Annotated in this window: 55 protein-coding genes (2 of these 55 only partly in view); 31 read left to right on the top strand and 24 right to left on the bottom strand. The window is 27.3% G+C overall.

The window, feature by feature from the left end:
- The 7 genes from U5U50_RS03160 to U5U50_RS03130 all read left to right on the top strand — a co-directional run.
- Positions 1–170 carry the 3' portion of an ATP-binding cassette domain-containing protein gene (locus U5U50_RS03160; protein WP_324672724.1) on the top strand. The gene continues 1,078 nt to the left of window position 1, outside the view, so only the last 170 of its 1,248 coding nucleotides appear in the window; the start codon falls outside the window, past its left edge; it ends in the stop codon at positions 168–170.
- A complete protein-coding gene (locus U5U50_RS03155; protein ID WP_324672722.1) occupies positions 170–1,195 on the top strand; it encodes an energy-coupling factor transporter transmembrane component T in 1,026 nt (341 codons plus the stop codon). Before U5U50_RS03160 ends, U5U50_RS03155 begins: the two co-directional genes overlap by 1 nt.
- 122 nt (positions 1,196–1,317) lie before the next feature.
- Complete coding sequence (rpsP, locus tag U5U50_RS03150; RefSeq protein WP_257089094.1) at positions 1,318–1,566, top strand: 30S ribosomal protein S16; 249 nt, start codon at positions 1,318–1,320, stop codon at positions 1,564–1,566.
- On the top strand, positions 1,566–2,252 hold the full coding sequence (gene trmD, locus U5U50_RS03145; protein WP_324672720.1) for a tRNA (guanosine(37)-N1)-methyltransferase TrmD: 687 nt from the start codon (positions 1,566–1,568) through the stop codon (positions 2,250–2,252). The genes rpsP and trmD overlap by 1 nt, the downstream gene beginning before the upstream one ends.
- The gene (rplS, locus tag U5U50_RS03140; RefSeq protein ID WP_324672718.1) at positions 2,242–2,598 is read left to right on the top strand and encodes a 50S ribosomal protein L19; all 357 of its coding nucleotides are present in this window, start codon (positions 2,242–2,244) and stop codon (positions 2,596–2,598) included. Before trmD ends, rplS begins: the two co-directional genes overlap by 11 nt.
- A gap of 136 nt (positions 2,599–2,734) precedes the next feature.
- Entirely contained in the window at positions 2,735–3,586 is an 852-nt protein-coding gene (locus U5U50_RS03135; RefSeq protein ID WP_324672716.1) for an IS3 family transposase, read from the top strand.
- Positions 3,587–3,633: 47 nt separating this feature from the next.
- Positions 3,634–3,984: an IS3 family transposase gene (locus U5U50_RS03130; RefSeq protein ID WP_324672713.1), complete on the top strand. Its 351-nt coding sequence runs from the start codon at positions 3,634–3,636 to the stop codon at positions 3,982–3,984.
- An 18-nt stretch (positions 3,985–4,002) separates the two neighbouring features.
- On the opposite strand, the gene ligA is transcribed toward U5U50_RS03130, so the two are convergent.
- Entirely contained in the window at positions 4,003–6,147 is a 2,145-nt protein-coding gene (gene ligA / locus U5U50_RS03125; RefSeq protein ID WP_324672711.1) for an NAD-dependent DNA ligase LigA, read from the bottom strand.
- Between the two features lie 131 nt (positions 6,148–6,278).
- Here ligA and U5U50_RS03120 point away from each other — a divergent pair, with 131 nt between their 5' ends.
- Positions 6,279–7,424, top strand: a complete 1,146-nt coding sequence (locus U5U50_RS03120) for a trigger factor-related chaperone (protein WP_324672709.1) — start codon at positions 6,279–6,281, stop codon at positions 7,422–7,424.
- A gap of 56 nt (positions 7,425–7,480) precedes the next feature.
- On the opposite strand, the gene U5U50_RS03115 is transcribed toward U5U50_RS03120, so the two are convergent.
- The 7 genes from U5U50_RS03115 to U5U50_RS03085 form a co-directional block, all read right to left on the bottom strand.
- A complete protein-coding gene (locus U5U50_RS03115) occupies positions 7,481–9,454 on the bottom strand; it encodes an AAA family ATPase (protein ID WP_324672707.1) in 1,974 nt (657 codons plus the stop codon).
- Positions 9,445–9,975, bottom strand: a complete 531-nt coding sequence (locus U5U50_RS03110) for a hypothetical protein (protein ID WP_324672705.1) — start codon at positions 9,973–9,975, stop codon at positions 9,445–9,447. The genes U5U50_RS03115 and U5U50_RS03110 overlap by 10 nt, the downstream gene beginning before the upstream one ends.
- 338 nt (positions 9,976–10,313) lie before the next feature.
- Positions 10,314–10,487: a hypothetical protein gene (locus tag U5U50_RS03105; protein ID WP_324672703.1), complete on the bottom strand. Its 174-nt coding sequence runs from the start codon at positions 10,485–10,487 to the stop codon at positions 10,314–10,316.
- Position 10,488: 1 nt separating this feature from the next.
- Complete coding sequence (locus U5U50_RS03100; protein ID WP_324672701.1) at positions 10,489–12,420, bottom strand: hypothetical protein; 1,932 nt, start codon at positions 12,418–12,420, stop codon at positions 10,489–10,491.
- A 95-nt stretch (positions 12,421–12,515) separates the two neighbouring features.
- Positions 12,516–15,437, bottom strand: a complete 2,922-nt coding sequence (locus U5U50_RS03095) for an AAA domain-containing protein (RefSeq protein ID WP_324672699.1) — start codon at positions 15,435–15,437, stop codon at positions 12,516–12,518.
- Positions 15,438–15,446: 9 nt separating this feature from the next.
- A complete protein-coding gene (locus U5U50_RS03090) occupies positions 15,447–16,568 on the bottom strand; it encodes a hypothetical protein (protein WP_324672697.1) in 1,122 nt (373 codons plus the stop codon).
- Positions 16,569–16,829: 261 nt separating this feature from the next.
- Positions 16,830–17,330 carry a hypothetical protein gene (locus U5U50_RS03085; RefSeq protein WP_324672695.1) on the bottom strand — a complete coding sequence of 167 codons (501 nt, stop codon included), beginning with the start codon at positions 17,328–17,330 and terminating at the stop codon, positions 16,830–16,832.
- 508 nt (positions 17,331–17,838) lie between these two features.
- On the opposite strand from U5U50_RS03085, the gene U5U50_RS03080 reads away from it, so the two are divergent.
- The 8 genes from U5U50_RS03080 to rpmA all read left to right on the top strand — a co-directional run bounded on the left by U5U50_RS03080 (position 17,839) and on the right by rpmA (position 22,532).
- A complete protein-coding gene (locus U5U50_RS03080) occupies positions 17,839–18,246 on the top strand; it encodes a hypothetical protein (RefSeq protein ID WP_324672693.1) in 408 nt (135 codons plus the stop codon).
- Positions 18,221–18,493, top strand: coding sequence for a hypothetical protein (locus tag U5U50_RS03075; RefSeq protein ID WP_324672691.1), 273 nt, complete (start codon positions 18,221–18,223; stop codon positions 18,491–18,493). Before U5U50_RS03080 ends, U5U50_RS03075 begins: the two co-directional genes overlap by 26 nt.
- A 69-nt stretch (positions 18,494–18,562) precedes the next feature.
- Positions 18,563–19,123 carry a YbhB/YbcL family Raf kinase inhibitor-like protein gene (locus U5U50_RS03070; RefSeq protein ID WP_324672689.1) on the top strand — a complete coding sequence of 187 codons (561 nt, stop codon included), beginning with the start codon at positions 18,563–18,565 and terminating at the stop codon, positions 19,121–19,123.
- 9 nt (positions 19,124–19,132) lie between these two features.
- Positions 19,133–19,795, top strand: coding sequence for a YbhB/YbcL family Raf kinase inhibitor-like protein (locus U5U50_RS03065; protein ID WP_324672687.1), 663 nt, complete (start codon positions 19,133–19,135; stop codon positions 19,793–19,795).
- A gap of 285 nt (positions 19,796–20,080) precedes the next feature.
- Positions 20,081–21,463: a YitT family protein gene (locus U5U50_RS03060; protein WP_324672685.1), complete on the top strand. Its 1,383-nt coding sequence runs from the start codon at positions 20,081–20,083 to the stop codon at positions 21,461–21,463.
- Between the two features lie 54 nt (positions 21,464–21,517).
- Positions 21,518–21,760: a hypothetical protein gene (locus U5U50_RS03055; protein WP_323176736.1), complete on the top strand. Its 243-nt coding sequence runs from the start codon at positions 21,518–21,520 to the stop codon at positions 21,758–21,760.
- A 204-nt stretch (positions 21,761–21,964) separates the two neighbouring features.
- The gene (gene rplU / locus U5U50_RS03050) at positions 21,965–22,264 is read left to right on the top strand and encodes a 50S ribosomal protein L21 (RefSeq protein WP_257089080.1); all 300 of its coding nucleotides are present in this window, start codon (positions 21,965–21,967) and stop codon (positions 22,262–22,264) included.
- Positions 22,265–22,271: 7 nt separating this feature from the next.
- Complete coding sequence (gene rpmA / locus U5U50_RS03045) at positions 22,272–22,532, top strand: 50S ribosomal protein L27 (RefSeq protein WP_257089078.1); 261 nt, start codon at positions 22,272–22,274, stop codon at positions 22,530–22,532.
- 54 nt (positions 22,533–22,586) lie between these two features.
- Here the strand turns inward: rpmA and U5U50_RS03040 are convergent, their stop codons facing one another.
- Positions 22,587–23,312, bottom strand: a complete 726-nt coding sequence (locus U5U50_RS03040) for a DNA-processing protein DprA (protein WP_324672680.1) — start codon at positions 23,310–23,312, stop codon at positions 22,587–22,589.
- 168 nt (positions 23,313–23,480) lie between these two features.
- Here U5U50_RS03040 and U5U50_RS03035 point away from each other — a divergent pair, with 168 nt between their 5' ends.
- From U5U50_RS03035 to U5U50_RS03025, 3 genes are read left to right on the top strand one after another with little or no spacing between them, the layout of a single operon-like run.
- Complete coding sequence (locus U5U50_RS03035; RefSeq protein ID WP_324672678.1) at positions 23,481–24,518, top strand: NAD(P)-dependent oxidoreductase; 1,038 nt, start codon at positions 23,481–23,483, stop codon at positions 24,516–24,518.
- Positions 24,496–25,587 carry an aquaporin gene (locus U5U50_RS03030; RefSeq protein ID WP_324672676.1) on the top strand — a complete coding sequence of 364 codons (1,092 nt, stop codon included), beginning with the start codon at positions 24,496–24,498 and terminating at the stop codon, positions 25,585–25,587. Before U5U50_RS03035 ends, U5U50_RS03030 begins: the two co-directional genes overlap by 23 nt.
- Positions 25,588–25,644: 57 nt before the next feature.
- Positions 25,645–27,792 (top strand): Tex-like N-terminal domain-containing protein, encoded by a 2,148-nt coding sequence (locus U5U50_RS03025; protein ID WP_324672674.1) that lies wholly within the window; start codon positions 25,645–25,647, stop codon positions 27,790–27,792.
- 38 nt (positions 27,793–27,830) lie between these two features.
- On the opposite strand, the gene U5U50_RS03020 is transcribed toward U5U50_RS03025, so the two are convergent.
- Positions 27,831–28,520 carry a ribonuclease HIII gene (locus U5U50_RS03020; RefSeq protein WP_324672672.1) on the bottom strand — a complete coding sequence of 230 codons (690 nt, stop codon included), beginning with the start codon at positions 28,518–28,520 and terminating at the stop codon, positions 27,831–27,833.
- Entirely contained in the window at positions 28,520–29,428 is a 909-nt protein-coding gene (locus tag U5U50_RS03015; protein WP_324672671.1) for a Cof-type HAD-IIB family hydrolase, read from the bottom strand. Before U5U50_RS03015 ends, U5U50_RS03020 begins: the two co-directional genes overlap by 1 nt.
- Positions 29,429–29,737: 309 nt before the next feature.
- On the opposite strand from U5U50_RS03015, the gene pyrH reads away from it, so the two are divergent.
- The 6 genes from pyrH to U5U50_RS02985 all read left to right on the top strand — a co-directional run bounded on the left by pyrH (position 29,738) and on the right by U5U50_RS02985 (position 35,630).
- Positions 29,738–30,457 (top strand): UMP kinase, encoded by a 720-nt coding sequence (gene pyrH / locus U5U50_RS03010; RefSeq protein ID WP_324672669.1) that lies wholly within the window; start codon positions 29,738–29,740, stop codon positions 30,455–30,457.
- Positions 30,457–31,008: a ribosome recycling factor gene (gene frr / locus U5U50_RS03005; RefSeq protein WP_324672667.1), complete on the top strand. Its 552-nt coding sequence runs from the start codon at positions 30,457–30,459 to the stop codon at positions 31,006–31,008. The genes pyrH and frr overlap by 1 nt, the downstream gene beginning before the upstream one ends.
- 54 nt (positions 31,009–31,062) lie before the next feature.
- Positions 31,063–32,430, top strand: a complete 1,368-nt coding sequence (gene mnmE / locus U5U50_RS03000) for a tRNA uridine-5-carboxymethylaminomethyl(34) synthesis GTPase MnmE (RefSeq protein WP_324672665.1) — start codon at positions 31,063–31,065, stop codon at positions 32,428–32,430.
- A 1-nt stretch (position 32,431) separates the two neighbouring features.
- Positions 32,432–33,235 carry a TatD family hydrolase gene (locus tag U5U50_RS02995; RefSeq protein WP_324672662.1) on the top strand — a complete coding sequence of 268 codons (804 nt, stop codon included), beginning with the start codon at positions 32,432–32,434 and terminating at the stop codon, positions 33,233–33,235.
- Positions 33,235–34,014 carry a 16S rRNA (adenine(1518)-N(6)/adenine(1519)-N(6))-dimethyltransferase RsmA gene (gene rsmA, locus U5U50_RS02990; RefSeq protein ID WP_324672660.1) on the top strand — a complete coding sequence of 260 codons (780 nt, stop codon included), beginning with the start codon at positions 33,235–33,237 and terminating at the stop codon, positions 34,012–34,014. Before U5U50_RS02995 ends, rsmA begins: the two co-directional genes overlap by 1 nt.
- 164 nt (positions 34,015–34,178) lie before the next feature.
- Positions 34,179–35,630, top strand: coding sequence for a DUF2130 domain-containing protein (locus U5U50_RS02985; RefSeq protein ID WP_324672658.1), 1,452 nt, complete (start codon positions 34,179–34,181; stop codon positions 35,628–35,630).
- Positions 35,631–35,664: 34 nt separating this feature from the next.
- Here U5U50_RS02985 and rsmI read toward each other — a convergent pair whose 3' ends face one another.
- Genes rsmI through dnaX form a run of 6 tightly spaced genes read right to left on the bottom strand, consistent with a single transcriptional unit; the run spans position 35,665 to position 41,305 of the window.
- Positions 35,665–36,372, bottom strand: coding sequence for a 16S rRNA (cytidine(1402)-2'-O)-methyltransferase (rsmI, locus tag U5U50_RS02980; RefSeq protein ID WP_324672656.1), 708 nt, complete (start codon positions 36,370–36,372; stop codon positions 35,665–35,667).
- Positions 36,365–37,285 carry a hypothetical protein gene (locus tag U5U50_RS02975; protein WP_324672654.1) on the bottom strand — a complete coding sequence of 307 codons (921 nt, stop codon included), beginning with the start codon at positions 37,283–37,285 and terminating at the stop codon, positions 36,365–36,367. Before U5U50_RS02975 ends, rsmI begins: the two co-directional genes overlap by 8 nt.
- Complete coding sequence (gene tmk, locus U5U50_RS02970) at positions 37,285–37,935, bottom strand: dTMP kinase (protein ID WP_324672652.1); 651 nt, start codon at positions 37,933–37,935, stop codon at positions 37,285–37,287. The genes U5U50_RS02975 and tmk overlap by 1 nt, the downstream gene beginning before the upstream one ends.
- Positions 37,936–37,962: 27 nt before the next feature.
- Complete coding sequence (locus tag U5U50_RS02965; RefSeq protein ID WP_324672650.1) at positions 37,963–38,547, bottom strand: toprim domain-containing protein; 585 nt, start codon at positions 38,545–38,547, stop codon at positions 37,963–37,965.
- A 5-nt stretch (positions 38,548–38,552) separates the two neighbouring features.
- Positions 38,553–38,837 (bottom strand): YbaB/EbfC family nucleoid-associated protein, encoded by a 285-nt coding sequence (locus tag U5U50_RS02960; protein ID WP_257089044.1) that lies wholly within the window; start codon positions 38,835–38,837, stop codon positions 38,553–38,555.
- 8 nt (positions 38,838–38,845) lie between these two features.
- A complete protein-coding gene (dnaX, locus tag U5U50_RS02955; RefSeq protein ID WP_324672647.1) occupies positions 38,846–41,305 on the bottom strand; it encodes a DNA polymerase III subunit gamma/tau in 2,460 nt (819 codons plus the stop codon).
- A 571-nt stretch (positions 41,306–41,876) separates the two neighbouring features.
- On the opposite strand from dnaX, the gene U5U50_RS02950 reads away from it, so the two are divergent.
- Entirely contained in the window at positions 41,877–44,465 is a 2,589-nt protein-coding gene (locus U5U50_RS02950) for a DNA topoisomerase (ATP-hydrolyzing) (RefSeq protein WP_324672645.1), read from the top strand.
- A gap of 87 nt (positions 44,466–44,552) precedes the next feature.
- On the opposite strand, the gene U5U50_RS02945 is transcribed toward U5U50_RS02950, so the two are convergent.
- Together U5U50_RS02945 and U5U50_RS02940 are read right to left on the bottom strand one after the other, a co-directional pair.
- Positions 44,553–44,963 carry a hypothetical protein gene (locus tag U5U50_RS02945; RefSeq protein WP_324672643.1) on the bottom strand — a complete coding sequence of 137 codons (411 nt, stop codon included), beginning with the start codon at positions 44,961–44,963 and terminating at the stop codon, positions 44,553–44,555.
- Positions 44,964–45,026: 63 nt separating this feature from the next.
- Positions 45,027–45,584, bottom strand: coding sequence for a hypothetical protein (locus U5U50_RS02940; protein ID WP_324672641.1), 558 nt, complete (start codon positions 45,582–45,584; stop codon positions 45,027–45,029).
- A 125-nt stretch (positions 45,585–45,709) separates the two neighbouring features.
- Between U5U50_RS02940 and uvrB the strand changes: the two genes are divergently transcribed.
- From uvrB to U5U50_RS02915, 5 genes are all read left to right on the top strand, one after another.
- A complete protein-coding gene (gene uvrB / locus U5U50_RS02935; RefSeq protein ID WP_324672639.1) occupies positions 45,710–47,707 on the top strand; it encodes an excinuclease ABC subunit UvrB in 1,998 nt (665 codons plus the stop codon).
- A gap of 13 nt (positions 47,708–47,720) precedes the next feature.
- On the top strand, positions 47,721–50,561 hold the full coding sequence (gene uvrA / locus U5U50_RS02930) for an excinuclease ABC subunit UvrA (RefSeq protein ID WP_324672637.1): 2,841 nt from the start codon (positions 47,721–47,723) through the stop codon (positions 50,559–50,561).
- A 63-nt stretch (positions 50,562–50,624) separates the two neighbouring features.
- The gene (gene hprK / locus U5U50_RS02925; protein WP_324672635.1) at positions 50,625–51,563 is read left to right on the top strand and encodes an HPr(Ser) kinase/phosphatase; all 939 of its coding nucleotides are present in this window, start codon (positions 50,625–50,627) and stop codon (positions 51,561–51,563) included.
- Complete coding sequence (lgt, locus tag U5U50_RS02920) at positions 51,556–52,542, top strand: prolipoprotein diacylglyceryl transferase (protein ID WP_324672633.1); 987 nt, start codon at positions 51,556–51,558, stop codon at positions 52,540–52,542. The genes hprK and lgt overlap by 8 nt, the downstream gene beginning before the upstream one ends.
- Positions 52,543–52,758: 216 nt before the next feature.
- Positions 52,759–53,676, top strand: coding sequence for an NAD(P)/FAD-dependent oxidoreductase (locus U5U50_RS02915; RefSeq protein WP_324672632.1), 918 nt, complete (start codon positions 52,759–52,761; stop codon positions 53,674–53,676).
- Positions 53,677–54,035: 359 nt separating this feature from the next.
- Here the strand turns inward: U5U50_RS02915 and U5U50_RS02910 are convergent, their stop codons facing one another.
- The 5 genes from U5U50_RS02910 to U5U50_RS02890 all read right to left on the bottom strand — a co-directional run.
- A complete protein-coding gene (locus U5U50_RS02910; protein ID WP_324672630.1) occupies positions 54,036–54,368 on the bottom strand; it encodes an IS3 family transposase in 333 nt (110 codons plus the stop codon).
- 47 nt (positions 54,369–54,415) lie between these two features.
- On the bottom strand, positions 54,416–54,964 hold the full coding sequence (locus U5U50_RS02905; protein ID WP_324672628.1) for an IS3 family transposase: 549 nt from the start codon (positions 54,962–54,964) through the stop codon (positions 54,416–54,418).
- On the bottom strand, positions 54,847–55,266 hold the full coding sequence (locus U5U50_RS02900; RefSeq protein WP_324672626.1) for a hypothetical protein: 420 nt from the start codon (positions 55,264–55,266) through the stop codon (positions 54,847–54,849). The genes U5U50_RS02905 and U5U50_RS02900 overlap by 118 nt, the downstream gene beginning before the upstream one ends.
- An 82-nt stretch (positions 55,267–55,348) precedes the next feature.
- Positions 55,349–55,846 carry a redoxin domain-containing protein gene (locus U5U50_RS02895; protein ID WP_257075625.1) on the bottom strand — a complete coding sequence of 166 codons (498 nt, stop codon included), beginning with the start codon at positions 55,844–55,846 and terminating at the stop codon, positions 55,349–55,351.
- A gap of 233 nt (positions 55,847–56,079) precedes the next feature.
- Positions 56,080–57,671: the 3' portion of an AAA family ATPase gene (locus U5U50_RS02890; protein ID WP_324672622.1), read on the bottom strand. Its footprint extends 1,339 nt past the window's final position; 1,592 of the gene's 2,931 nt are visible here — the last part of the coding sequence; the start codon falls outside the window, past its right edge; it ends in the stop codon at positions 56,080–56,082.

Below are 57,671 nucleotides of genomic sequence, written 5' to 3'. Positions count from 1 at the left end.
GTGTTTTAAATGATGTTGAGTTTTTAAAGGAAAACAATCTTCAACCACCACATTTATTAGAGTTTGCTAATAAATTAAGAAAAAGAGGTGTAGATATACCGAAAGTAACATCAGAAGAACAATTGGCTTTCTATATTAATAAACATATAGAAAGTAAGAAGGGAGTGTAATGAAAAGTGTGTTTGGACGTTACATTCCAGGCGATGGATTTTTATATAAATTAGATCCTAGATTTAAGTTGCTTATGGTTATAGTTTATATTGTAATGGTATTTATGGTTAGATATTTCATTGATATGGTTATCTTACTTTTACCTCTTATTATTATGTATATTTACACAAATAAAAGAGTAAGACCATTACTTAAAATGCTTAAGTTACCTATATTTGTGTCTGTTGTAATTTTTGCAGTCAACTTGTATACTGTAACAAACGAAACAGTACATAATGATGTTGTTAATATGTTAAACAAATCATATTTAAAAGATCATCAAGATGTAAATAGGTTAGCTCAAGCTTACTGGACGAATGGATTCTGAAGTTTTAACACTTCAGCAAGCAAAACTTTTTATAACTCAATAATAGACACAAATGGTGTGTTATCTGTTTTTAAAGGTGAGCATTCAAATGCTCTTATGCAAAAAGTTCAATATGGTGTTTCATTAGATAATGTCAATAAAACATTGAGTTTATTTTTAAGAATTTACACAATGATTTTAATTACTACATTGTTAACAAACACAACAAGACCAATATTATTAACAAAAGCAATTGAAGATCTTTTATATCCATTTAAATTCATTTTTGTACCTACACACGTTATTGCGATGATTGTTTCAATAGCACTTAGATTCATACCAACATTAATTGATGAATCAAATAGAATTATTAAAGCACAATCATCACGTGGGGTAGACTTCAAGCATGGGAATATTAAGGAAAAAATTGATGCATTTACTACATTGATTATTCCTTTATTTGTTTCATCATTCTCAAAAGCTGAAGATTTAGCTAACTCTATGGAAACAAGAGGATACGATCCATATGCTAAGAGAACTAAATATAGAAAAATTAAACAATCTTGAATTGATTTAATTTCTTTATTGGTTATATTAGCAATATTATCATTCTTAATTGTAAATATTGTGTATCCAAATTACTTACCATTTGGGTACATTGCAACAAGAATTATTTAATTTTTAGGTCTATGAATCATACGTAAAAAAATGTGTGTGATTTATTTTTTTTATATTATAATATATCTAAATTTATATAGCTGTAAAGCACTAGCGCTTTACACTTAATTAAGGAGGTAAAAATGGTTAAAATTAGATTAAAAAGAATGGGTGACAAGTTCAGACCAGTATACAAAATTGTTGTGGCTGACGCAAGATCACCACGTGATGGTAAATTTATCGAAGCTTTAGGGCACTACAATCCATCTTCTAAAGAATTTGTTTTAAACAAAGAATTAACTGCTAAATGATTAAAACAAGGTGCACAACCTACAATTACTGTTGCTAACTTATTTAGAGCTCACAAATTAACTTCAGAACTTAAAAAATAATGAAAATTAATTTTCTTACTTTATTCCCTAGATACTATGAACCTTTTGTTAATGAAAGTATTGTTAACTTAGTTAAAGAAAAAGGACTAGTGGAATTTAATGTGGTTGATTTCAGAGACTTTTCTAAAGATAAACATAGAAAAGTTGATGATGAGATTTATGGTGGTGGTCACGGGCTACTTTTACAAGTAGAACCAATTGACTTAGCTTTAGAAAGTTTAGAAAATAACGGCGGATATAGAATTTTAGTTTCTCCACAAGGTAAACAATTCACTCAAGAAATAGCAGAGGAATTATCTAAAAAGGATCAAATCACTTTCATTGCTGGAAGGTATGAAGGGTTTGATGAAAGAGTACTTAATTTTGTTGATATTGAATTATCAATAGGTGATTACGTACTTACAGGAGGAGAGTTACCATCAATGGTAATGGCTGATAGTATTATCAGATTACTTCCAGGAGCTATTAGAGATGAATCACATCAAAATGAATCTTTCCAAGGTATAGGTTTATTAGAACATCCACAATATACAAGGCCAAGAGAATACAAAGGTTACTTAGTACCTGAAGTATTGCTTAATGGAGACCATAAGAAAATTAAAGAATGAAAAGAGCAGGCTAGTTTAGAAAAAACTAAAAAGAATAGACCTGACCTTTATGAAAGGATAATTAAAAATGAGAAATAGATTATTAGAGTTAGTAGAACACTCACAATTACGTACAGACTTACCTAAATTCAAAACAGGAGACAATGTTAAAGTTCACGTATGTATTCGTGAAGGTGAAAAAGAACGTATTCAAATTTTTGAAGGTTTAGTAATCAGTAAAAAAGAATCAGGTACAAGAGAAATGTTCACAGTTAGAAAAATTTCTTACGGAATTGGTGTTGAAAGAACATTCCCAGTTAACTCACCTTTAATCCCACATATCGAAGTAGTTCGTTCAAACAAAGTTAGAAGAAAAAGACTTTACTATATGAGAAATCTTAGTGGAAAAAGTGCTCGTCTTAAAGAAATCAAAAAGAACAAATAATTTAATCACAATACCTTATTGTATATAAAACCAGTTATAATGACTGGTTTTTTTGTATAAAAAATAGCAACAAGTAAACTGGGACACAAAATATGGACAAAACCGTATTTTGTGTTTTTTATATTAAGGAGTTATTATGAAACAACTAAAACAAGAACAATGACTAGAACTTTTTTCAGACTATGATGATTATAAGAAGAGTTTAATGTCAAAAAATGATTTTGAAATTAAATATCGAGCGATAAGAGGTGTTAGCTTTTTTGACAAAAAATTTATATATTCGAAGAGGAATTTTTTAGAGAAATATAAAAGATATAATTTAGGAATGACAAATCTAATATCACAAACAGGTAAATCTCCTAAAAAAGGCAAAGGATTTGGGAGACCTAAAAAATTAAAAATTACACCAATGGATATTGTTAAAAAAGAATGAGAAAAAATGCCAAAAGAACAATTGATTGAAATTTTGGAAATTTTTAAAGATTCATTCGATAGGAATAACTTTGATGTTGATATATCTAAAATCAAAAAAACTTCTGTTTCAACTAGAAAATTAGCGATTATATTTAACAGATCAAAATCAACAATTCATAATTGAAAAAGCAAAGAGCAAAAATCTAAAACCAAAAAAATTGATCATAAAAATGATGAATTAATATTAGAAGCTTTTAAAAAGAATAAATGTATATTTGGAAGAAAAAGATTAGAAAATTACATCAAACAAAAATATCAGATTTTGCTTAATTATAGGACTATTGGCAGAATTATGAATAGATTGCAATTATATTGTTTAATTAGAAGAAAGAAAAAAGATAGAGAAAGAAAAAACACAAATGTTAAATTTGTAGACCTTGTAAAACGTGATTACAGCGGAAAAACCAACCAAATAATCGCAACAGATGTTACATATATTACAGCACCAAAAGATTGTGAAAACAATTTTGTTTTTTGTCAATTGCCATTGACCACAAAAGTAAATTTATTGTAAATTACAATTTGTCAAAAATAAATGATTTAGATTTAGTTATGAAACACATGTCAAAAATAAAATTGAACAAACAATGAATAGCACATTCAGACCATGGTTTCCAATATTCATCTAAAGATTATTTGCAAACAATATCTAAAAATAATGGCATTGTTTCAATGGGGAGAGTTGGCAACTCTCTAGACAACAGAGAAGCAGAATATTTCTTTTCCATTTTAAAGTCTGAATGTTTAAAATTAATTGATATAACTCAGATAACTTTTGATGATCTTAGCAAAATAATTAATGAGTTTATTTTTTGATACAATAATGAAAGAATTCAATCAAAATTAGATTGAAAAACACCCAACAACATTGAGGTGTTATTATGTCTAATTAAACCTTCTGTCCATTTTTAGTGTCCCAGTTTACAAGTGCTATTTAATCATTTCATATAAGTCTTGCTCACTTATAATTGGAACATTTAATTTATTTGCTTTATCAAATTTAGTTGCTCCAACATTTTCTCCAGCAACTAAGTAATTTGTTTTGCTTGAAATTGAAGATGAAACAGTTCCTCCATTTTGCTCAATTATTTTTGAAAGTTCATCTCTAGAAATTGAATGCGTGCCTGTAATTACAAAAGCTTGATTTTTAAGTTTGTCTGATTTAGGTTCATTATTTGATGATTTGTAAATTAACACACTATCTAATTTTTGTATCAATTCTTTATTTTTATTATCTGTAACAAAATCTTTAAGCGATTGAACTATTTCAGGTCCAATTGAATTAATTAAAAGGTATTCATCAAGGTTAATTTCGAATAGGTCTGAAAGTTTTGTTAATTTTTCTGAAATCATTTTCGCAACTACTAGACCTATATTTTTTATTCCTAAAGCAAATAGAGCTTTATGTAATTCAACATTTTTTGCCTTTTCAATAGACACTAAAATGTTGCTTAATCTTTTATTAGCAATCTTGATTTTAACATCAGAATTTGATGAATTTTCTTTGAAGAATTCAAGAATTTCCTCAGCTTTATCTTTTAGATTGAAAATCGAATATTGGTCTGTAATTCAACCTTTATCAAAGAAGAAGTTAAGTGTCTTTTCACTTAATGAAACAATGTTAAGTGCATCTCTAGAAACAAAGAATGATAAATTTCTAGTTAATTTTTCATAACAATTCGGATTTTCGCAAAATTGATCAACAATTCCTGGGTATTCAACTAAAACTGAATTACAAGAAGGACAATTTAGAATCTTAGGGAAAATTGATTTTGTGTATTTAGTTTTTAACTCAATAATTTTAGGAATAATTTCACCAGATTTAATTAAAACAACTTGGTCACCTATGTTTATGTTCATATTAGAAATAAAATCATAGTTGTGAAGTGTTGCGTTTGAAACTGTTGTTTGAACTAACTCAACGGGGTCAAAACTTGCTACATAAGTTATTTTTCCGGTTCTACCAACTGTAGCTACTATCTTTTTAATAATTGGATATGCTTCTTCGGTTTTATATTTATATGCAATTGCATATCTAGGGAATTTAGCAGTTTTACCTAATAAATCTCAATATTCAAGTTGATTCAGTTTAATGACAAAACCATCACAGTCATATTCAAATGAATCTTTAATTAATTCAAACTCATTAATTCTTTTGATTATTGATTGAAAGTTTTTTTCTACATAGTGATATTGATGTGTAGGTAAGGTTAACGATTTTAGGAAATCAACAATCTGTGATTGTTCTTTTAGTCCGTGCTCCAAAGGATCTACAATATCATACATAATGATTTGAAGATCTCTCTGAATGATTAATTTACCATTTTTCTGTCTTAAAGTGCCTGCTGCCATATTTCTGGTATTAGCAAAATAATCTTCTGTAGGTTCTTTTGGTTCCTTTGGGAGTGTTTTGATTTTACCATTACTGTAATCGTCTAATTTAGCTAAATAAGCTGGTCAAGTTTTATTAATAAATTCAAGTTTCTTCTCTTCGAATTCTTCTTTTAATTGTTCATTAATTTCAAGGAATTTAGATTTGTTAATATAAATTTCCCCTCTTATTTCAATTGGTTTTAGATAATTAATTGTTTTAGGAATGCTTTTGATGATTAGAGCATTTTTAGTAACATCCTCACCGACTTTACCATCTCCACGAGTTACTGAGTTTGCCAATTTACCATCCTTGTAAATTAATGAGATTGATAAACCATCAATTTTAGGTTCAAGATTGAAGTTAATTTGTGATGAATTTATAGGTGCTGTAGCATTTTTAATAAAATCATTAACTTCTTCTTGTGAATATGCTTTAGCTAGTGAAAGCATTGGTTTTTGATGAGTATATTTAGAGAAATTTAAACTTGGAATACCACCAATTTTAGTTGTTGGAGAATCTTCTTGAATAAACTCAGGATACTTAATTTCAAGTTCCTCAAGTTCTCTTAATTTACTATCGTAAACAAAATCATCAACAAGTGGTTTATCTAAATTATAGTAAGCGTGGTTGAGTTTATTTAACTCATTTGTAAGCTCAATAATGTAGTCTTTTATTTCATTTTTTGTAGCAGGTATTTTCATATTTTTAAATTATATAGCTTATAAAAAGTTTTAAATAAAATAAGCAAATTAGTAAGTTATTTGCTAAATTTTCAGACACATTATTATTATATTTGTATATAATTAAAATATTAATATATTGAGGTGAAATTATGAAGTTCGAAATTAGAGAATTCACAGTTGATAAAAAAGAATGATTAACTGTACAAAATAATGTTTTAAGTTACTTAGAATCAAATAAAAGAGAAGGTCAGAAAATTGATCAAAAACTTATTTTATCGTCAGCATCAAACGTTTATATTGATTCAGTTAAACAAAAATTAATGGAAGAAATTAATCTTAAAGATGCAGATAAAATTACATTTTTACCAGTTCCACAAGATGTTAAATTCACAATTGAAGATTTTTCATTTAAATTAAAAGTTTTTTATGAAGATGATCTTAAAAAATACAATTTAGATATTAAACCTGAAGCATTTAAATTATTATCAAATGATTATAATGCAAAAATTGATGAGTTTTATAACTTATTTATTTCAGGTTACAAGTTTAAACTTAATGTTGATAGAAATGTAGTTGAAACTAATGATAATGTAATCATTGAAACTAAACCTGCAGATATGGAAGAAGTTAAATTTGAAAAGTATCAAATTATTGCAAATCCTGAAAGTGAGCATCAATTTGAAAAACAATTGATTGGTGCAAATTTAGGAGAAGTTGTTATTGTAAATTATGGAGGAAGAGACTTTTTAGTCAAACCAATTCAAATTGTTGAAATTAAAGAAATGCCAATTACTGCAGAAAATGTTCATTTATTAAATATCGATCAAATTCAAAATATGGATGATGTTAGAAAATATGTCGAAAAAACTATTTTAGAACAAATTGTTAATGATTCTGTTTTTGCTTATGGTGAAAACATTTTAGGTCAATTATTAAAAGAATTTAATCAATTACTTGAAATTGATAATGAATTAATTGAAAACGATATGAAAGAATTTAGATTTAAAGAAGACTTCGCAGGAGATAAAAGAGAAGTTGTTAAATCTACAATTATGAACTACTTCTGAACTATGTTATTCAACAAGAAGTTAGGAATTAAAATTGAATACAGTGAAATGGAAGAAGAAAGACAAAAATTATTCACTATTTTTGGAGAAAAAGCTAACCAATTCGGTGTTCAAGCAATTTCAAATATTGTTTTACTTAAAAAACTAGGGACATACTACTTATCAAAAAATGAACCTGTAGTTTTTGAAAAAAATAAAGAATACTTACAAAAATATTTAAGTAAATAAATGTATTAAATAAAAAACACCTCAATAATTGTCGCGAGGTGTTTTTGTTTTTATAATTAATGAATTTCGAAAATTAGTTTATTGTTTTTAACTGAGTATCTAATATATTTTAGATTATCCTTATTAGCTTTTGATAGATTATCATTTCAATTAGCAAACATAAATGAACTAAGTCTATCTATAAAAATAGTTTCAATAGTGTTTACAAGACCTCTAGCTCCCATTGTTTTGTCTGAATTATTTAAAATAAATTCAATTAAATTATCCATATCTTCTTGATCTTTGCTTTTCAAAATGATACTTTTTTGTTTCTGTAAATTTCTAGAAATGATTTCTAATTTAGATTGACAAATAGATTTAATTATTTCTTTATCCTTAATTAAATTGAATGGAACGATGTTTTTAATTCCTATCCTATTAAGAATTTCTGGTCTATTTAATTTATTAACAAAATAGTCAGTTACAGCATTTTTAAAATGTTTATAAACTTCCTCTTCACTGAAATTAGGATCAACATTAGAAGCTCCTAAGTTTGAAGTGAAAATTATGAATGTTTCTGAAAAATCTGCAAGCTCACCTTTAGAGGATGTTAAACAACCATCTTCCAAAATTTGCAAGAATTTATCCAAAATCTTACCATTTGCTTTTTCTATTTCATCAAAAAGCAAAATTGAAAAAGGTTTTGAAATAACTTCATTTATTAATTTACCACCAGCTTCATAACCAATGTAACCTGGAGGTGCTCCAATTAATTTTTGATCTGATTCTTCATGATTATATTCAGACATATCAAAACGAATTATTTTCTTCTCATCTCCAAAAACAAATTCAGAAAGTGTCTTAGCTAACTCGGTTTTACCGACACCTGTAGGTCCAACTAAAAATAGAACACCTCTTGGTTTTAATGAATAAGAGTCATTATTTTGCTGAATTCCTTGTAGTCCTAAAAAAGAACGAATAATTGTCTCTTTAACTTTTCTAATTGCTCTATTTTGTCCTTTAATTCTATTACTAAAGAATGCTTCTAGATTTTCAATTTTATTAAAATCCATTTTTTCTCATTCAGAATCTTTTTTGTGAAATTTAACTAATCTATATAGTGATTTAAAACTATCGACATTCTTGCTATCATCATCAGAAAGTTGATTTTTCACTTTCGCAAATTGAAGAATTTCTCTGATTGAAAATCCATCAGTTATGCTAATTGCATAATTAATATCTTCCATTGTTCTTTCTGGATTATCACTAATTAATCCATAGGAACTTTGAATTTTATTTATGAATACTTCTCTTTCCTTTCTATCTGGAAATTCGATGATATGAGTTAAAATTTCGCTACTTTTATTAAGTAAAATTGATGAGAATATTTCATCATTCTTAACAATGAAAATTAGTTTGAGTTTTCTAGTAAGAATATTTATTATTCTTGAGTTAAAGAATGAAGTGAAAAGATTTATTAATCTAGAAATATCATCTAAATTTAATTGAGTATTTCTTTCACTAATTATAAATTCTGATAAATCAATTATGTAGGCATGATTTAATTTACCTAAATTGTTGTTTTGAGTGTCTATAATTAACTTCTCGATAGTATTCTCGATTTTTTCGATAAATCTATTCAATGAGTGAACATTCTCTGTTTGAGCATTTCCTTCATCAAAATTTTCATTATAATCTGGAAAGTCATCATCTCCACCTAAAATAAATTCATTTTGATTTTGTTGATTACTATTTTCTCAATTTTTATCAACATCATTTATTGGTTTGAAAATACCTTCTTCGATAATGAATTTATTTAAGTTACTTGAAAAGTAATGAATATTATCATAACCATTTTGATATAGATATAAAGCTATATATTCTTTAAAGCTGATTGCTTCTGAATCCAAAAAGTTCTTTTTTGATTTAGGAAAATCAATTCCTAATATTTTAGGAAAAATTGTTTCATCAACATTTCCTTTAAATATGATTATATTTTTGCTATTTATCTTATATTTGAGTGATTCATAAAGTGAAGATTTTAAACTCATTGTTTACCTCTCTGCTTTCCGGATGAAATTGACTTTCTAACAGCATTTTGCTTGTAACTAGCACCATAAAATTCTCTTAATCTCTTTATGTTAATAATTTTGAGTTGTTTATTTTCTTCTAGTGCTTTTAAAATTTGTTCTGAAGTTTGTTCACAAGCATGTCTTTCATAATCATTACCTATTTTGTAATTAATTTTCATTTCTTCATTGATATTTATATCAATGATTTCACCATATTTATTTTTATATGATTGTGTTATTGATAAAAAACCATCTTTTACTTTTGCATCTCTTAATTGACCTTTTATTGAAATTAAAGTGAAATTTTCATATTCGAAAAGTCTTTTAGAAATAGTTTTAAAAAGACTCATTATTCTTGGATATGTGTCTTTCTTCCTTTCTAATCAGCTAGAAAAATCGTTCATTTGCTGATATGTTTTAATACTGTTTCTAAGTATTTGAATCATTTGAAATTGAGTTACTTGATCATTTGGAAATGTTGATTTTATTTTATTTTGCATATTTTTCTTAAATTCAAGCAATTGTTGTTTATTCGCATTTTGAATATTTATTTGTTTTATATATTCAATTAAGTTTTCATTATTTATACTTAGATTTTTCGATTGTAACTCTTCTATTCCTTGATTAACAACATCTCCATATTTTGTACTAAAGCAAAAATGTTAACTGTTTCAGATTGGAAAGAGATGATCTTTTCTAATTGTTCATTAGATAAGGATGAAATAATATTATTTATTTCCTTGCTTAATGTTTCAGTTTTTTCGTTTAGAAGGTTATTAATTGTAAATTGGTTTGTATTTCGTGCTACACTCAATTGATATTCATTATTTTCTATTTTTTAAACAATTTCAGTTATTGAATTTATTTTATCTTCCAAAACAGCTTTTAAATTGCTATTCTGTGTTTTAACAGAATAGTCACTTAAATTTTTAATTCCATCTTCACAAATTCTTAAAAGATCATTTTTATGAGATTCTGTAAAATCGACATAAATTATTTGTTGATGCGACATATTATTTCTCCCTTTTGTTAGGATCTATTTCATTAAATTTAATTCAGATTTGTTTTTGTCAGTCTTCCGTATTTGGTGAATGTAGTAAGTGAGCAAATTCTTTTGTAAGGAAATGATATTCAATTCTTTTCCCATCAAAACTTCCTTTTTCGTTATGTATAAGATTAGAAAGATAAGACCATCAATTTCCTATATTTTGCACATTGAATTCCTTGAATCCGAATTTTCTAGATATTTCTTTTTGCAATTCTTTATTTTGTATTTTATCTTTGAAACTTAATTTATTCTCAACTTCTTTTTTTACAACCTTTTCTAATTCTTGTCTTAAAGTACTTGTAATAAAATTGATTTCTTTTCTATATTTTTCTTCAATGATCTTCTCTAAATTATTATATTGTTTAGAAAATTTATGATTTCAATCAGCGATTGTTATTGAATTATTGCTTATATTTTCTTTTAACTTAGCATGTTTATAATATATAGCCTCAAGTAATTGAATGTCGTAATTATGAAAACTTTGATTTTTAAGAAAAAAATCTACATCTCTTTTGTTTTCTTCAAGCACTTTATAAAATTGAGTTTTTGATAAATAACCAATTTGATTAAGACTTATAATATGACGCTCAAATTGTTTTAAATATAAGTCGAAAACATTTTTATTGTTCTTTTCAATTTTTTCAAATTGAATTTGTCTTAATATTTCTCTATCATTATTGCTAATTATTTCTCAAAGGATATTTCTAAACTCCATTTGATTTAATAAACTAGGATTTTGATTAATCACATTTATGAATGCATTTTTATCAATAATTTGACTTATTTCTTTAGTATTTAATATGTTAAACTCATATAGCTTAAATATAGATTTTTGTAAATTATTCTTAAATAAGACTGTATTTTTAACTATAAAATCATTTAATACAGTTTTAAAATCCTCAGCAATATTTTTAATTGAAAAGTCTTCACTTATTAATAAATTAAACAATAAAGAGTTTTCTTTTTCGTTTAAGTCTCTATAACCCATAAATTTAAAACCAAAAGTCTGATTAAGTATTTTTATAGTTTGATTAGTAAATCCAATTATTTTAAATGTATTGTTAATAATTGTCAGATTTGATTTTTCCATTATGAATAGAGTTTGTCTTATTTTTTCTCTTCAAAGCAAAATGTCTCTAATATTTTTTGTTGGATTATCCTTGTAAAAGTCCAAAATATTTAAGTTACTCTCATATTTTAAGTCTGCTATTTCAGAAGAAAAAACCTGTTTCAATAATCATTCTGTATTAAAAATTTGATTTTTACTATTTTGGAAGTATTTGAATAATTCAATAGAATCATCGGATAATAATTTTAACTCTAGATTTTTATTATCGTCCTCAACTATTTCTAGTTGTAATGGTTTGTTTTCATTTTTGTAAAGAATTGGTTCCAAACTTTTAAGATTAGGATTAATCTCATAAACAAAAACGCGATCATTATTAAATTCTTTACTTCCATTAATTTTATTATCAATTTCTTCACTTATTTTTCTTTTAATTTCATCCTTATTTGAAATTAATTCTCAAAAATGTTTTTCATTATCGGTAGAAAGTTTTTCCTCGTAATTATTCTTATCTTTTGCAAAAGAAATTCCATAAATTGGATTGAAATATAATTCAAAATCAGAATATTTCTTTTTAGTATCTAGTTTTATGAACTCTTCATTGAAAATATAACTTTCTATTTTGGGGTTTAGAATAATATCTCCAATAAGGGTTTCATTAGATATTAAATCATCATTCCTTTGTTTTATGGTTTCTTCAACTCTTAATTTATTCAATATCTGTAATATGAATTCATCAAATGAATCTGATAAATTCATATTAGTCTTAATGGTTTGTAAAACATTTCCCATTCGCTCATTTTGATTAGTGATTAGAATAATTAAAAGCATACATTCTATTGGTTCTAAAAATATTTTTTCAGAATAATAAAATTCTTTTGATGCTTTAATACAAGGCAATTGAAAACTATGTTTAAATTTTTTGGTTATCATAATTCACGACCTTCTAATACTTCAATTTGAGTTTGATTATTTACGGTTTTAAAATGTTTTATATATTTAACTAATAAGGAATTATTATCAGATATCTCTTGATGATAATAATCAAATGCACCTACTAGTATAAGTGCCTTTTTTGCCCTACTTACAGCTACATTTAGCCTTTCATTTTCTTCTAAGAAACTCATATTTCTTCATGAGGAATCTGATAAGACTAATTGGTTATTTTTATTTTCTAATCTATCTCTTGCTCTAACAAAATCAACAATTACTATTTCTTTTTCTCTACCTTGAAAGTTATCGATTGTATCTATTTTGATTTTGTAAGTACTAAAATTGTCAATTTTAGATTTCAAAATAGCAGAAACAACTTTCTTTTGATTTGTTGTTAAACAGATAATTCCTATTTTGTCTATTATCTTTTCTTTTTGATTTTTATTATTTTCAGTAATTTGTTGCACTATTTTCAAAATGGTGAAAGCATTATATTGATTTAATAAACCACTATTTTTCAAGCTAGGTTTTTTAATATCATCGAAATCTATTCAAGAATCATATTGTTGATCAAAAGCATTATAATCGTAACCTTCTCATTTATTTTTTAGAAAAACATTCGATTTTTCAAGAGTTTTTAGATAATTGGATGCTAAGTATGATGTATCAACATAAAATAAATCTTTTGATGAATTTTTTATTAATTTGAGTTGGTTTTTATTAAATTCAAAGTCATCATTAGCTATTTCTAATTTTTCATCAGACAAGTAAAAATTATTAACCAGTTGCATTATAGTTTCATTAAATCTGTGTTGTTTATTAAGAAATGTATATTCACTGGTGTTATTGCTACTTCTCAAATTATTTTTTATATATTCAATTTGTTTAAAGAATAAAGGAGTGTTAAAAATCTTTTCTACTTGATTATAGATGTGTTCGTTAAATTTTTCTTTAAAGTCTTTATCATTTTTTAATCGAGAAATGATTCTATTTTCATAATTATCTCTATCTCAGCGTTCGAATAGTGAGAATTTTTCGAAGTATTTTTCAAGATTTAATTTCATGTATAGTGAATGATCTTCATAGTTCTCTTTTTTCTTACTGTAATATTTGAAAAATTTATCTTTGAATTTTAAAGGGTCTTCTAGTAATTTATCAATATTTTCTTTGAATAAGTTTTCATTTAATTTTTCATTTGGAGGTAATTGCTTGTAATCTCCACAAAGTATAGTTTTATTAGAAACAAGAATTCTGGTTAATATTTCAGGTGTAGAACTTTTGGATACTTCATCAACAATAGTTACATCAATTGGATAGTCACTTAAAATATCTCTTGTTTTTCCATTTATTGTGAAACTGTTAGAAGAAGTTGTTGTCATACCTAAAACATTGACTAATTCATTTTCATTTATGTAATCTAAAAGATTATTCTTTTCATTAATGACTTTGTTATCAATATCCTCGATAGGATTTTTCTCAAAATATGAATTAACAAGTTGATTTAATTTTTTATTAGATTTCTTTTTTCTAATATTTTGCACTGAATGCACTAGAGAATCGAATGTTAATACAACAATTTTATTTCTAAATAATTCTGTCAATATAGGTCATATTTTTAACTCTAATTCAGGGTTTAAATTTTCATCGAGAAACTTAAAGGGTTCATTTCATCTTTCGAAAAATCTTTGTGTCTCTTTTATAAATAAATCACTTAAATTGTAATGTTGGTCATGCCCTAAAAAATTGTTAATTAAATCTTTATCTTGGTTTGTAAATTTATAGTTTTTTAAATCTTCACCTTTTACACCTAATTTGCTAAGAAACGCTCAAGGTATTAATTTACCTTTATATTTTTCAAATTCCTTATAACTTTCATCATCAGAATCAGAAAAACAATTTTTTAATTTTGTTAAGAAATTGCTATATATTTTTCCCTCAGAGAAACTAGATTTTTCGTTTTCTAAATCAGTTAATCTATCTTTTTTGATAATGATCATAGATGGATTTTTAGAATTAAGTTTATTTACTCTTTCTAGTGCATTTTCAATTGCTTCATGAGTTGATGAAGTGAGTAATATTGAATTACCTTGTTGTACTTGTAAGTCAATGAATGATGCGATAACTTGAGTCTTTCCTGTACCTGGAGGACCTTGAATGTAAGCTATATCTCTTGCAGATTCCATTATTTGAATTGCTTTAATTTGTTTCTCATTTAATTTATATTTATTAATTATTCCTGAATTTTTAATTGCTTCACTAACGATTTCTAATGTATCAGCCTCAATTTCGCTTGGTTTAAGCAAACTATGAATAATGGATGGATTTTTATAATAACCTTGCAATGTATTTCTTAAGGCAAATTTATATCTAGACATTATCGCTTTAAAGCCTATATCTGTGAAATCACAAAAATAAGTTTTCATTCTATTTGCATCATATCCGAATTGCTTACATCTGTCTTTATCTTGTAGTGAAGGGAATGAAAAAGTTTCACTTTCGGTTCTTGTGTTAATTTTAAGTTTTAAGGATACTTCATATAAATTAAATTCTTTTTCATCTATGAATGAATCCAACATATTCTTATATTGATTTTTGTGCGATTTTAATTCATCAAAAAAACTTATTTCTTTATTAATTGAGATTCTTGATGATTCTTTTACAGAAAGGTTATTTTTTAAAGTCAATATATTCTCATTAATTTCTTTTAATTTATTTTCAAAATTATTAAGATAATCTTTTGCTTTATGTAATTCTTTTTGATATTTTGTAATATCTTCATTTATTTCCTTATTTGTATTTTTTATCTCTTCTGATGTTTTTGATTTAACTTCTATTAAGTTTTTAGTGTGTTTGATTTGTTTCTTAAAATGATTTATATTATTTTGAATTTCTTGAATTTGAGTTTTTAACTTCACACTTTCTATTTAAAAATTAGTGATTTGTTTTTCTATTTGATTGATTTGTGTAGAAATTTTTGATACTTTAAAGTGATTATCATCTATTTTATGACTTAAATCTTGAATTGAATTTTCAATCCGATCTAGAATATTCTTTTTCTCCACTGGACGATGTTTTAAGAAAATAAATTTGTTTTTACTAAAAAATGATTTAGATGAAAAAAGTTGTAAACTAAATTCCTGTTTATTATCAGTAAGTTTAGTTTTAGTTAAATAATGTAGATTTTTCACCACATATTCTTTATCTTCTGTTTCGTCATCAATTTTCAATTCTTTATATTCTTCTGTTAAGTTCATTAAGTAATTATTTGGTCTTAAGTCACTTTTGTTCATATCATTATTAATAAATAAATCAATAAGAGATAATAAAATATCAAAATCTAAATCATTATTTCTTTTAAATGAAATATCACCTAAATCAGTTTCGTAATATCTTCTAATCACATCGATTGTGATTGGAGGGTATTGTTCTTGCGTCACAAACTTAACTGATTTAGGATCGAAAACAAATTCTCGATCTTCTCTGTATTTCGTGTAATCGTTAATGAATGTTATTTTATTTAAAGTAAAGTAAAACTTATTTCCAGGATTTCATTTAAGACTAAAAAATAAATTGCATGAATCTTGTTTTCATTTTTTTCTTTCTATGAATTTTTTTGAGAAATTAACTGTCAAAACAATATTTTTAAAAAAGATTCCATTTCTAGGGTTAGACTGAAAGTTTTTTCAATATTCTAAAAATTTATCTGATCCTGCTTGATCTTTGAATGAAATATTGTCTAAAATTCTCAATTTAAATGATCTAATATTGTTGTGATTTTGAACATCCATTAAAAATTCTCTAAAAATGGTATTAACAAAATTATCCCCATATGAGGATTTTTGTGGATATTTTTTTCTTAATGAATTAAAAATTATGTCACCAATTGTTTTCTTTTGGGTTTTATCTTCTCATGATTCTTGCTTAACATCAGGTATATTTGCTAGTTGTTTGTAATCAATTAAATTCAATCTGTTATTAACATCATTTATAACTTCTTCTAAACTATTTTGTAAAAAATTGATGTAGATTACTTCGTCATTAAACATATATAACTCCAAACAACTTTGATGCTTTAACTATTGAAATTTTAATATATAATATATATATTATCAAAAAAACAAGAAAAAAATCAAGTTAAACTAGGACAAGAAAAGTAGACAGAAAATAAAAAACTGTCTACTTTTCTTGTCCTAGTTTAATAGGTGTTTTCGTTTTCAAGTTCTTTTTAACTTGGAAACTCGAGTTATCTAAATTAAATAAAATGTTTAACTTTATTATTAAATTTGTTTCCTTTTACTTTTACATAATTAAACAAGAATACGCATTAGTGAAATTGCAATTTTTCCTTGTTCTCTTTCGTCTTCTATATTATTAATCAATAATTTTTTATTATTTATATAATAATCAAATCTTATTTTGTAACCTCTAAAAGATTTCATTTTTATATTCTTATCAATTAATAAATTGAATTTTTCATCCACTGTTAATTTTTTATTATCTATTATTTTTTGTTTTTCTAAACAATGATTCATTCAATAATCTAAATATTCATTTCCTTTTTGAACTAGATTTAACCCACTTAAATCAGTGAATTTTGTTTCATTAAGAACTTTTTTTAAATCGTTTATTTCTTCTATTTCATCGATAATTTTTTCTTGTTCATTTTGTATTTCTTGTTTTGTTGCTTGTAATCTTTTTTCTTCATAAGTTTCTTCTGTTGTTTTCTCGTTGCAAGAAACAGTAACGAGGTAAGAAAATCCAGTAATAGTAATTGCTCCTAAACCAATTAATTTATTAAATAATTTCATAATTAAATCTCCTTTTATAATTTGTTTTTCTTCTTATAAATAAATTATAAGAAAATCAAACTATAAACTGGGACACGAGATATGAATAATTCATATTTCGTGTCCAGTTTAGGTATGTTTTTTATTGTGATTTTGTTTTTAAATATAAATATTATAATTAATTCTGTTAAATATTGCTTGCGAGTTTATATTAAATTATTTTCTTTTAAATGTGAATATTGTTAATTAATTTGTTTAAATAGGGTGTATGCAAGATAACAAGTCTTAAAGAACATTTAAAAACCATATAAAAATTAAAGTAAAAAAGATAGAACATTAAAGTCTATCTTTTTTATCAGCTTCTTGCTTTGTTTTTATTTAATAATTTAATCTGTTTATTAATATGTTCTCTAAATGTTTCTAAATGTTCGCTTTTAGTTTTTTTATACTATAAACTTGAAAACTTAGGATGTAAACTTTAATAAACTAAAAGAAAATATCAAAAAGAAAAAAGTATTAGATTTTAAAGATGCAACATACGAAAAAAACTAATGAAACTCTAAAATCAAAAGTTAAAGATTTAAATACTAATAGCGCAACATTTGATGAACAATTAAATGATTTAATCCAATGTTTTGATAAATTTAAAGAAATTAAAGAAAATAGCGAACTTAACAATTCAATTAAGAAAAAATTAATTGATCAAATAGTTGAATCAAATAAATATTTAAATGAAATTAAAAAACAAATTGATGTTATTAAAAATATTCAAAATAATAGTGCTTTAAGTGAAAAAACTAAAGAGCAATTAATAGAAGAAATTTTGGTTCAACAAAATTATGATACTGTTAAAACTAAAATTGAGAAAATTAAAAAATTACAAAATTCATTAACTGATTTAAATAATGCTTATGAAGAAGTTAAAGAAAAAAGTTAATAATAAAACTCATCAAGAATATCAAAATAATAAAGATAAAACTCAAGATATTCTAGATCAAGCCAAAGATAAGACTTTAGAAGAAATTAAACAATGAATTAAAAGTAGTAATCAATTAAGAGATAATATTGAAAGTGATAAAGCCTCAAATAATATTACTCAATTAATAGTCGCTTCAACTTTAGTAGTTCTTACATTAGGCATTATCTTATCCCCTTTTTTTTATAAGAAAGAAAATTACTCATAAATAAAAACAAAAATCAAAAGTTTTAAACTTTTAGTTTTTTATTATTAATTTTTGTGTTATTTTTTATGTATGCAAATAAAAAAATACCAAAGAAAAATTAATTCTTCATATTTTGAAGAATTTGATAATAAAATATATTTAAAACATTCCACTTTAGAAAAAAAGAATAATCATTATCTAAATTTTGATTTATCTTGAGAAAAAAATCCTGTAGCTAAATCTTATGCTTTGATTTTATTAGATTATGAAGCTTCAAGAGTAATAGGGCAACCATTTATTCATTGAATTGTAGCTAATATAAAAAATAATTTTTTAATTCAAGGCGCAAATTTAAATGATACTACAATTGTTCAAGGTGTTAATTCTACATGTGAAGGTTTAAATCAAGATAAACAAGGAGTATTAATAGAATGTATTCCTTCTGCTTTTAAGCAAACTTTTAAACAAGCAAGTAATTATTTTCCACCAATGCCTCCTGACGATACACATTTATATACAATAAAAATTGTTGCTTTGTCTAAAGATCATTTAGATTTGAAAAATGGTTTTCATTTGAGTGAGTTATATGAAAAAATGCATGATTATATTATTGACGAAATTGAAGATCATTTTTGATATAAAAATAAATAGGAGAAGAAAATGTTAAAATTAGGTAATAATAATTTTGTGCAATCGTCAATGATAAATGAAAATGGTTATATAGCTGATCATGCTGGAGCATTAAATAATATTAATCAAACCTTATTTGCTTCTTACTCTCCTGATTTTAGCTGATCAAAAGTAAATAATGCTAAATCTTATGCTATTTTAATTGAAGATTTTGCAGCTTCTAAAGTTATTGGCATGCCTTTTATTCACTGAGTAGCTTTAAATATTAAAGATAATTTTATTGAAGCCAATCAATCATACTTAGACTATAGTAAATGAAAAAAATCTAATAGTTATTTTTATAGTGATGATATATTATGACAAGGGCATAATTCTTCAGTTAATCAAACTTTAATAAAAAACAATAAAATTAATAGCAATTTAGGTGGCATTTTACCGGAAGCTTTTACGGCAAAAAATATGGATGATTCTTTATTATATTTTGGTTGCTACCCACCAGATCAAGATCATATTTATACAGTTAATATTTATGCTTTAGACGTTGAAGCAAAAGATTTAAAATATTACAAAGATGATCATAAAAAAGAATATTCATTCAATCAACCTTTTTACGTGGGAGATTTTATACAAGCAATTAGCGAACACACTATAAGTAAGCAAATTTTAACTTTTAAATATAAACAAGTTAAATAGGAAAAAAGATAAACAATAAAGTCTTTTTTCTTTTTTTATTCTTTTTTAATTTAAAATAAACACTTTTTTCATTAATATATTTAATATATAAAACTAATTATCTTTTTATCTTTTTCATACTAAATATCGTTTTAACATATTGCAAAGCAGTTGTTATCTGTTTTAGTTTCACTTAAAAATTACAGTTTTTATGTCTATTTTGTAATTCTAATTATCATAAGAAAATTGCTTGCATGACTAGGAATTTTTTAATTATTTAATAGATAATAATATAAAATATCTTTCATGAAGAATAAAGATAATTTTGCAAATCAAAATTGCAATAAAACTACCACACCAAAATCATCTTGAATTACTAATTATTTCAAATTTAAATCAAAGAAAATTGACCTTATTGATAAAACTTCAATGAGTTTGGATGCTAATAATTCATCAGTGATAATCAATCCTGCTGAGATTCAAAAAGAAGAAGAAAAATTAAAATACAAGATGGCAAAGTATTTAAACAACTCAAAAGAAAGTAAGTTTATATTTAAGACGTTTTGAGCTAAATATTGATTAAAACTAGTGCTTATTTTTGTATCAGCGTTAATTTTTAACTTTGGAATTCATATCTTTTTATCAAAAGCAGACACAATTCCTTCTGGAATTACAGGAATTCCTACAATCTTGCAATATTTATTTCCTATTTTAAGAAACTATTTTGCTTTAATTTATTTTGCTTGTAATTTACCTTTGTTTATTATATTTTGAAGAAAAGTCAAGTTCAGTTTTATTGGATTAACTTTATTCTTTATGCTTTGTTTACAATTAACAAACTTTATTTTCACAGAAGAACATGTTCATTCATTCTTGTTTGAAAAAATCAATTTAATACCAATTGATTATGATAACTATAATGCATCAATTAAAGATACTACAGTAATTGTCGAAGTTGCTTCAACACCTGGGCAAGGTAATTTAAAAGAATTAATTGATTTTAAATTAAATGCAAGCACATTTAGTACAGAGAAAGCAAAAGAATTTAGCGAATATAGTCAATACTCAATTGAACAATTAACTCAATTAGCTTGATATTCAGATGGAATCAGCTGAGGCGTTTTACTTTATGGATGTCTTGGAGCAGCATTTATTGGTACAGGGATAGCTATTTCTTGAAAAGCAGGTGGTTCAACTGGCGGAACAGACATTATTGCTTACTACTTCTCTACAAAACATAAGAAAAGTGTTAGTTCAATTCTTGTTATTGTCGGTTTCATAACAGCAGTTACATTTATGCTTATTTATGGATTCATTCGTCCAAATCAAAATGGTGAATTATTCGGAATGAGAGAACTTTCAACATTCTTATACTTAATAGTTACAAATTTAGTTGTTGCTATGTTGTATCCTAAATATAAAAAAGTAAACTTAACAATTATCTCAACAAATCCAGAAACAATTATTGCTTACTTTAAACTTATTAACTACTGACACAGTTACAGAATTGAACGTTTTAAATCAGGTTACACAGGTAAAACGGCAATTAAAATCGAAACTACAATTCTTCTTCTAGAAGAAAAAAACTTAATTTCTGACTTAAAAATGATCGATCCTACTGTTTGAGTTTCTTGTTCAAAAATAGCTAAAGTTTCTGGTAATTTCAATACAAACTATGTAGAACAGTAAAAAAACTGTTCTTTTTTGATCAATTTTTACTATATAAATGAAAGGAGGTTAACTATGAAACTTAATGATCTAAAACCACTAGAAAAAGAAAAGTATTCACAAATTCAACCTGGTTTTTCGTTTGCTGCTTTAGTTCCGTTAATTCCATCAATAGTTCAAGGTGCAATATCTATTCTTGGTTTATTTAAGTCATTTACATCAAATTCAGGTTCAGTTAAAGGCAAAGATCAAGAATTCAAATGAGATAATACTGTTAAGAAAACTTCTAACGTAATTGAAAACTACTTATTATTTTAAAAAAATTATTATTCATAATTTTTCAATTTATAGTCATCATTTCGTTGAAGAAATTTTGTATAACTTCTATATTTTAAGACTAAAAAAACTTACTAATTTTACTTTATTACTATATAATAAGCATGTTACATTTGTAACCGTACTAAAGAGGTTCATTAAGTGCTTAAGCCACCTCAAAGACGAGCCACATTTTGGAGGTATTGCATGTTTGCAATTATCGAATCAGGTGGAAAACAACTTTTAGTTAAAGAAGGTCAAACAATCTTCGTTGAAAAACTTGAAGGTCAAGAAAACTCAGAAGTTAAATTTGATAAAGTTTTATTAGTTAACGACAAAGTAGGGAGACCTTACTTATCTAATGCTGTAGTTTATGGAACAATCGAAAAACAAGGAAAAGCAAAGAAAATTGTTGTATATCGTCACAATGCAAAGTCTACTCACAAAAGAAAATTAGGACACCGTCAACCTTACACACGTGTTAAAATTACAAAAATCGAAGGGTAATTAGAATATGGCACACACGAAAGCCGGTGGTTCTACCCGTAACGGTCGTGATTCTCATAGTAAGCGTTTAGGTGCTAAATTAGGTGATGGACAATTTGCAACAGCAGGATCAATCATTTACCGTCAAAGAGGAACAAAAATTTTTCCAGGACAAAATGTTGGTCGTGGTGGAGACGATACATTATTCTCAAAAATCGATGGATACGTAAAATACGAAAGCAGAAGAAACAGAAAGTATGTTTCTGTATATCCTGAAAGACAAAACTAATTTTAATTTATATAGTAAAACGTGCCACAGCAATTATGTGACACGTTTATTTTTCTAAATTTCAGTAACAGAAGTAATTAAAGTAGCTCCAGACTTAATAAGTTGATTATTCAAATCACTAAAATCATCACTAGGGAAACATTTTATATCCTTACCAATATCAGCAAAGTAATTTACTAACTGTATTGCTTTTGAATCTCCTTTTAAAGAGAATGAAATAAATTGTTTGCTTAATAAAGAACTTAATAAATTTGCTTGCTTAAAATATTCTCTTCTAGGATGACAATTTAAGGGATACTGAGATATATAAAGTTCATTTGGTTTTAAGGTTTGTTTTAAAATCTCATCATTAAAACCTTCTTTTAGAATGTGAATAATAGAACCATTGTGTTTTCTATAAAAATCAACAATAGATTTTTCACTTTCTTTATAGTCATTGGTAATTAGCACATGAGAATTAACCATATTTTCAAGCTGATTTTCAGAATTAAAACTATCTAGCAGATTTCTTTCATCAACTAGATAAACTTTATTTTTGTTTTTAAGTAGTGAAGTGTTTCCATACATATAAAGCACATAAGGTGGATATTTAATAATATTTAAATTCAAAGGATATTCTTCATCTAAAATGGTGATGAACTTTATTTTCTTTTTCACATACTCTTTTACTCATTGTGTTAATAGATTCATATCGATTTTAGGAATACTTTTAAGATTTTTATAAATTATGTAATTGTTTCCCTTGTGTAAGTTAGATAAATAAAATAATATTAAGTTCATTTTCTCCTCCTATTTACAATAGTAAATTTAGCTGAAAATGAACCATTTTTATACCTAGCACACTATTAGTTTAGTTTAAATAAAAAACCTTTGTTTTAGTATAAATTTAATATAATTACTTTAAAAATTATTAGGTTTATTTTTATTCATTTTTATCTAGGAGAAAATATGAGAATCGCATTTTTTGATTCTAAAGATTACGATATTAAATACTTTGAAAAATATAATGATGGAAGACACGAAATTACTTTTTTTAAAGAAAACTTAAACTTAGATACAGTTAAGTTAGCTAAAGGTTATGATGCTGTATGTGGGTTTGTTAACACTTATGGCGACAAAGTAATTTTAGAAGTCTTAGCAAAAATGGGTATAAAAGTTTGATTGCAAAGATCAATGGGATACAACAAAATTGATGTTGCTAAAGCTAATGAGTTGGGAATTCACGTTTACAGAATTTTTAACTACTCAGCAGAAAGTATTGGTGAATTTGCTTTTGCAGGATTATTAGCACTTAATAGAAATCTTTTAATTGCTAATAAAAGAGTTAAAGATTACAACTTCTCATTAAATGAACTTGATGGACTTTGTGTCGGAAACTCAACAATTGGGGTTGTTGGTTCAGGGAAAATTGGACAAACATTTATTAAAATTGCTAAAGCAACAGGTGCTAGAGTTTTAGTATTTGATGCATTTGCTCAAGATAACTTCCCTCAATTAGCAAAACAATTTGGATTTGAATGAGCTTCATTTTCAGAAATCTTACAAAACTCAGACTTTATTTCAATCCACTGTCCTTTATTACCTTCAACAAGATACTTATTTGATAAAGCCGCTATTGATATGCTTAAACCAGGAGCAATTATTATCAATACAGCTAGAGGAGAGATTGTTGAATTACAAGCGATGATCGATGGACTTAAATCAGGTAAAGTTCGTGCATTTGCAACTGACGTTTTAGAAAGAGAAGAAGGAAGATTTTACGAAGATATTTCATCCAGAATTAAAGAACTTAAAGAACAAGATCCTCAATGAGCAGAATTAATTGAAATGGACAATGTTTTAGTAACATCACACCAAGCATTCTTAACAGATTTAGCTTTAACTCAAATAGCTAAAACAACATTAGAAAATGCAGACGCTGCGCAAACAGGAGATTACTCAAAAGCATTAATTTTATTAGAGAATGGAAAAATACAAAATGGTTAATACCCAAGAACTATTAATTAAGAAAAATAGCTTTTTCAAAGATTTATTTAGCTTCTTTAAGTTAAGAGCATCAGAAAGACAAAATGCTGAAAAGCCAGCTGATTTAAAAACTTGAATCATTCACGGTTTATCAGAATTTATCGGAACAATCTTTTTATCACTTGCATTAGCAGGTTTATCAATTTACACATCTTCAGGTAAAGTTGTTGAAGAATATATGTTACATAAAATCATTGTTGGATTTTATGCAGGATTTATTGCTGTTGGTGTAGTGTTATTCATCTTCTTACGTTGAAGTTGTGACCTCAACCCGGCTGTCACTATTTATCGTTATATAAACGGTAGAAATAATGGTTACTATGCTTCATATAAAATTGCAATTCAATTCTTAGGAGCATTTGCTGCTGCAGGATTCATCTATTTATTTGGATACTTATCAGTAGGAAAAGATAATTTACCTAATGCCCCAATTACTGCAATTGGCGCTTACAAAGCTTCTTTTATTGCAGAATTAGAAAAAGGTTCAAATCCATCAACAAATCACGTTTTAGCAAGTGGAACAGCGTGAATTTTCTTTGTTGAGTTAGTTATGACAGCTATCTTATTGTTCCCAATTTTTTCACCAAACATTAACAATAAATACCGTGATTTAATGATTATGTTCATTATTTCATTATCAGTATGAATGGGAATTTTAGGTGCAACAGCAGCTATTAACCCAGCTAGAGGATTAGCTCAACAATTACCTGCATTATTTACGTCAGAAACTCTTGTTCGTAAACATTTAGAAACAAAAATTACTGAAATAGCCCCTGATTTTAGGTTTGATACTTCAGTAACATTAGATCAATTAAAAAATTCATTTGCATTTGATTCATTAGTTTACGCAACATTTGCTATGTTATTAGGAGATTTATTAGCTCCAGTATTCTATGCATTTATTCAAGGATTCACACAAAGAGTTGTAAACCCATTTGTTGTTAAAGTTATTGCATTTAAAAACTTTAGAGTAGACTCAATGACAACACCAGAAAAAGAAGCAAATAAATCAAACAACAATAAACAATAATAATCTTAAGAATCACTTCTTAAAGTGATTCTTTTGTTTCTAATAGGAAAGGATAATATGAAAAATAACGAATTAGCCTTGGAGTTAGCTTCAAAAGAATTAAACATTCCTACAAATCAAGTTCAAACTGTTTTAGAAATGTTATCTAATGGAGATACAGTCCCATTCATTTCACGTTATAGAAAACAACAAACTGGTGGGCTTAATGAAGAACAAATCTATCAAATTGAATCTATTTACAAATACAAAGAAGAGCTTTTAGATAGACAACAAGCAATTATTAAAATTCTAAGTGAAAAGAATTTGATTACAGACAAACTTAAGAAACAAATTTTAAATACAACTGTCAAAAGCGAATTAGAGTCAATTTATGAACCATTCAAGGTTGGTAAAATCACAAAAGCAACAAAAGCCATTGAACTTGGTTTAGAGCCACTTGCAAAGAGAATTTTTGAGAACAAAAACTCTCAATTTGATGTCGCAAGAGAAGCTAAAAAATATTTAACAGAACAAGTGCCTACAGTTGAATTCGCTATTGAGCAAGCTAATTTCATTATTGCACAGTGAATTTCACAGAATGTAGAAATTAAAAATCAAATTAAAGAATCAATCTACAATTTTGGAAGAATTAAAACAACAAAGTCTAAAAAAGTTAATGATGAAAACGATGATTTAGTATTCTTAAATTACTATGATTTTTCAAGACCTATTAAATACATTAAAAACCACAATGTATTAGCAATTAATAGAGGTGTTAAATTAGATAAACTTAAACTTGAATTTGAGTACAAACACGAACCACTAGTTATTATCATTTTAAAAGTTATCGATAAAACAAGAAACAATAAAAACAATGTTATTGATGCGATTAATGATTCACTCAAAAGACTTATTTTACCTAGTGTAGAAAGAGAAATCTTTAGTGACTTATTTGAAATAGCTGAAAAAGCAAGTATTAATATATTTGCAAATTCAGTTGAGAAATTATTAACTGCTCCGGCAATTACAGGACACAATATTTTAGCCATTGATCCTGCATATGTTAATGGATGTAAAATAGCTGCATTATCTGAAAATGGAGATGTTTTAGGTATTACTAAAATTTACCCTAATAAACCACAAGAAAAAGTGCCAGAGGCAACTAAAGTAGTTTTAGATTTTATTAATAAATATAAAATTACTATTGTTGTTATTGGAAACGGAACAGCTTCAAGAGAAACTGAATTATTTATTTCAAATATTATTAAACAAAACAATTTAAAGGTTAAATATGCTATTGTTTCTGAAGTTGGAGCTAGCGTATACTCAGCTTCACAAATTGCAATAGAAGAATTCCCTAACTTAAGTGTTGAAGAAAGAAGTGCGATTAATATTGGTAGAAAATTCTTAGACCCATTAAATGAATTAGTAAAAATTGATCCTAAATCAATTGGTGTTGGTCAATATCAACACGACTTAAATCAAAAAGAATTAGAGCAATACTTAAACTTCAAAGTGCAAAATGTAGTTAATGAGTTTGGTGTTGACTTAAATACTGCTACAAAGCATATTTTGATGTATATAGCAGGTTTAAGCAAGAAGATAGCTCAAAATATTATTGAATATAGAAATAGCAAAGAAAGTAAAAATTTCAAAAGCAGAAATGAACTTCTTAAAGTTCCGGGGTTAGGTCCAAAAAGTTTTGAACAGTCAGTAGGTTTTTTAAGAATATTCACTTCATCAAACTTTTTTGATAAAACAATAATTCACCCTGAATCATATAAATTAGCATCAAAAATTGTTGAAAAATTTAACTTAAAACCATGTGAACAAGGTATAGATATTTATAACTTAAATGCAGAATCTATTGCTGATGAATTAAATTCAGACATTTATACAGTTGAATTGATACTTCAAGCATTAGCAAGTCCTACTAAGAAAATTGTTGATAATAAATCAGGATTTATCTTAAAAGACAGTGTGTTAGATGTAAATGACTTAAAAGTTGGAGATACAATTCAAGGAACTGTAGAAAATATTACTGATTTTGGTATATTTGTTTATATCGGAATCAAGAAAAACTTATTTATTCACGTAAGTAATTTAAATTTAAATCAAAATGAATCAATCTTTGACAAGTATTATCCAGGTTTAGTGATTAATTCTGAAATCACTGAAATTAACTTACAAAGAAATCGTTTAAGTGGAAAAGTTTTAGAGAACTAAAAAAATGAATAGACCAGTGTATAAGGTCTATTCATTTTTTATTTAAGCTTAAAATTAAGTTTTAAAACAGAGTTTAATGAGCTTTCACCATAAGTTTGTGTAAACTCGTGAATTTGAGCAACAACATGCTTGTTAGCACCAAGTAAGAAATTGAAATTTCAATTCTTACTTTGTTCTTTCATATATTGCAATAAATGGTATCTTCCAATAATTGAAGCACATGCAACTGATAAGTGAATGTCTTCAGCTTTATTAACTAGCAATGTTGGCAATTGTAACTCATTTAATTTAGCTCAGTTATTTTCAATAAAGAATTTTTGATGATATTTTAATATTGAATTAGTTGTTGAATATTTATCAATAATAATTGCAGTTGCTTGAATTTTGTATTTTTTAGCCAATCCACTCAATGCACTTGCGTGGGTGAAAAATTTAAGTTCATTAGCATTATAAGACTTGCTTAATTTGTTATATCCAGCTTGTGTAAGTGTGTAAACGGAATATTCAAGAAATTCCATTAATCTAGGAGCTAAAGATAAAATTTGTTTATCAGATAGTTTTTTAGAATCCTTTACACCTAATGAAGTAACAAATTGTTTAAGCTTATTTGGTAAATAAACTGCACAAGAAACAAGTGGTGTTCAGTAATCACCAACCCCTGTTTCATCAACTCCAATTACTTGCTCTAAATCAACATTAAGTTGTTTGATATCATCAATATATTTCATTATTCTTCCTCGATAGCTTGAATTTTTCTTTTACGCGCGTTTGATTTTTCTATCTCGGCTTGTGGATTGTCTAAGAATTTGTGAATGTATTCTCCAACTCCACCTTCTTTGTTTGTTTTAGCAATTCTAATTGACGCATATTTTTTAACGTCTTTTGAAGCATTAGCCATAGCTACTGAAATGTTTGCGATTTTAAACATAGGGACGTCATTAAATCCATCTCCTAATGCAATTGTGTTTTCGACTTTAACGTCATAGTATCTAATTAACATACTTAAAGCTTTACCTTTGTTAGCTGTAATGTTAGTCATATCGAAAACAGGTGTTAAACCTTCTCCTTTTGATCAGTATGAGAATTCAGCTAAGTCACCATATCTTGATTTAAGGTATTTTCTAAGCTCTTCAATGTTTGTTGTCTCTTTAACGTCAAAGATAATTCCTGTAGGCATTAAAGGAATTTTGTATAAGTCTAAACCTATACGTAATTTTGAACTAGTTTTAAATCCGAAAACTTTTTCAAGTTCTTCATCACGGTGATCTAATTGAACTCAGTCTGGTCCTTCAATAGCGATGTTTGAAATTTCTTTTTTAACTTTAGGATCACCTAAAATGTATAATGCTTCGTTTAAGTTTAAATATTTAATGTAAGGGATGAATTCTTGATCATATGGATGGTGAATATGCGCTCCATTGTAGTTAGCAACGATTGTGTTAAGACCTAATGATTCATAAATGAATTTAGTACTTCTTCAAGGTCTTCCTGTAAGGATACATACAACGTGCCCTTCTTCTGTTGCTCTTTTAATTGCACTAAGTGTTCTGTCGTGAATAACACCTGTTGCACTAGATTGAAGTGTTGTACCATCTAAGTCAATAGCAAATAAAAATTTTTCTTTTTCTGCTGCCATAATCTACCTCTTTCTTTAAATTATTTTTGGAAAATTTTATTCCTATGCCATAGGAATATTAATTGAAAATACAACATATTTGTAAAATATGTCTATAAATTATAAAGTATTTTTTAAAAAACGGTAATTTGTGAAAAAAATTATGAAAAGTTCCATAAAAAAGTGAAAAATTGCAGTTTTTATCCTTAAATTTATAGATTTTGCAAAAAGTTAAAAAAAATAGACTGAAAAATCTTTTTTCTATATAATTACTTTAAAGATTATTATTTATTAAATAATAAAAACTTAACTTGTTAAATAGAGGTAGTGATGATTAAGTATCAAAGAATTCTTTTAAAACTTTCTGGAGAAGGTTTTGCAAACAAAGAAAAACATTTAGCAATTGACTATGATTTAGTTCAAAAAATTGCATTACAACTTAAAGAAATTGTAGCTAAAGGTATACAAGTATCAATAGTTATTGGTGGAGGAAACTTCTGAAGAGGTGCTTCTGCTGAAAAAAATGGAATTAACAGAAATAAAGCTGACTATATTGGAATGCTTGCTACAATTATGAATGCTATTGCTTTAGGCAGTGGTTTCGAGCGTGTTGGACTTAAAGCTAGAGTTCAAAGTTCATTAAACATTGATCAAAGAGTAGCTGAATATTACATTAATGAAAAAACAATCAAATATTTAGAAGATGGTGAAGTTGTTATCTTTGCCGGAGGAACAGGTCGTCCATTCTTTACAACAGATACAGCAGCAACATTATATGCATCAGAAGTTGGTGCTCAAGTTATTTTAATGGGAAAAAATGGAACTGATGGAATTTATGATTCAGATCCTAAGAAAAATCCTGATGCAAAACATTATGATCACATCACTTATGACGAAATCTTAGAAAAGAAATTACAAGTTATGGATTTAACAGCCACAAGCATGGCTAGAGACAACAATATTAATTTAATTGTGTTTAACTTATTAGAAGAAAATTCAATTTTAAATGCACTTGAAGGAAAAATTAAACATACAGAGGTTACTAAATAATGGAATTAGATATTTATTTATTAGATTTTGCTGAAAAAGCAGAAAAAGCACTTTCACATTACCGTTTTGAATTATCAAAAATTTCAACAGGTAGAGCTAACCCTCAATTGATCAAAGGTATTCGTGTCAATTACTACGACACACCTACACCACTTGAGGAATTATCAAACATTTCAGTTCCTGAGCCACAACAATTATTAATCAAACCTTACGATATTACATCAGTTAAGGAAATTAATAAAGCTCTTGAAAAAGCAAACTTAGGTGTTATGCCAATTGATGAAGGAAGTCAAATTAGATTAAACTTCCCTCCTCTTACAACTGAAAAACGTAAAGAAATGGTTAAATCATTATCTAAGTTAACTGAAAATGCTAAAGTAGGTGTTCGTAATGCTCGTCAAGACGTTAATAAAGCTATTAAAGCTGATGAAGAGTTATCAGAAGATGAACAAAAAAGATACTTAGATGTTATTCAAAAAGAAGTTGATAAAGAAATTAGTAAAATCGACAAAATTACAAGTGAAAAACAAGAAGAATTAATGAATAAATAAATGTCAAACTAGCTTTTTAGCTAGTTTTATTGTATTTATAAGAAAGGAGACAATATGACTAATGATACAATTGCAGCAATCAGCTCAGGTTCTCATATAAATCAACCAATTTCAATTGTCCGTGTATGTGGTCCTGATGCAGTAAATGTTGTTTCTAAAGTTTTTAAAGGAAAAATTGGAGCAAATCACACAATTTCATATGGTTTCATTCACGATAATGGACAACTTATTGATGAAGTTTTAGTTATGTCATTTGTTGGTAAAAAAGATGCAAACGGTAATGATGTATTCAATAACTATGTTGGCGAACCTTTAATTGAAATTAACTGTCACGGTGGAATTGTTGTTACAAACAAAGTTTTAAGTTTATTACTTGAAAATGGTGCCAGATTAGCTGAACGTGGCGAATTCACTAGAAGAGCTTTTTTAAATGGAAAAATGGACTTAATTAAAGCTGAAGCTATTCACGATTTAATTATGGCTCAAACTTCATCTCAAGCACTTGCATCAGTTAATAAATTCAAGGGTAAAACTTCAGGTTTAATTGATGAGTTCTTAAATAAGATTGCTGTTTTAATTGGTCTTGCTGAAGTTAATATTGACTATCCTGAATACGATGATGTTGAACGTTTAGATTCAATTAATATGTCAGAGAAAATTTCTGTTTTAATCAGTGAACTAGAAAAAATAGTAAAAATTTCAGAGGATTCTAGATATGTTTTTGAAGGTGTTAAAGTTGCATTTTTAGGAAAACCTAACGTTGGAAAAAGCAGTATTTTAAATGCACTTTTATCAGAAGAGAAAGCAATTGTTACAGATATCGCAGGAACTACAAGAGATTTAGTTGAAGCTACCTACAAAATCAATGATATGTTATTTAAACTTGTTGATACTGCTGGTTTAAGAAACACTCAAGAAATTATTGAAAAAATTGGTATTCAAAAATCATTAGATCAAATTGAAAAAAGTGATCTTGTAGTTCATGTTGTATCTGCAAACGAATCTGAAGATGATTTTGATAAATTAATTGAGCAAAAATCAAATGAATTAGGTAAGTTTTATTTAAAAGTTATGAACAAAAAAGACTTGCTAAAGTCAGATAAGTCATTAGATGATAACGTTATTTATATTTCTGCTTTAAATAAAGATATTAAAGCATTAGAAGAAGGTTTAGTTTCAAACTTCCAGAATATCAATATTTTAGATGAGCGTATTTTTTCAAATACACGTCAACTTTCACTTATTAAGCAAGCTTTAAATTCACTCAAGGATGCTAAAAAGGCACTTGATGACTATGCAACTTTTGATATGATTATCATCGATTTATATGCAGCGTGAGATCAATTACAAAATATTAAAGGAAATGTAAACAGAGAAGACTTATTAGACGTTATGTTCAGCACTTTCTGTTTAGGTAAATAATATGAGTTCAAAGAAAAATAAATTTGTCGATGCACATAATCATTTATCAATGTCTTCTTACAAACACGAAGAAATTATTGATATGATTTGCGAGCAAGCTTATGCTAATAGACTTGAATTTATGATTGTTAATGGTGGTCACGCTGAAGAAAATAAAGAAGTTATCAAGTTAGCTAAAAAGTATCCTGATCTAATTAAACCTGTTATAGGAATTCATCCTGAGGATGGAATTGATGAGAATGATTATTTAAGATATAAAGATTTAATTGATGAGACTATTGTTGGAATTGGAGAAATTGGATTAGATTACTTCTATGAAGAAGGTGTCCCATCAAGAGAAAATCAAATTAAATCATTTACAAATCAAATTAAATTAGCACAAGAATTAAACCTACCAATTGTTGTTCACATTAGAGATAAAATCGACCAATACCAAGCTTACCAAGATGTTTATGATATTTTAAAAGAGTTTCCTAACATCAAAGTTATGCTCCATACATTTGCCGGAAATATGAAATGAGCTAAAAAATTTTTAGAATTTAAAAATCTTTATTTTTCATTCAGCGGCGCTGTTACATATGGAACAACAAACCAAACTAGAGATATTATTGAATTTTTGCCGCTTGAAAGAATTCTTACAGAAACTGATGCTCCATTCTTAAGAGTTCATCCATATACAGAACAAAAAAATGAACCAAATACAGTTTTATTTGTCGCTTATTACATAGCAGGAATTAAAAAAGTGGGTATGGATAAATTCACAGATAGAATTAATAAAAACTTAAGGACTTTATTTAATTTATAATGCAAAATAAAAAAGAAGTTTATGCAAAAAAGAAGTTTGGACAAAACTTCTTAAAAGATCAAAACATTTTACGTAAGATAATCAATGTATTTGATGTAAAAGAACAAAAAGTATTGGAAATAGGACCGGGTAGAGGTGCTTTAACTAATTATCTTTTAAATGCAGGTGCTTATGTAACTGCTTTTGAAATTGATACTGATATGATTGATGTTCTAAATAAAGAAATAAACAATCCTAATTTTAAACTTATTCATCAAGACTTCCTGGAAGCTGATATAACTAATTTTAAGGACACTTACATTATTGCTAATATTCCTTATTACATAACGACTGATATCCTATTTAAAATATTTGAGAACAAAGATAATTTTGAAGGTGTATTATTAATGGTTCAAAAAGAAGTGGCGCAAAGAGTTTGTGCTAAACCTAATAGTAAAGATTATTCAAAATTATCAGTTTCATCACAATTTTTAGCTGATTGTAAATTAGAATTTATTGTTCCTGCAAACGCTTTTTCACCTGCTCCAAAGGTAGATTCAGCTATTTTATCTTTGAGATTTAAAAATAATGTTTCATTAGATGAATGAAATTCAATTAAGGATTTCTTCAAATTATGCTTTGAAAACAGAAGAAAGAAACTTTCTTATTCATTACAAAATAAATATTCAAAAGATCATATTCTAAGTATATTTGAACAATTAGGATATGATGATAATTTAAGAATTCAACAATTATCAGTAGAGAAAATTGTTGAACTATTTAATATGTTAGAAAAGTAAGTGTAACCACTTGCTTTTTTTTCTAAATTATAAAAAGTAGAATATTATAAAAAATACTAATAGTATCGAAAACAAGGCATATAAAATTAGGAGTGAATGTAAAAAAAAAAAAAAAAAGTATAATAAAAATATAGGACAAAAAACAAGTCAGAAGGGACGTTTATATGAAAAAGATTGAATTTAGATTTAGTGAACAAAATCCAATGAAATTGGTTTTGGCTGAAAATGCTTATGCTGGTGATATTATTGATTTGTCAAGCTTAAATGATACAGAATTATTCATTTTAAGTAGCAGCATAAACAATGAAAGAAATGATGATATTAGAAATCAAGTAAAAACAGAAATACTTGAAAATCTTACAAATTTACCTGAATATAAGGTTAATGTTCAAGGTGTGATTGATGAGTATAATAAAAAGATTACTGAGCTAAAAACAGAGCTTGAAGTCTCAAAAAAAGCAAGACAAGACGAAATTGCAAAATTAGAATCATCATTTAAATTAGCTCAAGAAATAGAAAAACAAAAGCAAACTGATGCTTATAATGATTTAAAAAATCAGTTAAGTGAATTAAAGGTTTCAATGAATTCAACAATTGAAGCTGAGAAAAGCAAGTTTGAAGTAAATAATATTAAGGCAATAGAAAAGGCTAAAGAAGAATACAAAAAAGAATTAGAAAAAGAAAATCAAGTTAAGAATAATCAAATTATCGAAGAATTAAAAAACAATTTTAAAGAGCAAATTGAAGAGCTTAAAAAAGAAAAAATTGAAGTTCAAAATAAATTAGAAGCTGCTAACAACACAATTGATGCTCTTAAAACAAGTAAATCATTATTATCTTCAAAAAGAGTTGGAGAAAACTTTGAAGAACAAATTGCTCACTTATTAGATCAGTACACGAACTTGGATGATTTTGTTGATTATGAAAAAACAACAACTAATATTGATGGTACAAAACCAGACTTCTTAGTTACTTTCTACAAGAACGTCAATAATAATAGAGTGAAAATTGGTTCTGTTGTTATTGAAGCAAAATCAGAAACAGAAAATGGTTCACAAAAAAACTCACAATTCATAAATAAATTAATCAAAGATCAAAAAGCGCGTCACGCAGAAGCTGCATTCCTAGTTACTGAATTGGAAAAAGAAGATGACTTTCTTGTAAAAATTGAAAGAGATAAAGATAACAAGAACCAAGTTTGAGTAATAAGATTACCATTTATGATTCAAATGTTGCAACTACAACGTTATATGTTTTTAAAGGCTTCTGAATTCAATTTTGTAGAACTTAGAGATAAAATGAAAATTCTTGAAGAATTTGAACAATTCAAAAAGAAACTTTTAGAAACGAGATTAGATGCACTTAATAAAGTTGCAACTGATATGAAGAAACAAGTTGAAAAAATTCAAGAGTCAGCTAATACACTTGAAAACTTACTTTCAAATGATCTTGAAAGAAAATTCAGATACTTAGTTGATGAAGTCGAAAAATTCAAATTAACTAAGAAAATGAACAAAGTTAATTGAGATAGTGCACTACAATCTGTTGAAGCTAAAACTCCACATTTAATCGAGGGAGCACAAGAAGCTCACATAGTTGAAGTAGAAGAAGAATAGAAAAAGAAAATCAGCAAATAAACTGCTGATTTTTCTAATCCTTTTTATATTTATTTACTTTTTCTCTTTTGATTTTAGGTAAATTGAGAACCATTGTAAACTCACCTCTAATAGAGTTTAAATTTGCAAAGTGCTGAAGAATTTCACTAGCAGACCCATAAAAAAGATTTTCATGTAGTTTTGTAAGTTCTTTAGCTAAACAAATTTTTTCTTGTCCATTAAATACAGAATTAATGTCTTCTAAAGTTGAGATTAATTTATGAGGCGAGACATAATAAATGTGTGTACCGATATTCAATTCTTTAAGTTGATTAATTCTTTGTTGACTTTTGTCTTTAATAAAGCCGTGAAATGTAAAGTCATTAGTAAAGTTAGAAGCAACAAATGCTGTTATAGCTGCATTTACACCTGGGATAATTTCGATATCTATGTTGTTTTTTCTTGCCTCAGCAATAACTTCAAATCCGGGATCTGATACAACAGGCATACCTGCGTCAGATACTAAAGCAACGTCTTCTCCATTAGATATTAAATTAATAATCCCTTGAGCACCATGTTTTTCGGTGAAATTATTGTATGTTAATAATTTTTTATTTGGTATTTGATATCTTTGAAGAAGTTTAGAAGTGACTCTTGTATCTTCGCAAGCAATTATGTTTACCTCTTGTAAAATTCTTAATGCTCTTAAAGTTATATCTTCAAGATTACCAATTGGTGTTCCTACAATATACAATTTAGCCATAGTACTCCATTAATTTGTTTAATAAAAGTTGTTTATGTAATTCGTAATTACCTTGAAAGTTTTTTGAGTTATTAAAGTCATCTAAGTCAACTATAAATGTTAATAAGTTAGAGTGCTTTTTTAATAATTCTTGTCTTAGTTTATTTAGTTCTTTGTGCAATGGCAATGTTTGGAATTCTAAAAACTTGCCTAATATGAATGCTTTTAATAGTGATAAAACAAAGTGGGCATCTTTATCATTATCTTTATTTACTATTGTTCTATCTAAATATTCAAACATATAAATTTTATTTAATAAAGATTGTCTTGTAACAATTATGAAACCTGCAATAAGGTGTTGGTATTTATCTAAGTGTTCAGAAGCTTCGGTTAAAAAAGTTAAATCGTTAGAAAGCATTTTGACAACTGAAAAAGTTGGATCATTTTTCAATGAAGCAAATTTTTCTTCTATTATCTCAAGAGAGAGAATATGAACTTTTAATACTTGTGCACGAGATAATATGGTCGGAAGAACATTATTCACATTGTTTGTTGTCATTATAATGACAACTTTATCTGATGGTTCTTCAATTGATTTTAAAAGTGAATTAAGTGCAATTAATGAAGAGTTTTCAATGTTTTTAATGACAACTATTTTGTACTTATCAAAGTTACTTGAATAAGAAACTTCATTAAAAACATTTTCAAATTCTTCTTTTTTAATAGGTTCTTCTGAGCCATCTAAATAGTAAATGTTAGATGGGAGGTTTAATTTGTTTAATTCACCTATTGGAGTGGGATTAATGTTGTTGATAAAATCTAACAAATCGTTGTCAAAATTGTAGTTGCTATTAGCAGTTAATAAAAATAAATGATTTAGCTTATTTAATTTTGCTGAATCATTTATTGACTTTAATATAGATTGATTAATCATTACTCAAATGATTTGAGGTAAGATAAAAATTTTGGACTTTGTTGTAACTGCTTGATAATATCTTCTAAAACTTCATCTTCTGTTTGAGTAGCGTCAATAATAATGAAACGTTGAGGGTCTGATTTAATCATTTCTAAATACCCTTTGTAAACATCGTGGTGGAATTGTAATTTTTCTTGTTCCATTCTGTCTTCGACTAATCTTGTTTCTTCACGACGCTTTTTAGCTTGCTCTGGAGTTAAATTTAAGAAAATTGTAATATCTGGCATTGTTCCATTAATAACTATGTTAGTAATAGCTTTTGTAAATTCGATACCTAAATTTCTTGCATATCCTTGATATGCATAAAAGCTATCTACATATCTATCGCAAATAAGAATTTTATTTTCTTTAAGTGCTGGTCAAATTATTTTTTCTAAGTGAATTCTTCTACTTGTTGTGTATAAAAGAGCCTCAGCAACAGGTGAAAGATCTGATTCTTTGCTTAAAATAATTTCTCTAATTTTTTCAGCTTCTTTAATCCCTCTACCACCAGGTTCTCTTGTTCAAAGAGCAGGAATATGTGGGTAAAGTTCCTGTAATTTTACGTAAAGTTTCTGTGTTAAAGTAGTTTTACCACTACCGTCTAAACCTTCAAATGATATAAACATAGTTTCCTCCAGATGATTCTAATTAATTTATTTTTGTCTATTTATAAGTGAGAATTTTAAAGTGATAGCATCAATGTAGTCAACTGATGAACCTACTGGTAAACCGATGGCTAATCTTGTCACTTTTAAATTCTGTTTAGTAAGCTTCTCCTTAAGAAATTCATTAGTTACTTCACCTTTTATGCTTGGAGAAATTCCTAAAATAATTTCATCAAATTTTTGAGCATAATCTAAAAGTTTTTGAATTTCTTTTTGATACTTTTGCTCCTCATATTCATTGATAATTAGATGTGAAAACACATAATACTTACCGTTGTAAATATTAGCATCTTCAATTTTTTGCATAACTTGTCTGTTTTCCACAATTAACAACGTGTTATCTCTCGAGCTATTGTCACAAATACTGCAATAATTGTTTTCAATAACTTGCGAACAAATAGGACAAAATGTTGTTTTTTCTTTTGCGTCCATAAAAGCTTGTGCAACTTGTTGCACTTGCTCCTTTTCAGCTTCTAATATTCAATAAACAATTTTTTCAGCTTGTTTTTTAGAAATACCAGGAATTTGCCTAATAACTTCTAAAAATTTGTTAATTTGTTCTGTATTAAACATTCTTATTAAAATGGCATTCCAGGCATTGATGGAGCTAATTTATCTTGTTCTTCTTTGATTAAATCAATACCTTCATTGATTGCTATTGTAATTAAGTCTTGAAGAATGTCTTTATCTTCAGGGTCAATTAACAATTCATCAATTTCAATTGAAACAATTGACATATCTCCTTTAAGAACTACTTCAATACCTTGTTTAGAAACTGTGAATGTTTTTTCATCTAATTCTTTTTGTTTTGTTTCTAATTCTTTTTGCATATTTTTAATTCTTCTTAAAAAATCATTATTCATAATAACCTCTATTCATATTCGATTTCTAATTCTTCATCATCACCTAATAATAATTTACCGATTTGAGTCAAGTCCACTAAAGTATTTTGTGCAAACTCATCTTCTCATTTTTTAGGCTTATAATCTGCAATTTGTATGTCTTTATTTTGTCCAATTGTTTCTCTAATTTTAGCAAGAGCTGCTGAATCAATTGGATAAATATATTTGTTTTTGTTATCAAAAACATATTTAACAAATTCTTGCATTTTAGGTGTGTTAGCAAGCTCTTTTAGCTTATTAACTTTAGCAGTGTCTTTATTGTAAATGTTAATGAAATATTCTGAAGCAGCCATAATTAATGAATCTTCAAATAATTCAGCAATCTCAGAAAACTCAGGTTTGTTTTGAGTGATTATTGCTAAATCTTGATTAATTGATCTTTGGAATTGAGCTGATTTATCACGTGATGGAACTTCTTTAGATCAAAGAGTGTTGTAGATATATTCAAAAACATTAACTTCTTGCGGTTCATTAATTTGTTTTCGTTCATCATTTGTTGAAATTTCTTCAGATTCTGGTAGCTTTTCTTCTTTTATTTCTTCCTGAATTTCTTTTTGAACTTCCTCGACAAATTCCATTGTTTCTTCAAACTTAGAAACTTCTACTTCACGAGTGTTAATTAATATTTTATTTGTTGATGTATCTGACTGCAATTGGATAATATCATCATTAACATCATCAAAATCACTTGACAATTCGTGTTTTTGGATAATAAATTCATTTGTTTTATTAACTTGATCAGAAATCTCCTTTGTAAGTGCTTTATTAATTTCTAAAGATTCAAGTAAGATGTTTTTTTCTTCTTGAGTTTCAGTAGGTACGTTTTCTTGTTGATAAGGTGTAAATTCATCAGCTAATCCATTCCCAATAGGTTCAATTTCAGGAATTATTAATTCATCAGGAAAATGATTATCTGATTGTTTTGTTTCTTGCTCAACTTCTTCTTTGGTTTTTTTCTTAATTTCCTCTGTTTGTTTTTGTGAGGGCTCCTGATTTACCTGATTTATTTCAATATCAAAGTTACCGGATATAACTGAAAAAATATTTTCAGTTGTTAAAACAAATTTATCTTCCTCAACTTTTTCTTCTTCTATTTTTTCACTTAAAAATGAGTTATCTATGAAACCATCATCTTCAATTTTTTCAACTTTTATGTCTTGGAGAATAGTGTTTTCATTTTTATCAATTTCCATTGAAATATTAGTTTGAGGTTCATTAGAAGTTAATTCTTCTTTAATAATTTCTTTAGTTTCTGTGAAAACGTTATTAGTTGAAGTTTTGTGATTGTCTTTGTTAAACACAGGTTTGATAAATACAGGTGTAACATAAGTTTCATCTCAATCTTCTTGTAAACTAGGATTGATAGCATTTAAAGCTTTTAAAACACCTAATTGAATAATTTCAAATGGATATTCGCTTTTATTAACTTTAATTAACATATCATAGAATATGTCAGTTAATTCAAAACAAGTTTTATTATCTAAGTGAACTGATGATAACTCTTCAGGCTCAAATCAACTTAATAAACTTACATTATTTGTTTTAGATAATATTATCTTTTCTTTTAAAAAGTTAACTAAACTCAAAACAAATTGCTGAGGTTCGACACCATTGTTTTGGAATTCATTTAATAATGAAATTAATTTAGTTCCATTGTTAATAGAAATTAATTGGAAGATTTTAACAATTTGCTCTGATGATAAAATACCGAAGTTTTGATAAATTGATTCAGCAGTTATGACGCCTGAATGAAACATACTAACTTGGTCAGCAATTGTAAGTGCATCCCTCATACCACCACTAGATAATCTTGCGATTAGTTTAAGAGCTTGAGTATCATATTTTATATGTTCTTGGTTAAAAACTTTTGAAAGTTGTTTGATGATATTCTCATCATTCATTCTATGGAACACAAAGTTTTGAACTCTTGATCTAATTGTTAAAGGAATTTTATGTAAGTCTGTTGTCGCTAAAATGAAAATAGCATGTTTTGGTGGTTCTTCAAGTGTTTTTAATAATGCATTAAAAGCGCTTTTTGTAAGCATATGCACCTCATCTATGATGTAAATTTTGTATTTACCATTCATAGGCGTTTGCTCAATTTTTTCCTTAAGATCTCTAATTTCATCAACACCATTATTTGATGCAGCATCCATTTCGATTATGTCAATATTGTTGTTTAAATTACTTAAGCAAATTTCGCATGGATTAAGAACATCAGCAGGATCTTTATGAACACAATTTAACATCATTGCAAATATTTTTGCAATCGAAGTTTTACCAGTTCCTTTTGGTCCTGAAAATAAATAAGCATGTGATATTTTGTTAGTCATTAAAATGTTTTTTAAAGATAAAGTTATGTGCTCTTGGCCTATAACATCATCAAACGTTTTCGGACGATATTTTCTATACAATGCTTTATATTCCATGTTTAATTACCCTTCTTAAAATTTGATATTGACATAAAAGATGAAATCTTTATTTTAATTATTATACTAATAAAAAACATATAGTTTTTTAAAAGTTTTAAAAAACTTGTCAGATTACACAAAGAGAGAATAAAAAACTTTTATACCTATGTGCTAGGAATAAAAGTCAAAAAAGCTTAATTTAGTAAATAAGCATAAAAAAAGACCGAAAGGCCTTGATTATTCAGCGCTTTTAGCAGCTCTTCTAGCGTCTCTTGCACGTTCTTTTGCAAGTTTTTTAGCACGAGCTTCAGCACGTAATTTGTTTTTTAATCTAACTACTTTACGCATTTTTATCCTTTATTTAAACTATTTTTATAATGATAATTTTTATGAATTGTGCATATATATTTTTGCAAAAATACATGCTATTTTTCTTATGTTATTTTACTATAAAAAGTCTTAAATCATTCATATTTTTTAAGCTTATAAATTTTTATTTTGATACCTATGAATATACTTTAAAAATTGTAATTAGCATCTATATAATAAATTATAATTTTAATTAATAAGCATTTAAGTAGGAGTAAGTATGAAAAAAAACCTAGAACAAAAAATTGCAGACAAAATTATCAGACAGTCATTAGATAAAATTATGGATGATCGTTTTGGTAGATATTCAAAATACGTTATTCAAAACAGAGCTATTCCAGAAGCACGTGATGGTCTAAAACCAGTTCAACGTAGAATTTTATATTCTATGTTGGGACTTGGTTTGACTCACGATAAACCATATAAAAAGTCAGCTCGTGTTGTAGGAGATGTAATTGGTAAATATCACCCACACGGTGATTCTTCAGTTTATGAAGCTATGGTTAATATGTCTCAATGATGAAAAATTAATCACCCATTACTTGATATGCATGGCAATGTTGGTTCTATTGATAACGACCCTGCCGCTGCTATGCGTTATACAGAGGTTAGAATGTCACCTGTTGCTGAATATGTTTTAGGTGAAATTAAGAAAAATCCAGTTAAGTTTGCTCCTAACTTTGATGATTCAGAAATTGAACCAATAGTTTTACCATCGTTATTTCCTAACTTACTTGTTAATGGTGCTTCAGGTATTGCTGTAGGTATGGCAACAGAAATGCCTCCACATAACTTAAATGAAATTATTGATGGAGCTATCTACAGAATTACGAATCCATTTTCACATTTTGATGAAATTTCAAAAATCGTTAAAGGTCCTGATTTCCCGACAGGTGGTGTAATCAAAGGGAACAAAGGTATCTTAGAAGCGCTCGAATTCGGAAACAATACAAAAAACAAAATCAGATTGTTTTCTAAATACACAACTTCTGAAGACGAAAAACATAAATATATTGAAATCACAGAGATTCCTTATGGTGTAGTGAAGTCAAAATTAGTTTATGAAATTGACAAAATTATTAAAGATAAGTTGATTGATGGAATTACAGAAATTAAGGATCAATCAGATAGAGATGGAATTAGCATTTTAATTACTTTAAATAAAAATGCTAATGAACGTAGTATTTTAAATTACTTGCTTCAAAAAACGAATATGCAAGTTATTTATACATACAACAATACTTGCATCCTTAAAAATGAGCCTGTTACACTTGGTGTAATTGGGCTTCTAGATGCTTACGTAGCTCACGTTAAAGATATTAAAGTTAAGACTTTAACATATGATTTAGAAAAACTTAAATTGCGTTTAGAGCTTGTAGAAGGGTTTATTAAGGTTTCAGAAATTTCTGATGAAGTTATTGCAGTTATTAGAAGATCAGAAGGTTCTAAAGTTGGTGTTATTAAAAACTTAATTAAAGAGTTTGGATTTACACAAAATCAAGCAACAGCTATTGCTGAAATGAGACTTTACCGTTTATCTAAAACAGATAAGCAAGCTTACTTAAATGAAAAATTACAATTAGAAAAAGACATTAAGAAAATTTCTAAATTGCTTATTGATCCAAAAGCGTTTGATCAGTACATTATTGAACAATTAATGGAAATTAAAGTTAAATTTGGAACTCCGAGAAAAACTCAAATCGAAGATCAAGAATATGATTTTAGCTATGAACAAACTGATTTAGTAAAAGAAGAAATTCTTAACATCGGAGTTTCAAGAGCAGGATACATCAAGAGATTTTCACAAAAAGTTCTTGATAGTAACAAGATTGAAAATTATGGTCTTAAAGATGATGACTATTTAGTTTTCTTCGGAAAAGTAAATTCATTACACAACTTAATTTTCATTACAGCTCAAGGTAACTACATCGTATTCCCTGCTTACAAAATTCCAGAAGATAAATGAAAAGATAATGGAACTCACTTATCTGATTATGTAGATATCCGTGTCATGGATGAAATTGTGGGAGTGTTTGAAGTTTCAGATTGAAATATTTTATCTTACATTGCTCTAGCAACAAAAGATGGATATGTTAAGAAAACAGTGCTTAAAGATTTTGAGGTTTCAAGAGTTAATAAAATTTACAAAGCTATTAACATTCAAAAAACAGATGCAGTTGTTAATGCTGTTATGACAGATGGAACAACTAATGCAATCATAATTACTGAAAAAGGTAATGTGACTAAGTATTCTGAAACTGAATTACCACAATTTGGAACTAAGGCTAAAGGTAATAAAGGGGTTTACTTATCACTTGATGATAAGATTGCTACATTTACTTGTGTTAAATCAGATCAAATGGTTGGTATCTTATCAACAAATGGTCAAATTATTAAAATCAATTCATCTAAATTACCATCTGTACCTAAAAATATTAAAGGTAAACCTTTATTAAAAGATAATAAGAAATTTATTCCATACGTTTGCGAACCAATCAATGATGAATCGGTTATTTACATTAAAGATGATTTTGAGCACACAATTATTGAATCTGTTAAATCGTATGGTGTTTCAAATGATAGTGCAAGAGTTTATAATATAGATGTTCCAAGTATTTACAAAATGTCATTTAATGTTAAATATTTTGACAAAGATTATGCAATTGCACAAAACTTATTCAGCCAAGAGCAAGTGAAAAAAGAAAAAGATCTATTAGAAAAAACAGATGCTGTTGTTTCTAATGTTTCGAAAAGTTTAGATGACATTTTAAGACGTATTGATGAATTAACTAAGAGTACAAAGAAATAATATCTCAGCAATGGGATATTTTTTTTATTTGCAAAATTTGATTAAAAAAAGAATAGCTATTTTTTAGCTATTGAATTATTAATTGATCTAAACTATTTTATTCTTTAAAGCAATTATTGCACCAATAATTGAGAATAATGGTCCTAATAAGATAGAAATTATGTAAAGTATCATTACAGTTGTATTTTGTGATGAAACTCTTATGGCTCCTATGATTACAAGAATAAATCCTGTAAGTCCTGTTGTAAAAGATATAAATCCAAGAATACCAAAAACTATAAAGTATAATACCATGACTGCTGCAACATCAGAATAGTCTTTTTGATAAGTTCCAGAACTTGAATATGTTATTGATGCAGATGCACCAGTAATTGCTACAGAGAATAAGAAAATAACAACTGCAAAAACTATGTTTAATAAAAGGTTTACAATTGATAAAGCTAAAATGGGTTTAGATAAATTGCTTTGTTGTTTGTTCATAATAACTGATGTTTCCATTTTTATCCTCGTTATATTTTTACTATATAACATATTAATTATATATTTTTTGAGTACATTTAACTAATTTAATGGAATAACAGTTATCTTGTAGGTTGTTTGTGATTTGTTGATATCAATTCTAGTTGATTCAGTAGTCATTTTGTAACCTTCTGGAACTAATTTAGCTACGTCATAGTAGTAATAGTAATCAGGTAAGTTAGTTGTATTTGTGAAAATCACTTCATCATTATCACTTACAAATTCAAATGTGTACGGAATCATAGTAACAGGAGCACGTTTCTTAGTGATAATTATATTTATAGTTTTTGTATCATCTAGAGCATAAGTGCTTTTGTTATATTCATATTCACCTGTTTTGTATTCTTCAGGTAAATTCTCATCATCTATTTCAAAATGTTGAATATATTTATCAGCATCGATTGAATGCATATAGAAGTAAACAATTTTATTTTTGTATACAAAATTAATTTTGACTTCTCTTTTAGGTATTTCATAGTGTCTATTTCAATTTTGCACAGTAATAACGATTCTTGCTATAGTGACACTTAAACCACAGACCATTAAAAATGATACTCAAATTATTCATATTAAGGTTTTCTTATTAATTTTCTTTTTCATATTGCTTCTATTAGTTAATAAATTTAATTATAAAGATTTATGAGATTTTAAGTCTAAAAAATAGTCTTTTTAGTCATTTTTAAAAGAATATTATGCTAAAAATTAACATATATAATATATTAATCATGAGTATATTCGATTTAAAAACAGACTATAAACCACAAGGCGACCAACCTAAAGCAATTAAAGAATTAGCAGAGAGTGTTAAAAAAGGAATTACTGACCAAGTTCTTTTAGGAGTGACAGGTTCAGGAAAAACTTTTACCATTGCTAATGTTATCAAAGAAGTTAATAGACCTACTATTATTTTGTCTCATAATAAGACTTTAGCAAGTCAATTATATAGTGAGTTAAAATCCTTTTTTCCTAACAATGCAGTTGAATATTACATTAGTTACTTTGATTATTTTAGGCCTGAAGCTTATGAACCCAGTACTGATGTTTATATTGAAAAGGATTCTAAAACAAATGAGCAAATTGAAATCTTAAGAATGAGTGCAATTAATTCATTAATTACACGTAGAGATGTAATTGTGGTAGCTAGTGTTTCAGCTATCTATGGTGCACTTTCTCCTGAAGTTTATAAAGATTCATTCTTTAGATTTTATAAAGGTCAAGAAATTGGATTAAATAATTTTATCACTCAACTTATAAAAATTAAATATGATAGAAATGATATAGACCAGTCACCTGGAGATTTCACAGTTAAAGGTGATACGGTAATTGTTAGACCTGCTGATTCTGAAAATCATGCAATTAGGATTTCATTCTTTGGAGACGAAATTGAAGATATTGCAACAATAGATCCACTTACAAAAGAAGTCTCTAAAAAACATAATATCTATGTACTTTCACCCGGAGACGAGTATGCTACAGATAAAAATATTTTTGATAAGATAATTCCGAAAATTGAAGAAGAATTAGCACAATCAATTGCAAAGTTTGTTAAAGAACAAAAAATACTTGAGTCTGCAAGATTATCTCAAAGAGTTAAAAATGATATTGATGATATGAAAGAATTTGGTACTTGTAAAGGTATAGAAAATTACTCAATGTACCTTGATGGTAGAACTTTTGGTCAAAGACCATACACAATTTTAGATTACTTCCCTGAAGATTCATTAATGTTAATTGATGAGTCACATATGTTTATTCCACAATTAGGAGCAATGTATAAAGGGGATAGATCAAGAAAAGAAAAGCTTGTTGATTATGGTTTTAGATTACCATCTGCTTTTGATAACAGACCTTTAATGTTTAATGAATGAGAAACTGAATTTAAGTTTCCTAGAATTTACATTTCAGCAACACCAGGTGATTATGAACTTGAAAAAACTGAACCAAGTAATATTTCAAAACTTTATGTTCGACCAACTGGATTAGTTGATCCTGAAATTATTATTAAACCAAAGAAAAATCAAATTCAAGACATCTATGACACTATAATAAAACAAAGAGAAACTGGTGAAAAAACAATCATTTTAACAGTTACAAAAAGAAGTGCTGAAGAGTTATCAACTTACTTAATTGAGCACGGAGTTAAAGCTGCTTACATTCACTCAGAACATAACACTTTTGTAAGAAATGAAATTATTAGAAAGCTTAGAAAAGGTATTTATGAAGTTATTGTCGGAATTAACCTTTTACGTGAAGGTATCGATATACCTGAAGTTTCCAGAGTTCTTGTTTTAGATGCCGATGTAGCTGGATTTATGCGTAATGCAAGAAGTTTAATTCAAATTACAGGTCGTGCAGCTCGTAACGCAAATGGTAAAGCAGTTTTCTATGCTGACAGAATCACCGAAGCTATGAAAATTTGTATGGATGATAATGAAGAAAAAAGATCTATTCAGCTTGCTTACAATGAAAAACACGGGATTGTACCTAGAACAATTATAAAACCTATAAGTGAGCCAATTCACGGTCACGACATTACAAATGCCGTTGAAGCTATTTTAGCTAAACAAAACAAAACTAAATCAGGCGATAAAATCGATAAGAAAACTAAGCAAGAAATTATTGAAGATATTAGAAATCAAATGAATCAAGCTGCAAAAGAGCTTGATTATGAAAGAGCTATTGAGCTTAGAAATATATTATTAGAATTACAAGAAACGAAATAGAAAAGAGTATTAAATGAGTAAAGAAAATTTATTAATTATTCAAGGAGCTAGAGAAAATAACCTTAAGAATATTGATTTAACTTTACCTAAAAATAAGTTAATTGTATTTACAGGTCTTAGCGGTAGTGGTAAAAGTTCACTTGCGTTCAACACAATCTATGAAGAAGGAAGAAGAAGATATGTTGATTCTCTTTCATCTTATGCAAGAATGTTTTTAGGAGGAACTAAAAAACCAGATGTTGACAAAATTGAAGGATTAAGTCCATCAATTTCAATTGAACAAAAAACTGTTCATAATAACCCTAGATCTACTGTTGGGACAGTTACTGAAATTTATGATTATTTTAGATTACTTTTCGCAAGAATTGGTAAACCATATTGTCCTACACATAATATTGAAATTTCAACTCAAACAACTAAAGACATTTTAAATTCAATTTATGAACAAGAACCTAATTCAAGACTTGTTATTTTAGCCCCATTAGTTGATGGAGAAAAAGGAACGCATCAAAATCTTTTTGAAAGGCTTAAAAAAGAAGGTTTCTTAAGAGTTAAAATTAACGGTATGTATATGATGCTTGATGAACCTATTGAATTGAACAAAAACAACAAGCACACTATAGAATTAGTAATTGATCGTGTTAGATTAACTGAAGAAAATTACAATAGAATTTCACAAGCTTTAGAAATTGCAACTGAATATGCAGATGGATTAATTAAGATTGAAAATGTTGACTTAGATAAAACATTTATCTTCTCAAAAACATATTCTTGCATCTACAAAGATTTCAATATGCCTAAAATTGAAACAAGATTATTCTCATTCAATGCTCCATATGGAATGTGTGATAACTGTAAAGGTTTAGGTCTTGAGTTTAAAGCTGACTTTGACTCAATTGTTTCTGAACCTTGAAGATCAATTAACGAAGGTGGTATTGAATATTTCCAAAATACAGTGAATACTCAAAACCTTGAATGACAAGAGTTTGATCAACTTTTAAATTACTACAATATAAATAAAAACACACCTATTGAAGATTTATGAGAAAAGGAACTTGAAATAATTAAATATGGTTCACATGAACCTATTGCTTATACATTAGTTTCTTCATCAAATAACATCATCAGAAGAGAAAAAGAAATTGATGGTATCTTAACTAAGATTGAGAAAATGTATTATGAAACTACTTCAGATAGAAGAAGAGATTACCTTAAAAAATATATGGGTTCATTCACTTGTTCATTGTGTAAGGGTTCAAGATTAAATAAATATGCATTAGCAGTTAAATTAGATAATAAAAATATTTATGATTTTATTGCTTTATCAATCCAAGATTCACTTGAAGCAGTTAATAAATTAATTGATACATTAAATGATAATGACAAGCAAATTTCATCATTAATTACAAAGGAATTAATCGACAGATTAAGTTTCCTTAAAAATGTGGGTCTTGACTATTTAACCCTTAACCGTAGTGCTGAAAGTTTAAGTGGTGGAGAAGCTCAACGTATCAGATTAGCTACTCAAATTGGCTCAAATTTAACAGGTGTTTTATATGTTTTAGACGAACCATCGATTGGGTTACATCAAAAGGATAACTTAAAACTTATTGATGCACTTAGAAAAATGGTTGATATTGGAAACACATTAATTGTTGTTGAACACGATGAAGACACAATGTTTGCATCTGACTATATCGTTGATATAGGCCCAGAAGCTGGATTAAATGGTGGAACAGTAGTGGCTCAAGGTACTTTAGATGAAATAGTAAAATCAAAAAATTCAATTACAGCTAAATATTTATCTGGTGAATGAAAAATCGAAGTTCCAGCAATACGTAGAGGTGGTAATGGTAAACAAGTTACTATTTATGGAGCTAGAGAAAATAACCTTAAAAATATTGATGTAACTATTCCACTAGGTAAATTAGTTGCAGTGACTGGAGTTTCAGGATCGGGAAAAAGTACATTGGTTAATGAAATTTTAGTTAGAGGAATTCAATATGCACTTGGACTTAGCGAAGGTTTAAATCACAAGAAAGCTAAATTTAAAACTATTTCAGGCTTAAACAACATCGATAAAGTTATTGCCGTTTCTCAGTCGCCAATCGGAAAAACTCCAAGATCAAACCCTGCTACTTACACAGGTGTATTTGATGATATTAGAGAAATTTACGAAAACATTGAAGAATCAAGAATTAGAGGATATACAAAAAGTAGATTCAGTTTCAATGTGCCTGGTGGTAGATGTGAAAAATGTTCAGGAGATGGTTTCATAAAAATTGAAATGCACTTTTTACCTGATGTTTATGTACCTTGTGATCAATGTGATGGTCAAAGATACAATAAAGAAACACTTGAAATAAAGTACCACAACAAAAATATTTCTCAAGTTTTAGATATGAGTGTTGATGAAGCAATTGTATTTTTCGAGCACAGAAATAAGATTATTGAAAAACTTCAAATCCTACAGGACGTAGGTTTAGGTTATATTAAGCTTGGACAAATGTCAACAACTTTAAGTGGTGGAGAAGCTCAACGTGTTAAGTTAGCAACTTACTTGCAAAAGAAACCAACAGGTAAAACAGTTTATATCCTTGATGAACCAACAACAGGATTACATACTCACGATGTTAAAAAATTAATTCATATTCTTAATAGAATTGTTGAAAATGGTGACTCAGTTATTGTAATCGAACATAACTTAGATGTAATCAAATCTTGCGATCACATTATCGATTTAGGACCTGATGGAGGAGTCCACGGAGGACAAATTGTTGCTCAAGGTACACCTGAACAAGTTGCTGTAAATCCAAGAAGTTACACAGGTCAATTTCTTAAGAAAATTTTATAATCAAAAATTTAATTAATTTAATAAAATTAAATTACTAAATTTAAATTTCAAGGAAAATACTCAATGAATAAAGAACATAAAAAAATTAATGTCAAGAAAATCATTGATTTCTATGATTTAAAAATCATAAATGGTGAAAATCAAGAATTGGTTTATAACGACATTTATCAACCTGCAATCAAACGTGTAGGGTTAGAATTAGCAGCTAATTATTTAAATGACAGAATTAACAAAAACGTTATTGCTTGGGGAACTGCCGAATCGTCTTGATTTTTTGAAATAGGTAAAACTAAAGCTTACCAAGCTATAGAGTGTGTTATTTCACAGCAACCTCCACTTGTTATTTTGTCTAAAGGATTTAATAAACCTGCGATTAACTGAGTTGTAGATATAGCGAACAAATATAAAGTTCCAGTTGCACTTGTTAATATGAGTACATCTTACATATCAACAAACATCGGTTCATATTTGAATAACTATTTTGGAGAAGTTACTCAAGTTCACGGAACATTAGTTCTTATTGGTGGAACAGGCGTGCTTATTACTGGAGTTAGTGGAGTTGGTAAATCTGAAGCTGCTTTACAATTAATTCAGCAAGGTGCAGTTTTAATTAGCGACGATGCTGTGTTGATTAAAGATAACGGAAACATTTTTATCGGATCATCACCAGAAATTACACGTAATTTTCTTGAAATTAGAGGTATTGGTTTAGTTGATATTAAAAAACTTTATGGAGTATCAACTGTAGCCAAATCATCAATCATTGATCTTGTTATCGAACTTGTTAAACAAGATGGTAACAGTGAATTCGATAGATTAGGTGTTGATTATTTAGAATATCCAATTTTTGGACGTTCAATTAAGAAAATGCAAATACCAATCAAAGAAGGTGGTTCAGCTGCTTCATTAATTAGAGCTGCTGTTAATACTTACTTAGCTAGAAATGATGGTATGAATGTATTAGATGAAATTTATGAAAGGACACTATTAGAAAATGAATAATTTAACATATCCTGCTTGAGTACCTGATTCTCCAATAGCAGAAGGTACTTCAACAATCTTATTTAGTATTGGTTCCTTTCAAATGCACCTTTACTCATTTATGATTATGTTAGGTTTTATCCTATCAATTCTTACTGTTTTCTTCTTCTGATATAAAGAAAGTTGAAATATAGATATCTTATTTGTGTTAATTTTAATCACAGTTCCTGCTGGTATCTTTGGAGCTCGTTTAGGATTCATTATTGAAAGACTTATTTATCAACCTGATAATCCGTTCCCTAACTCGCATTGATATGCAATTTGACAAGGAGGATTAAGTATTCAAGGGGGAGTTATTCTAGCCGCTTTCCTTGATATAGTTTATTTATACACAAAGAGAAAAGATGTTGATCTGAAAAAAGCATTCGGATACATTCTTCCAGCAGTTTTAGTAGGACAATTTGTTGGACGTTTTGGAAACTATGCTAACCACGAGGTTTATGGAAAAATAGACTGAACTGGCGCATCAGCATTAGTATTCGGAAAATCATTTGCTTCAAATATGTACATTTCTGACTCATTAACTGCAAGTATGGGTCTTGAAGGTGCTTACAGATATCCATTATTCTTATACGAAGGATTAGCAAACTTAATTGGTTACATTTTAATTTGTTGAGTTGTTAACTACTTTGGATTGTTAAGACCAGGGTCAGGTGGAGCTTTATACTTAATTTGATATGGTATAACTCGTGCTGCAATGGAACCTTTACGGGAAGAATCATATAACCTTTATTCAGTAGTTGCAATCTTATTCATCATCAGCGGTGGATTAGCACTTATCTACTTTGAATTCTTAAGAGGAAACTTATATGTAAGAAAATTAGAAAAATACAAATTTGTATTTGAACACAAAAATAAAGAAGCTTACTTAAATTACGTAAACATCACAAGTTTTAGCTACTTATTTAGCAAATTATGAACTAAAAGACCTATAGCTTAATTTAGACATATCCAAGCAATTGAACATATTTTTATTTTGGTAATTTTGATGTTCAATCAAACTAAAATTTATTTAGTTCAATTAGCAAAAACCTACTTTTTTACCTATATAAATACCAAATTTGTATTTTTTGATAAAAATCTGCTCATGATTAATACTGATTTAAAAAGTTATAAAATTTAAAAACTAAATAATTAATTTTTAAGGAGAGAAGTTATGAATGAAATTTATGATCTTGTGATTATTGGTGGAGGACCTGCTGGATTAAATGCAGCTTTATATGCATCAAGAGCAAACTTAAATGTTGCATTTATCGAAAAGGGTGCTCCTGGTGGTAAATTATCATCGACTGCAAAAGTTGAAAACTGATTAGGTACATCTGAAATTGAAGGTTGAAAATTAGCTCAAGAATTCTTTGACCACGCTCAAGAATATGGAGCCAAATATCTTTATGGTACAGTTGCAAAAATTAATAACTTGGGCAAATATGATAAAGAAATTGTTTTATCAGATGCTTTAGTTGTTAAAGCTAAATCAGTTTTAATTTCAACTGGAATGATGAATAGAAGACCAACTTTTATACCTGAATATGATAGATTTGAAAACTTTGGAATTAGTTACTGTGTTGTTTGTGACGCTCCATTATTTGGCAAAAATCCATCGGTAGTCTTAGGTGATGGAAATTCGGCTGTTGAAGAATCAATTTACTTATCTAGAATTTCTAGTGAAGTTAATTTAGTTATCAGAGATGAAACCTTCAAAGCTGATAAAGTTTTAGTTGAAGAATTATTGAAGCAACCAAATATTAAAGTGTTTAAAAATTCACAAATAGTTCAGTTACTTGGTGATAGACAACTTGAAGGAGTTGTTATTGAAAATAAAAATGGTGAGCAAACAAAACTTAAAGTTTCATCGTTTTTCCCTTACATAGGATTTGAATCATCTGCGTGATTTACTCAGGATTTAGGAATACTAGATGAAAAAGGTTTTATTGTTACTAACGATAAAATGGAAACAAATGTTCCAGGAATTTATGCAGCAGGTGATATTAGACAAACAAAAGTTCGTCAAATAGTTACAGCAGCATCAGATGGTGCAGTAGCTGCTAGAAGCATAATTGATTATTTAAGCTAATTTGCAATTTTAAAAAAAGAGTAATAATACAAAGGGCATAAACTAAAAAAATATGTTCCTACACATTTTAGTTTCTTTTAATTAACGAAAATTACAGAATTGCTTGATTGCTTTCTATATTATTTGCTATTTTAGAAGTTGTAGCACAAGTGCTTATTCTGTTAGCTGTTAAGAAATCAATGAATAATGGAATTTAAAAGTTAGCATTTCCATCATATTTACGTTTCCTACTTAAACCCTGTTTTACGCTTAATCAGGAAAGGTAGAAAAAATCTTTTATGATCTATAATTAGACCAATTACCTAAAATAATAAAAAATACAACGGTTTAAACTGGGACACTAAAAATGGACAGAAGGTTTAATTAGACATAATAACACCTCAATGTTGTTGGGGTGTTTTTCAATCTAATTTTGATTGAATTCTTTCATTATTGTATCAAAAAATAAACTCATTAATTATTTTGCTAAGATCATCAAAAGTTATCTGGGTTATATCAATTAATTTTAAACATTCAGACTTTAAAATGGAAAAGAAATATTCTGCTTCTCTGTTGTCTAGAGAGTTGCCAACTCTCCCCATTGAAACAATGCCATTATTTTTAGATATTGTTTGCAAATAATCTTTAGATGAATATTGGAAACCATGGTCTGAATGTGCTATTCATTGTTTGTTCAATTTTATTTTTGACATGTGTTTCATAACTAAATCTAAATCATTTATTTTTGACAAATTGTAATTTACAATAAATTTACTTTTGTGGTCAATGGCAATTGACAAAAAACAAAATTGTTTTCACAATCTTTTGGTGCTGTAATATATGTAACATCTGTTGCGATTATTTGGTTGGTTTTTCCGCTGTAATCACGTTTTACAAGGTCTACAAATTTAACATTCGTGTTTTTTCTTTCTCTATCTTTTTTCTTTCTTCTAATTAAACAATATAATTGCAATCTATTCATAATTCTGCCAATAGTCCTATAATTAAGCAAAATCTGATATTTTTGTTTGATGTAATTTTCTAATCTTTTTCTTCCAAATATACATTTATTCTTTTTAAAAGCTTCTAATATTAATTCATCATTTTTATGATCAATTTTTTTGGTTTTAGATTTTTGCTCTTTGCTTTTTCAATTATGAATTGTTGATTTTGATCTGTTAAATATAATCGCTAATTTTCTAGTTGAAACAGAAGTTTTTTTGATTTTAGATATATCAACATCAAAGTTATTCCTATCGAATGAATCTTTAAAAATTTCCAAAATTTCAATCAATTGTTCTTTTGGCATTTTTTCTCATTCTTTTTAACAATATCCATTGGTGTAATTTTTAATTTTTTAGGTCTCCCAGATCCTTTGCCTTTTTTAGGAGATTTACCTGTTTGTGATATTAGATTTGTCATTCCTAAATTATATCTTTTATATTTCTCTAAAAAATTCCTCTTCGAATATATAAATTTTTTGTCAAAAAAGCTAACACCTCTTATCGCTCGATATTTAATTTCAAAATCATTTTTTGACATTAAACTCTTCTTATAATCATCATAGTCTGAAAAAAGTTCTAGTCATTGTTCTTGTTTTAGTTGTTTCATAATAACTCCTTAATATAAAAAACACAAAATACGGTTTTGTCCATATTTTGTGTCCCAGTTTAGTTTTAAGTTGTATTTTTTATTATTCATATTTAATTAATTCTTTAGTAAACAATTCAAAATCTACTTGATCTTTAACTTCAGAGTTAATTTGTTTATAAAGAACTTTGTTATTTTCGTCTAATATAAAAATAGCTCTTGCATTAATGTGTAATTCATCTATCAACAAACCTAATTGATTAGAAACTTCTTTATTATAATAATCAGAATACATTTCAACATTTCCTGTAGGATGCATATTTTTATAATCAATTAATGCGGTAGGTAAATCTACAGAGAAAGAAATATAATCAAAATTAGGATGTTTTTCACTGATTTTACCCAATTCTAAAATTTGTAAATCACAAACTGAAGTATTAATAGATGGAAAAACAGTTAAAACAGCATATTTATGAGTTCTTTCTGCTTCAGCTTGAGCAAAAGTTCCTGCTTTAGCTCCGACAAGTTTTAATTGTTGTCCTAATTCTACTTCATTACCTTGTAAATGTAATGTTTTACCACCCATTGTAATAGTTCTCATTATTACTCCTTTCTTATTAAATTGTTATTACATATTAAGTTTACCACCAAAAAGTGATTTTTTATCCTTTTTTTATATAAAAAAAACATTTTTTAAAAAACGGCATTTGTTTTTAGTTTACTAAGTGGGAAACGCAGGATAAAAGTAAAAATTTCATTATTTTGAATATTTTTTATACATTTAGATAAACAAAACTACCACAATTTCTTGTGATAGTCAATTGTCAAATTGAATTAGTTAGCTTCTTCAGTAATGTATTTTTCAACATCTTTTAAATGAATACTGAAGAAACTTGTAATTCCACGTGTTTGCATTGTTGCAGCAAATAATGAGTCAACTCTTTGCATTGTTCCTGTTCTGTGTGTGATAACAATGAATTGAGTTTGTTTTTTAAGTTCTTGCAAGTATTCTGCATATCTAACAACGTTAGCTTCATCAAGAGCAGCTTCAACCTCATCAAGAATACATAATGGAAGAGGTCTAGCTCTTAAGATGGCGAATAATAATGAGATGGCAATAAGTGCTTTTTCTCCTCCTGAGAATAATTTAAGGTTTTTAACACTTTTTCCAGGAGGTTGAGCAAAGATGCTGATTCCTGATTCTAAAATATTATTAGGTTCAACGAATCTGACTTCAGCAGCTCCTCCACCAAACATAGATTTGAATACGTTGTTGAATTCTTGGTTAACATCGTGAACAACATTTGTAAGTCTTGTAACAATGATTTTGTCAAGTTCAGCAATAGCTTGGTATAAAGTGTCTCTTGTTTGAACTAATTCATCTCTGTTAGCTACTAATGTATCATATCTGTTTTCAACTTCTTCAAGTTGTTGGATAGATTCTAAGTTAACATTTCCAAGTTCAGCAATTTCTTGTCTTAATTCTTCAACAAATTCTCTTGCTTTTTCATAAGAAATTTCTAAAACAAAGTTTTGTTCAGTGTATTCGACTGTCATATGGTAAACGTTAGCTAATCTGTTTGTATATTCAGTGAAAATCTTGAATGATTCAGATTTGTTAATCATTTTGCTGCTGTAGCCTTTGTTTAAAGCATTTTGAGAATCTTGAGCATCTGATAATTTAGTGTTGTAAAGTGATAATGCTTCATCTCAAGATTGATATAAGTTTTTAGCAACAGCAAGCTCATTTTTAACAACGATAAGTTTTGCTTGTAATTTGTTTCTTTCAATAACTGTTTCAGAGTTTTCAAAATCGTCAAGTGATAATGAAGAAGCATCGACTTTTCCTTTTAAGTTTGTAACTTCTTCACGTTTTTGTTTGATTGAGTTTTCTAAGTTGTGAATTTCTAATTCAGTATTTCTGTTCTTTTGAATTAATTGGTTACGTCTAAATGATAATTGTTCAATTTGTTGTTCATTTTTCTTAATCATTGGTTCAATACCAGCGATTTTGTTTTCAAGATCAGTAATTTTTTCATCAATACCTAAGACGTTGTCACTTTCTTGAGCAGTTCCTCCAACGATAACCCCTCCAACACGGATGATGTCACCATCAAGAGTTACAATCATATATTTTTTCTCAAGAAGGTTTGAAATTGCATTAGCTGATTTAATATCATCAACTACTACAACGTTCCCTAATAAAAATTTAACTAAAACTGAATATTGTGGATCTGCATCAACTAAATCTGAAGCAAGAGCAACAAATCCAGGGTGTCCTGTAACTGCTAATAAATAGTCGTCACGAACAAATTTTTCTTGGATAGATGCAAGAGGAATAAACGTTGCTCTACCACCATTGTTTTGTTTAAGGAATTCAACTGCTTTAACAGCTGTGTTTGGAATATCGACAACAATGTGTTGTG

This window comes from Mycoplasma sp. 888 (assembly GCF_035609225.1).
In the GTDB taxonomy this organism is placed as follows: Bacteria; Bacillota_I; Bacilli_A; order Mycoplasmatales; family Metamycoplasmataceae; genus Mycoplasmopsis.
The sequence above is the reverse complement of the archived record's forward strand: the minus strand, read 5'-3'. Positions and strand labels throughout refer to the sequence as shown.